Raw genomic sequence first — 49,778 nt, 5'->3', positions numbered from 1 at the left:
GCAAATCAACCGAGGACTTACATTGGCTACTGGTACAGTGAAATGGTTCAACTCTGAAAAGGGCTATGGTTTCATCGCCCCCGATAATGGCTCTCCGGATGTGTTCGTGCACATCTCGGCAGTAGAGCGTTCCGGGCTTTCAGGCCTCAAGGATGGTCAGAAAGTCAGTTACGAACCGAAGCAGGATCGGCGTTCGGGTAAAACAGCGGCTGAAGATCTCCGCGCACTTTAATTGAAGGCTGCCGCGCGAGACGCGGCAGCCGAAACAACAACAGTAAAATTTATCCGCAAGCAGCGACTTTCAACCACACGCTTGTCAAGGCGGCGACCAGGGGCGGGCAAATATGTTCACCGCTTCGCGCTGCGTCGCGACTTTACCCCCGTTTGCCATGTGCTGAACTGCCAATCGCGTGGCCAAGGCTTTACCCGCAAAGCCAACGTGGGATTGCCCATAATCTTCACCAAAAAGCGCTCGTCTTTCGCAATTTCTGCATTCTTACGTTTCAAATCGGAAGCACACGGTCGAGTGAGGCAATCTAACCCGGCTCAGTTCGATGGACGGCAAGTGAAGCGCTCACCATAACCCTTGCGTATGACTGTCCAAAGTAGCGTTCTCAGGTATGTTACCTGAGATCCAACGATAGGATAGGATTTCAAATGACGCGTTGCAGCCATCAGAACTCCGTTCAATCCGTCAAGCCCAAGACCATGGGGTGTGAAGAATGCCTGGCAATCGGACAAGCTTGGGTCCACTTGCGACTATGCCGTGAATGCGGACACGTTGGATGTTGCGATCAATCAATAGGCAAGCATGCGACGGCGCATTTCCGGAGCACGGGCCATCCCATCATCGAAGGCTACGATCCGCCGGAAGGCTGGGGTTGGTGCTACGTGGATGGGACAATGATTGACCTTCCTGATCAGACCCCTCAGGTCGGACCGATTCCGCAGTTTTATTAGACAGGAGGTTGAGTGCATGGACGTCCACTCTCGCCAAGCCCAGCTGTTTCCCGTCCTGACCCCGTTGCAGATAGAAGTAGCCAAGAGATTCGCCAGCGGAGAGCCAAAGACGTTTGGTCCCGGAGAACAGGTCTCATCGATTGGTGACCGGCAAGTCCCGGCTTGGCTAGTCCTTTCTGGGCGGCTTGATGTCTTCGGGAGAATTGGCTCCCACTCGGAGACCGCAATCGTGTCGCATGGGGTGGGCCACTTCTCAGGCGAACTCAATCAATTGTCGGGACGGCCTGCTATGGCGGCTTCACGGGCTGGCCACCATGGTTGCGTCGCCATCCCCTTTGACGCCACGCACGTCAAGGCGCTCATCATCGGCTCGGCCGAGGTCGGCGAAATCATCATGCGGGCCTACATTCTTCGGCGCGTCGCGCTGATCGACACCGGGAATTCCGGCACCGTGCTGATTGGACACGACGGAAAATCGGATCTGCGTGCCCTTCAAATCTTCCTCTCCCGGAGCGGATATCCCTACGTCGTGGTCGATGCCTCCAGCGAGGGCGAGGGTCACGATCTGGTGGAGCGCCTGGGTATCCAGGACAGCGATCTACCGGTCATGGTCTGCCCAAACGGGACTGTCCTGAAAAAGCCCACCGACGCGGAGGTAGCATGCTGTCTGGGGATTACACCGGAGCTGGACCCGGAGATGGTGTACGACACTGCGATCGTCGGGGCTGGTCCCTCAGGACTGGCTGCGGCGGTCTATGCCGCCTCTGAAGGCCTGAGCGTTATCGTCCTGGACGAGCGTTCCGCAGGAGGACAAGCAGGCAGTTCTTCCCGCATCGAAAACTACTTGGGCTTTCCGACCGGCATCTCGGGCCAAGCCCTGGCCGGTCGAGCACTCAATCAGGCCCTGAAGTTCGGCGCCGAAGTTGCCCTGCCCTTGAGAATTTCTGAGATGTCACCGCCTGTTCCCGGCAGTCGGCGCGATGGTCTAATCAATCTCCGCACGACCGACCGGCGAGCAATAATGGCGAGAACGGTCGTGGTTGCATCTGGAGCACGATATCGCAGACCAAGTATCTCGAATGTCTCAGACTTCGAGGGTGCCGGGGTGTCGTACTGGGCAACGCCCATCGAAGCAAAGTGGTGTGAGAACCGGGATATTGTCGTCGTCGGTGGCGGCAACTCTGCTGGTCAGGCAATCGCCTATTTGGCCCCCAAGGTCAGCCGTCTCCATCTGGTGATCCGAAGAGACCTCGCCGATACGATGTCGACCTACCTGATTGAGCGGATTGCCGCCCTCCCGAATGTCGTAATGCACGTCGGGTGCGAGGTAGCCTCCTTATCGGGGGATGCGTCGCTTCTGGCAGTGACGATCAGAAACTTGAAGTCCGCAAGAGAGACGGAATTCGAAGTCCGCCAGCTTTTCATGTTCATTGGTGCTGACCCTAACACCGGCTGGCTATGCCCGCACATTGCTACGGACCGCGCCGGATTCATCGTGACGGGATCTGCTTTCGATCCCTTCGTCGAACAAGAGGTGGGCCGCGCAGCTCTGGCCCTCGAAACCAGCATACCGAACATTTTTGCCATTGGAGATGTAAGAGCAGGCTCCACCAAGAGGGTGGCAGCAGCTGTGGGCGAAGGTGCGGCGGTAGTCAGCCAGATTCACACAGCTTTGGGATTTCGAGATGGTGACCGCAATCCACCTGCGTTCCCCGAGCCTTCACCCCCGCCGAACTGAGCCTGAACCCGGGAAAATTCCAGCTGCCGCTGAGCCAAAACGGGGTGCACTTCACGGACCGACACCTACAGCTCGCGCGTACCAGGCGCGAAGGAACTCGACTGCATCGTAAGGGCGAGAGCCCCGAAAGCGCAAAGGCCCGCGCAGACCAGAGAAGCAACAAATATAGTCAGTTGTCCGATCCAGACCAGCCTGCTGAGTGAAGCCGAAAAAGATGGCAAAGGGCAAAGCTGCTCCGGCACCCGCATCAAACATCGTCAATATCATGGATGCGTTGAAGAAGAGCATCGAAGCCGACCTCAATGGGCAGAAGGCGGGGTAAGAGACAGTTGACTTTCTCATAGGCATCTTGTATACAACATGTCTATGAGCATGTTGGTGAAGACCCTCTGGGCAAACGAAGGCGGCGACGCCGCTCAGGATGTCGTCTACGCTTGGCTGAAACAGCATGTGCTGACTTTGCCCCGTAATGAGACAACCTTCCTGACGGAGGCGCAGGTCTGTCGAGAAACCGGCGTTTCTCGAACCCCGGTGAGGGAAGCGTTTCTGCGTTTGGAAGCTGACGGTCTATTGAAGATTATGCCCAAGAAGGGCGCGTATATCGCGCCGATCACTGAGGCCGAGATTGACTCGATCATGCAGGCTCGCCGTTTGGTGGAGGAGTGGTGCGCGCAGCAGGCAAGCCGCTTCGGAAGTGCCCTCGCGGACGAATTGGACCGGCTGATCGACCAACAGGACCAAGTGCGAAACGATCGTATTGCCTTCATAGAAAGCGACCGGGATTTCCATCGGGCGATCGTGAGGGCCGCGGGCAATCCAGTTCTCGAGACTTTCTATGAAAGCCTTCGCGATCGCCAGGTTCGAATGGGTGTGCATGCAATCTCGGTCGGAAGTCGCATCGATGAGGTCTTAGCCGAACACCGAAGGATAGCCCAGGCTATACGTGCTGCAGAGGCGGATCGGGCGGTCGCAGCGGTGGGCGAGCATCTGGCACGGACGCTGACCGCGTTGCGTGAGCCTACTTTCGGTAACTGGTCACCCGGTCCGCGAGCGACCTGACGTCCTCGCCACGGCAGAGACTAAGGCAAGTAGTCATAACAGGATAAGCAATCGAATAAATTCAGCCGACATCAAGGGGCCCGACATGGAACCAGTCTTCGACGTGAATGCATTCAGGCAGGCGTTAGGGCAGTTTCCAACGGGAGTGTGCGTGGTCACCAGTGTGATTGGCACAGACAGGCTGGGTGTCACGATCAGTTCCTTCAATTCACTGTCGCTTGAGCCGCCGCTGATCCTCTTTTCCATCGATCGCCGTGCCGCCGGCCTTGCCCAATGGAAACTGGCGCAGGGCTACGCAGTCAACGTCCTGTCGGAAAACCAGGTGGATTTATCTATCCGCTTCTCCAAGGCACTGTCGAACAAGTGGGAAGGCGTTGCCTGTGATCGAGAAACGGAGCACGGGCTCGTGCTCCCCGGAACCGCTGCCGTTTTTCACTGTGCCCCTTGGGCCGTGCATGAAGGTGGCGATCATCTTCTCTTCATTGGTCAGGTGATGTCGGTCCGGTCGTTCCGCGATCGGCGACCGCTCGTATTCAACAAGGGTCGGTATGCTGCTTTGGAAAGCGACATGCCGGACAATGCGTCTTGGCCATTGGCCATGCATTACTGAGGGGGATGACATGTTGAAGACCGGTTCACAGCATATCGAAACCCTGCGTGACGGCAGGCAGGTGTTTATCAACGGCCAATTGGCAGGTGACGTCACGGTCCATCCAGCCTTTCGCCAGACCATCCAATCGGTGGGACACCTCTACGATTTCCAAAATGCCGAGCAGAACCGCAGCCTCATGACCTACGAGGTCGATGGCCTCGGTCCCGCAAGCCGCATCTGGCAGATGCCGGGCAACTACGCGGAACTGGTGGAGCGCCGCCGGGCACTCGAGGCGTGGGCGACATTGCATTGCGGCTTCCTTGGCCGCGCGCCTGACCATGTCGCCTCCTGCTTGGCCGGTATGCTGATGGGGATCGAGGTCTTTCAGACCTACGACCCGAAGCGCGCCGCGGCGTTGGTGGACTATTATCGCTACGCCCGCGAGAGCGACCTCTATCTCACCTATGTGATCATCAATCCGCAGGCCGACCGGTCGAAGAGCGCGAGCCAGCAGCAGGACCGTACACTGACGGCCGGTGTCGTCGACCAGGACGGCGAAGGACTGACCATTCGCGGCGCAAAGATGCTTGCCACCGGCGGCATCATGGCCAACGAGGTTTTAGTCACCTGCATCCAACCACTCTTGGAAGGTGACGAACCCTATGCAGTCTCCTTCGCGATTCCGATGAACGCATCCGGGCTGAAGATCATGTCCCGCAAGTCATATGAGGAGCATGCGACGAGCGTCTTCGACAATCCGCTTGCCAGCCGCTTCGACGAGAACGATGCGATCCTCTATTTCGACGACGTCAAGGTGCCGTGGGACCGGGTCTTCGTCAACCAGGACATCCGCATGTGCCAGCAGCAGTTTCATGCGACGCCCGCGCATGTCCTGCAGAACTACCAGGCGCAAGTCCGTCTGATGGTCAAGATGCGCTTCCTTCTGGGTCTGGCGCATCGGATCGCCGAGGCAAACGGCATCGTCAATTTCCCGCAGGTGCGCGAGACGCTCGGGACGTTGGCCGCTCAGGGCGCGATGGTCGATGCGCTGGTGCATGCAATGGAGATCAAGGGACGGAACCGCGGCAGCTATTTCGTTCCGGATACCCACACACTCTATTCGGCTCAGGTGCTCACGCAGAAGCTCTATCCCGACTTTATCTCGTCATTACGAGAATTGGCCGGCGGCGGATTGATCATGCTGCCTTCGGGTGTTGATGACTACGCCGACCCCATGCTCAAAACTCTGATAGAGAAGACCCAGCAATCGCCCGCCACCAGCGCCGAGGGACGGGTGAAGCTCTTCAAGCTGGCCTGGGACGCAATCGGCTCTGAATTCGCGTCGCGGCATACCCAATACGAGATGTTTTATGCCGGTGCGAACTTCGTCACCAGAAATCACAGTTACAGAACATGCGATTGGCACTCGGGCACCCGAATGGTCGATCGGCTACTCGACTCGTACTCGCTTGAAAGCGAACTTCAGGCTCACAAGGCGGTGGCCGCATGACCTCGTCCAGTGACATCTTCAAGGAGCACCTGGAGTTCCATCAGGTGGACATGAGGCAAGGCTGGCACACTCCGCTCGGCTATCCTCCCGGTATCGAGCAGAAGTTTCTCGCCGGATGTCTCGATGAACCAAACAAAAAGGGCAACCGGACGCGATTGCTTCGCTTTTTGCCGGGCGCACGCACCGAGACGCCGTTCGTGCATGACTATTGGGAAGAGGTCTATCTTCTCGAAGGAGACCTCATCGTCGGCGACACATTGTCGGAAACCACGTCTTATGGCCCCCATACATATGCCTGCCGGCCACCCGGGGCTTTTCATGGACCGTTCAGATCGACGGCGGGCTGCTTGCTATTGGAAATTCATTATTACTAGAGCGCCGTTGGGGAAATTGGTGGCATTCGAAGGGCTCGACGATCAGTGGACATTTTTGAGGTTGATGGTCGTGCTGAATTCGCCGTTCATCAGCCGCTTCAGGTGAAAGGCAGCAAGCGGGTCCTCGGGGTTGCGAGCAACCAGGGCAGCGAATGAAGCTACGGCACGAGGATTGCCGGTTTCCAATTCTTCGAAGGCAACCATGTAAGCCTGCGTTGCGTCGGTGGCATAACTTTCGGCCTCAAGCGGCTCGAAAGCGCGGACCGCCTCCACCCTGCCTCTGAGCAGGAGGTCGCCAACAGGGCGGCCGCAGAACCCCTGCATGCTTGCTGCGAGGCTACCACTCACGCAGATACGCGTGCCAAACGCCTTGTTGGCCGATTCCAAGCGTGCGGCAACGTTGATGGTGTCACCATAGGCGCTGTATTCGAAGAACTTTCCTCCACCGAAGTTGCCGACCACTGCCGTGCCGGAATGCGCGCCGATCCGAGTGTGACCAAGGGTTATTCCCTTCCTGCACCAGTGTTCACGGAAAGACCGTGCGAAGGCGTCAAGAGCGAATGAGCAGGAGATCGCGCGACTGGCATGGTTCGGTTGTTCGACAGGTGCGCCGAACAGCACATGGATTGCGTCGCCAATGATCTTGGCGACGGTACCGTCATGGGCGAACACTATGTCGGTCATGCCAACGATGTAATCGTTGAGGAGTTGCCCGAGTACGTTCGGCTCGATCGTTTCCACCAGCGTGGTGAACCCCGTCAGATCGGTAAAGAGCGACGCAACATCCCTGCGCCTTCCACCAAGATCAAGAGCATCGGCGCTGGTGGCCAGGCGTTCAGCGAGATTCGGCGAAAAATAACGGGAAAGCGATGCACGCGCCGCCTCAGCCGCCGATTGCCTGCACTGCGCCTCACGCAACGCCTCGATGTGGTGGATCGTTTTGACGATCGTCGCCTCTAAGTCGGGAAAATCGATCGGCTTCGTTACGAAATCATATGCGCCGCGATTCATCGCGATCCGGATATTGGCCATATCGCTGTAGGCGGAAACGATTATCGTGGACAAATCCTCGTCCCTCTGCTGAAGCTTCGCCAGCAGGGAAAGACCATCCATGCGCGGCATGTTGATGTCGCTTAGAACGATATCCACGTCGTTGTTGGCCGCAAGCATGGCCAAAGCATCGATCCCGTCGCGGGCAAACAGGAAACGTAGCGTGCCGCCGAGAATCTCCTTCCGGAACTTCTGGACGAGAAGCATCTCCAGGTCCGGCTCGTCATCCACAACGAGTATGCTCGTACTCATGCGGCCCGCCCAATTCGCATGTCGATTTCCTCTCGCAATACGGCAAAGTCGATCGGTTTGGTCAACAGCGCTTCTGCGCCGTCTTCGATGGCCCTTCGCTTCGTTTCCGGATCGCCATAGGCGGTGATCATGATTACCGGCACGTCAGGCCGCAAGTTCCTCGCCTTAGGCAGCAATTCGAGCCCGCTCATCCCCGGCATGTTGACATCGGACAATATGAGAATGAGCGTCACGTCGGCCGCATGTGCGATCCGTTCGAGTGCTGAAGCTGCCGAACGAGTAAACTCCATCAAAAAGCGACCTGCGCGCAGGTCATGGCGGAATTGCTGCTTGAAAAGCAATTCGATGTCAGGTTCGTCATCGACCACCAGTATAAGGAGGCTCATGATTTGCCCTCCGGTATTGCAATCACTGCCGCAATCGCGGCAACCGGATGCGAAACTCGGTATACCGACCAGGCTCCGTCTCCATCTCGATCGAACCGGCATGTTGCTTGACGATGATATCATGGCTGATCGACAGACCGAGGCCCGTCCCCTCGCCGGCAGGCTTGGTCGTGAAGAAAGGATCGAATATCCGCTCGCGCAGCTCCGGCGGAATGCCAAGGCCATTGTCGCGGATAGTGATCTCAACGCTGTCGCCGAGGTTTTTGGTCATCGCGGCAAGCGTCGGCTCATAGCTGTCCCCGCGCTCTGAAGCGGCGCGTTTGCTAGTCGCATAGAAGCCGTTGGAGATCAGATTGAGAAGCACGCGCGTAATCTCCTGCGGATAAAGGTCAACCTCCCCGGCTGTGGGATCAAGCGATTTCTCCAGCGTGATGTTGAAACCCTGCCTTTCGGCTCGAGCCCCATGATAGGCGAGACCGAGGCTCTCCTCGACAATTGTGTTGATATCGGCTGGCCGGTGCTCGCTTGCACCCTGACGTGAGTGCAAGAGCATGTTCTTGACGATCGAATCGGCCCGCTTGCCGTGCTGGATGATCCTTTCGAGATTGCCCTTGAGCATCGCTGTGCGCTCGTCGATCTCAGTGCGCGTCGCGTCGTCGGCTACCGTGCTGTCGAACAGCTGCCGAAGCTCGTCGAGCAATTCGACCGACAGCGCCGAGAAATTGTTGACGAAGTTCAGTGGGTTCTTAATCTCGTGCGCGATGCCGGCCGTGAGTTGTCCGAGCGAGGCGAGCTTCTCCGTCTGGATCAACCTGTCCTGCGCGGTTTTGAGTTCCTCGAGCGAGCGCGACAGTTCCTCCGTTCTCGCCTGCACTTCCTTGAAGAGACGCACGTTTTCAATGGCGATAACGGCCTGGTCGGCGAAGGTCGATGCCAACTCGATCTGCTTGTCGGTGAAGGGCCGTACGGTTGAGCGGGTCAATGCGAGCACTCCGATCGGGCTTCCTTCCCGCAAGAGCGGCACCCCAAGGACGGTGCGAAACCCGCCAAGCCTTTGGGCCTCGGGCATTGCATACTCAAGATCATCAAGGACATCGGCAACTTGGACCGGTCGGACCTCGTAAAGGGTTCGACCAACGATGCTTCCGCGCCCCGGTTCCAGCGGGAGGGCTCGAAAATAGTGGTCGAATTCCTGCGAAAATCCAAAACCCGCGACAGGGTAGTGGGCGTCTCCCATCGGTCGGGTCAATGTAGCCATATCTGCCTCGCAAAGACGTGCAGCGGACGCTACCAGGGTGTCGAGTACTGCCTGCAGATCAAATGCCGAACGGCTGATGACCTTCAGGACGTCAGCCGTCGCGGTCTGTTGCGCCAGCGCCTCAGACAGCTCTGCCGTTCGAGCCTTCACTTCGTCGAACAACCGCACGTTCTCGATCGCAATGACGGCCTGGTCGGCAAACGTCTGGATGAGCTCGATCTGCTTTTTGGTAAACGGCCTGACTTCGGTCCGGCGAATGACGAGGCCACCAATTGCTTCACCCTGCCGCAACAACGGAACGGCCAGAATTGTCCGGTGGCCCATCCGTATCGCCATGTTGTATCCGTCCGGAAAGTCGTTGGGCGCGGCTGCGAGATCAGGCACATGGACGGGGTTTCGATCAACCACGGCTCGCCCGGTCGCCCAGCCCCGTGATACCGGCCAACCAGGGAAGTCGATTGGAATCGGGCCATGGTGTGCTTGCAGATGGAGCATGTCTCCCTGTTTCAGGAATATCGCCGCGTCGTGAGCCTCGCACAGCCGCTCGGCGGATTCGACAAGGGTATCAAGGACGGTCTGGAGGTCAAAAGCGGACCGACTGATGACCTTGAGAACATCCGCCGTTGCCGTTTGCTGTTGCAGTGATTCTTTCAGCTCGAGGTTCCGCTCTTCCAGATCCGTAAACAGCCGAGCATTCTCGATGGCTATCCCTGCCTGGTCGGCGAAGGTCTTGAGGAGTGCGATCTGGCGATCAGGAAACAACCCAGGATCGGGCCGTGCAACGACAATGGTTCCGATCGGGACATCCTCGCGCATGATTGGTACAGCTACCAGGCTTGTATAGTTCGCGGATTGAGCGCCGACGACGATATGGGCCGTGTATTCGGGATCGACGCGCCAGTCCTCTATCTGCTCCACCGATCGGCTGAGGATCGAACGCCCGGCGGTACTGCCTCGATGCGGCGGGGCTGGAGGCACAGCTGCTTCGGGTACCAGCCCGTTATGCGCCACGAAATGCAACAATTCGCCATCATAGCGAAACACGTGGCAATATTGAGCGCCGCAAAGTCGGGCGGCACGCTGCGCGATCGTGTCGAACACCGGCTGTACATCGGCGGGCGAAGTTGAGATGGCGCGAAGTATCTCGCTTGTTGCCGCCTGCCGTTCGAGTGCCTCGGCAAGCTCGCGCTTCAGCAGTTCGACTCGCTGTCTAACGATGACGCTTGTTTCCTCTGTGTTGCACCCCTCCAATGCACTGTCCCCCATGATCCTGCCGAGCGTGCTGCCGTCTTCCACTACGGCGTGCGCCCGACATCCAATCCCCATGGTGCCTGCAAGGCGAGAATACTCCATCTAAACAATTGTGACGAGGTTCCGGTGCGAACTTCCCTACCGACTTCGTGACGTCTGCTTTTGGCGTTGACGTGCTTCGTCCTGGGCGGGGAAGTGTCCGCCCTGTCGCCGTGATCTCCGCCTGTGGCGGTCTGCTATCAGTCTAGCGGGACCAATGTAGCGGGCGGTCTGTTTATCGACGGCCGCCAGTATGCCAGAGCCGAAAATTGCGATCATTCAACCAAAACACGCCTTCGACTCAGAGCGCCACCGGTTGTTGCCGCGAAGGAAAGCAAGCCCCAAACGAAGAGTGCCCCATCGACCTGCAGTGGCGATCGCGCATCTAGGCTATTTTCGCGATAAACTTGTGGCCCGCAGTTTGGCGTTCAACGAACCATGAAAGCTACCTGTCACCCCCGCTGAGTGAGGGCAACAAGAAGAGCCGGCCATGAAGATCGTAAGCGAACCCGCTATCGACCAGAAAGAGACACCCGCTATGCCGGGGCGTCCCCTAAGCGGTCCAAAGCCTTAGCGTGCAACACCTTCGGACGCGACGGCTGGTGGTGTCGTCATTTCAAGGCTCGCCGCGGTGGCGATCATGCTCACTGCGCGCTGCCGAATTGTGCGCGACCAATCTCTCCGCAGCCCAACCCAACGCTCGTCTAACGCCAAGTTTTTTGAGATAGTGAGCATGGCAGATCACCTGATCTGCCCAGTTGATGAGGGAGGATGTCCTATGCCACTGTTCATAACCACAGGGTGTTATACAACCACGTCAGCGAAGGGAATGATTGACAGTCCATCGGACCGAGAAAAGGCGGCCCGCGGCATCATGGAAGCAGCGGGCGGGAAACTGCAATCTTTCTACGTCACGACCGGCGAAAATGACTGGATGGCAATCACGGAATTCGACGATGGTGCTGACTTGGTCCCGGCACTGCTCGTCATCGGCGCATCGGGAGCCGTATCGAATGTCAAAACCGTGCGAGCCTACACGGGCTCGGAATTCAAGGCTGCGCAAGAGAAGGCGGGTACAATCGCATCTTCCTACAAGCCCCCGGCAAAATAAGCAGACCACTGGTTGAAACAACTCTGGCAGCGGAGGTTCGAACCGCTGCCAGAGCGTCAGCAGTGACAGCTGGAAGGCGCTCCGGGTTTAAAGCCTTGGTCACAGACTGGATTCATTGGCCGCTTGCGATCCCATCATTCGAGGAGTGAGAAATAGATTGGTCGTCGGCGCGGTAGCCTCGGCGTTCTGCTTACTCACTACCTTTGGAATGGATTGCTTTGCCTTCGATGAGACTGGAGCCGCCGGAGATGGCGCAAGGGTCGTAAGGTTAAAGAGTGCAGCGACCGCTGCAACCATGAAGGCGCGGTTCATTGGCATTCTCTTTTTCGAAGAATACACAGCCCGGCTCATCGGGTGTAGACGCAACATGAGGCTCCATTGGCGGCAAGGAACTCGTCCCGCGTTCCACGCCTACAGGGTCAGCCGGCCAGTGATGAACTTCATATGCCAACCGCTTCATGCGAAACCAATGCGACCCGATGTGTCCGCGCTATCGCATCTCCTCCGGAGGCTTCACGTGCCGAAACTTGCGCAGCAGTAGCAAGTCATAGACGATCTTGAGCGCCGCGCAGATGAGGAACGGCCAAGCCCGATAGGATGCGGCGAATAGAGCGCCAGCGAGCGCGGGACTGGCCGCCGCCGCAAGGCTGCGCGGCACGGACGTAAAACTGGCCGCCGCCGCTCGCTCCGCGTCCGTCACCACAGCCATCACGTAAGACGAACGCGTTGGCACGTCCATCTGCGAGAGCGCAGCCCTTACCAGCAGAAAGCCAAGAGCCAAGGTCAAGCTCGGCGCGAGGGCCGCGAGGGCGAGCGCAATGCTGGATGGGATGTGGGTGAAGACCATGGTGTTGACGAGGCCTATGCGCTTTGACAGCCGCGCTGCCACCGGAAAAGAGAATGCAGAAAGGATACCCGTCCAGAAGAAGAATACGCCCGCCTGCGAAAGCGAAAGCTCGAAACGCTCAAAGAGCCACAGAGCCAGCAGCGACTGGACGGCGAATCCCCCCGCGAACGCATCGAGGCTGAAGAGCGCGGCAAGCTTTACGACAATCGCGCGCGATGGGCCGAGAGGTGCCGGCTTATCGAGTTCGCGGCTCGGTGGGCGCGGCGGAATACGGGAGTAGAACAGGCCGCCGAGAAGCCCGAGCATAGCATAGAGAACAAACATCAGCTTGATCGCCGTCAGTTGATCGAGGCCGAGTTTCGTCATCAAGTCGGGCGTTGCGGCGGCGAGTCCTCCGAGGGCACTCGCGAGCGCCCCGATGAGACTGTAGTTCGCGAACATGCTCGTGCGCTGACGATCCGGCGTCTCGCGCGCAAGAACTGCGTGTTCAAGCGGCACGAAGACGCTGACGCTACCTGCGGACGGGTTCATCGTGCCGACGAAGGCGATAGCCAGAAGCGGCAGGTAATCGCTGGCGGAGGACATCGCGACGCCTGTCGCCACCATCCACACGGCCGCCACCAGAAGGAGCGCGCGAAGGTCAAGACGCGCGCCGATCAGGCCCACGCAGATCGTCAGAAGCGCTGAACCAAACAGCGAAGCCGTCGCGACAATACCCACCTGCAACGGGGAAAACCCAAGACTGAGCAGGTAGACAGGTAGCAGGATCGCTACAAAAGCATCCGCGAAGTCGCGCAAGGCTCTGGATGCGAAGACGCAGTTAGCCGGTGTGAATGCAGTGGAGATCATCGCTTTCACGCGCTAGACCAGTCCGTAGATCGTCTCATACAGGATGCCGAGGACCGAGCAAGCCACTAGGACCGTCAGCATGCCGACCTTGAAGCGGAACGCGGCGATAACAGCTGCCGTCGTGAGCACCAGCGAGGGGATGTTGACCGAGCTAAACACGGGAACATCCACCGTCATGCCAAACCCGCGTGCTTCGTAAAGGGTTCCGCCTCTCCAAACGAGATGCCTTGGGACGGCACGTCGGCTGGCTTCGTTTCGCGGTGGCGGAATGTTTCCGTATCGTACATTTGCTGCTGTCCCATGCTAGCCGCGCGTGGCGCGGAAATACTGATAGAGGTTGCCGAAGACCGGCCTGCCCTGCGCAATCCGCTCGTCGTCCTGGGGATTGGCGGCGCAGATTTCCGGCGATCCGGCTGGCGATTCCGGCCGCCTCCTCGCGCCCGAACTTCGCATCCTTCAAGTCGATGTCGTGCGATCTCGGCGATGGCCTGCAAGGCAGGATCGGCGATGCCCGCCCTGGTGCGGAGGACCTCGAAACTGCAGCGATCTCCTTCGTGGGTGATTTCGCCTTCGAACATGTCTGTGCGTCGCCGATTGAAAGTCAAGGCGGACCGCCAGATAACCCTCATCGCAGCGCTGTTTTTCGGCGCTGTGATGATCCTTATCGGTTGGCATGCAGTTGTGAGCCGCTAAGCCTTCCGCATGCGCATGAACAATGTAGGCTTCATGTCCGGTTTGCTGAGGCTGTAGACTGCGTAGGAGGCATTGGGATCATCCCCCATCCCCAGCGATCCGGCTGGCATGCCAGGTACCGCAAGACCGGCAATCTGCTGCCGTTCGTTCATGATCTTTTGGACAGCCTGCAGTGGAACGTGCCCTTCGAAGAAATAGTCGCCAACAACGGCCGTATGGCAACCTTGCATATTTTCGGGGATGCCGAGCCTTGCTTTCACTGCAGTGAAATCCTCATTGCGAACGACTACGTTGAAATCAGCGTCGGCCATGGCTCGACCCCAGGCCTCACAGCAGCCGCAACTTGGGTCCTTGTAAAGGTCCATCTGGATCTGTGAAGCACGCGCGGGGCCAATCAAAGCGGCAACTGCACCGGTCGCGGCGAGACACATAAAAGCTCTGCGTTTCATCTCGTTTTCCTTTTCCATCATCCATAAATCGGGTGCCAGCGACTCCCTGTGTGTATTTCTCGGCCACGAATGCGGTTTGGCCCCTTGACCTTCCAACCATGGGAAGCGCCACATGTTACAGGTCACTTGGATTGGAGACCTTCGATGTACGAATTCAACATCCAGAACATGACCTGCGGCCACTGTGCGGGCACGGTGGAAAAGGCAATCAAAGCCGCCGATCCCACCGCTCAGGCCAAGGTCGACCTCCCGACCCGGACGGCTAAGGTGGAAACGGCTCTCGACCCTGCCACTATTGCGGCGGCTCTCGAGAGCGCGGGTTACCCGAACACCTTCACCTCTCTCTAGCCCTCGCGGGCCGCGCAAGAGCCCGCCTTGACAAAGAAGCGCAGATGCCCCCCGGGAGTGGATGGGGCATCTGCGCCGACATCAGGCCTCGTACCCGATGTATGTCATCATCCCGCTCGCCATGTGGTACAGGTGATGACAATGGAATGGCCAATGGCCGGGGTTATCGGCGTCGAACGCAACAGTCACCGTCGACATCATCGGCAACAGGATTGTATCGCGGATGGCCCCGGTCACTCGTCGTCCGTTGACCCCGACGACCTGGAACTTGTGGCCATGTAGATGCATCGGATGAGACATCATCGACATGTTCCTGATCCCGATTTCGACGCGGTCTCCCGAAGTGACATCAAGAGCGTCGCCTTGGATGATCCATGCGTACTTCGTCATGTCTCCAGAAAGCGTGACCTCGTAGGACTTGTCGGTCCGACGTTTTGCCAAGGGTGTTAGTGGCCGGAGACCTTGTTCGAGGTCGAGCCCAAGTAATGGACCGTTTGCATCACCACTCGTGGCAATCCTTGTGACGTCCGTGCCGCGGGTGGCGAGGACAAACCCTGTCCGTTGAGGTGCGCCCTCACGAAGCGCAAGGACAGGGAAACTGCCACCCTCCTTCGGAACCGCCACTACGATATCCAGGCGTTGGCCCATTGTGGCTGGGAACTGCTGCCCCTGAACCGGCTCGATCTCGTGGCCATCGACGGCAACCAGTGTTGCGTCCAATCCTCCAGTGTCGATGGTGAAGCCAGTAGCCGTCGCGCCATTGATCAGCCGGATGCGAACGCGCCCGCCTTTCTCGACCTGGAAGACCTCTGGATCATCAAGCGTGCGGTCATTGGCGAGGTAGGCATCGTATTCGATGTCGTTGATGTCCATCCCTCCCATCGCCATTCCGTTGCCCATGGGCATTTTGCCCATGTCCATCTTCATGGAACCGCCGGACATGTTCATCATGGACCCCATGTCATGGCCGGACATGTCCATGCCTCCACCTTCGCCTTTCAGCTCGGAAAACAACTCCTCTGGGGATTTGAACGAGAAGTCGTGCAGCAGAACGACAACCTCCTGCTCGTCGCGCTTCCTGTCGTCGGCCGTGTGGATAATCAACGGCGCGGCAAGGAGGCTCTGCTCTTGCAGCGTGTGGGCATGCATCCAGTGGGTCCCGCCGTATGCAAGGGGGAAGTTATAGTGTCGGCTTTCGCCCGGCTTGATCAGGGCGGCGGGATTGTCCGGTACGCCGTCCTGGTCCCATGGCGGCGTCAGCCCATGCCAGTGGATCAATGTTGAGGCGTCGATCTGGCTCGACAATTCTACATCAAAGGCCGTGTCAGCATCGAGTATCAGCCCCGTCGAGCCGTTTGGCCGAGTCAACCCGAGAACGCTCGCAGGCTTTCCATTTACCTCGATGGTTCTCTTGACGATGTTCAGCTTCTGGGTTGATCCCGCCATGGGATTGGTCTCGGCACCTGCCCGGGCGGCGACAGAGTTGACGAAGGCATAGGCGGAGGCCGCAGCCATTGTGCGGGTAAGAAATTCACGTCTGTACATATTCGTTGTCCGGTTTCGAGAGTCTGGGCGCAATGCGCCAGCGAAGAAACGTCAGACACCAATACGAGGCGGATCGAGCCCGGGCGGCACCGAGTGGCCTGTCAACGGAGAGACCTGTATCCCATAGACGACTAAGTGAGACACCTGCAGGAATTCTGAACCTCCAGAGTAGAAAGGTGTCGCACATATCGAGCAAGTCGAGACGCAACAGTTTCCAGCGGCCGGATGCGACGATTCAGAATGCCGGTGGGCATTGTCCGTTATTGCAGCAGAGTGATCCTGCACCACAATATGAAAGGAAGCTGAGCTGTCGGCACAGTGAGCAGCGTGGGCGGCCGCAAATGGCGCGAACACCAAGCCAATGGCCACAATGACCATCGTGGCAAGACGCATCAATTTTCGATCCAAGTACCCTGCCATGCTTCTCAGCTTATTATGAACCGCTTGCGAGCGTAAACACGATGCCGTGAAGCCGCGTTGATCCACGTCAAACATCTGAAAAAAGGCCTTGACCTTCCCATCATGGGAAGGATTACTTATCTGTGCAGTGAAATGAGGAATTCCCCATGACTGCGCTCTCCCAGTTCGAAAAAAGCAAAGCCCGCCCGATACCGACCGAGTTCGAGATCGAGGGTATGTCGTGCGCATCGTGCGTCGTCCGCGTGGAGAAAGCGATCAAGGCTCTCCCCGGCGTGGATAGTGCCTCGGTCAATCTCGCTACTGAACGCGCCAGTGTGATCTTTAAGGACGTTGTTGATCCAGGCCCCGTCTTACGGGCCATTGAGGACGCTGGCTATCAGGCCAAGGTCGACACACAGGAGTTCGGTGTTGGGGGAATGACGTGCGCCTCCTGCGTGGCCCGCGTCGAGAAGGCGCTCAAAGCGGTCCCCGGCGTCATTGACGCATCGGTAAACCTGGCCACCGAGCGGGCAACTATCCGTGTGGCGGCGGGTGCTGTCGAGACACCTGCGCTTGAAGCTGCTGTAAGGAATGCCGGATACGACGTCCGCCGCTTGCACACGGCGCAGACTTGCGAAACGAAGGATCACCGAACTGCCGAAATCTCCAAGCTCAAGGTCCTCCTAGCGGTCTCGGCAACGCTCACCTTGCCACTCTTTCTACTGGAAATGGGGTCTCACTTTATCCCGGGCGTCCATGAACTGATCATGGATACCATCGGTATGGAGAACAATCTCTACCTCCAGTTCGTCCTAGCAACCATCGTCCTGTTCGGACCCGGCGTGCGCTTCTTCCGGAAGGGCGTACCGAACCTTCTGCGCTGGACCCCGGATATGAACTCGCTGGTCGTGCTCGGAACCACGGCAGCCTGGCTCTACTCCGCCGTGGCCACGTTCGCACCGGGCGTGCTGCCGTCGGGCACCGCCAACGTCTATTACGAGGCCGCAGCGGTGATCGTGACGCTGATCCTGCTTGGGCGCTTTCTCGAAGCCCGGGCCAAAGGGCAGACGAGCCAAGCAATAAAGCGGCTGATCGGCCTACAGGCAAAGACCGCGTTCGTATCGCGTAGCGACGAATTCGTCGAAACGCAGATCGAAGATGTTATCGTCGGCGACCTCCTTCGTATCCAGCCGGGCGAAAAGGTGCCGGTCGATGGCATCGTCGTCACCGGAAGCTCGTTTGTCGATGAATCGATGATCACGGGTGAACCGATCCCCGTTGAAAAGGCCGCCGAAAGCGAAGTCGTCGGAGGCACGATCAACACGAACGGCACGTTCATTTTCAAGGCGACCAAGGTCGGCAGCGACACGCTGCTGGCGCAGATCATCAAGATGGTCGAGGCCGCACAAGGATCGAAGCTGCCGATTCAGGCCCTGGTCGACAAGGTCACCGGCTGGTTCGTCCCGGCTGTCATCCTGGCTGCAGCGATCACCTTTACAGCCTGGTACCTGCTTGGTCCGTCGCCCGCCCTGAGTTTCGCGCTCGTCAACGCGGTGGCCGTCCTCATCATCGCGTGCCCCTGTGCCATGGGTCTGGCCACGCCAACCTCGATCATGGTCGGAACAGGTCGTGCGGCTGAACTCGGCATCCTGTTTCGAAAGGGTGAAGCTTTGCAGAGCCTTCGCGAAGCCGATGTGGTCGCTCTCGACAAGACCGGCACCCTGACGAAGGGGCGCCCTGAACTGACCGATATCGAGGTCCGGGACGGATATGCGGCAATCGAGGTCCTGCAACTGATCGCCAGCGTCGAGACCCTGTCGGAGCATCCGATTGCCAAGGCATTGGCGGCAGCGGCTTGGGAACGGGGTATTCGCGCTCTTCCCGTCACCGAATTCCAGGCAAACCCCGGCTTCGGCATTGAAGGCTCGGTCAACGGCCGAAAGGTTCTGGTCGGTGCTGACCGCGCCTTGGAGAAAGCGGGTATCGACATCGGCCAATTCCGTGACAAAGCCGCCGCTCTTGGCGATCAGGGGAAGTCACCGCTCTATGCGGCCATCGACGGCAATCTCGCAGCAATCATCGCGGTCTCTGATCCTGTAAAGGAAACGACCCCGGCAGCTGTGGCCGCGCTTCATGCACTGGGCCTGAAGGTGGCGATGATCACCGGCGACAACAAACGGACCGCCGACGCAATCGCCCGCCAATTGGGCATCGACGAGGTCGTGGCCGAAGTCCTTCCGGACGGTAAGGTTGAGGCGGTCAAGCGCCTGCGGGCTGGCGGTCGTAAAGTGGCCTTCATCGGCGACGGCATCAATGACGCCCCAGCTTTGACCGAAGCGGATGTCGGCCTTGCAGTCGGCACGGGGACTGACATTGCCATCGAAAGTGCCGACGTCGTGCTGATGTCCGGCGATCTGAACGGCGTGCCGAAGGCCATCGCCCTCAGCAAGGCGACGATCCGGAACATCAAGCAGAACCTGTTTTGGGCCTTTGCTTACAATGTCAGCCTGATCCCGGTGGCCGCAGGCGTGCTTTACCCGGTAAACGGCACGCTGATGTCGCCGATATTCGCAGCCGCCGCCATGGCGATGTCCAGCGTCTTCGTGCTCGGAAACGCGTTACGCCTCCGCTCTGTAAGCCCATAACCCATGCGAAGCGGGCTGGCCTAGAAAGGCCGCCCGCATTCAAGGAGATCGAACATGAACATCGGACAGGCTGCCAAGGCGAGCGGCGTTTCGGCGAAGATGATCCGCTACTACGAACAGATCAAGCTGATCACGCCCGCTCACCGAACGGAATCGAGCTACCGAACCTATGCCGACAACGACATCCACACCCTGCGCTTCATCCGCCGCGCACGTGATCTCGGGTTTTCCGTCGAGCAGATGAAGACGCTGCTCGCTCTTTGGCGAGACCGCTCTCGCGCAAGCGCGGACGTCAAGACCATCGCCATGGAGCATATTGCAGAACTGGAGCGGAAGGCTGCGGCCATCCATGCGATGACGGAGACCCTGAAGCATCTCGCCAACCACTGCCACGGTGATGAACGACCGGACTGCCCGATTATCGAGGAATTCGCCAACGCAAGCGACGAAGAGGAGGTTCCTGCCATGAACGCCCGGTTCGGCGTGAACGGGATCAGGCCCGAGCAGCCGGTGCGACGGTGATCATTCCATGCGGTATCGGACGTGACACGTCGTGCAGGTCTGCAGCATCAGGTGGAAGGCGTGTTCGGCCGGAATGGACGAAAGATCGGCCTCGCTCTGGACATGGGTGCCGAGCGGCCCGCCGCCCATCGGCTCGCCGGGCTTCATTCGCATGCTGTCGGTCATGACCGCTGGGTTCTTCTCGGCGGCGACAGCCAGCGCCGCCGCATAGGACTTGAGGTCATTTGCCAGGCGGTCGAAACGGTCGCGTTCCTCGATGATATTTGGCTTCGCCTTCGAGGCCGGAGATGCAGCTTCCGACGAGAAATGGTCGATCAGTGTCTGACCCGCCTTGTCCCGAATAAGCTCGGCTGCCCAGTTGAACTCCGGCGAAGAATAGGTTGACGGCACCTTGAACATTCCCGCGATGGACTTCGTGGCAGCGGCGATTGCCTTCATATCCGCCTGTCGGATGGTGACGATGTCGTCTGCACAAACCGCCGCAGACGCGACATTCACAAAAATCAATGTACCGACAATAGCGGACCTCATGGCATCCCTTCGCTAGCAGGATTGATGAACGAACCCGGCAAAGCCCGGCATCGACTTGAATTTGATCAAGATCAATGTCTTACTTTGCGTCTCAGCTATCTACAGACATTGGCAAGATTCAGCCCATTTCGATTTAGCGACGAGGTCTAAAGGACGGAAAGTTATGGTCGCGGTTTTCATCGCAGTCCTGCTCTTCCTTTCCCCTGTGATGCCAGGCTTCACAGCCGACCTGTCCGTTGCTTCCCACACGTACGTTTCCGCCGACAAGATTGGCCACCAAGATTGCGACGATTCGAAACAGCACACTGTCCCTGGCCAATGCTGCGCCTTGCAGTGTCTGGTGTACGTCGCAGAAACCGTTGCGACAGAAGTCCGTCATGTTCCGAGTTTCATTGAGGTCGGCTACCGGCAACCTGTCGACCACCTGACCGGTGTCATGTTCCCACCGTCGCTGGGACCACCCCGTACCGCTGCTTGATTCGAGGAGCGTGGCCAGACACGGCCGCGCGAGCTGGCAACGAAAACACGGAGTGTCTCGTGACAACGGCACATCATCACGACCATGAACATATGGCGGCATCGCCGCCGCCTACGCTAACCGGCGAACCGGTCATCTATACCTGTCCCATGCATCCCCAGATACGACAACCCGGCCCAGGGAACTGCCCGATCTGCGGCATGACGCTTGAACCCGAAGTGGTAACAGAGGAGACCGGGCCTAGCGCCGAGCTGATCGATATGCAGCGTCGGTTCTGGATCGGTTTGGTACTTTCTCTGCCAGTCCTGGCGCTGGAGATGGGCGGCCACCTCACGAACCTGCACATGCTTCTCGGCGCTCAGACGTCGAACTGGGTGCAGATGGTTCTCGCCACCCCTGTCGTCCTTTGGGCTGGCTGGCCGTTCTTTCAACGGGGATGGCAGTCCCTGGTCAGCCGTCACCTCAACATGTTTACCCTTATCGCGATGGGAACCGGCGTTGCCTGGATTTACAGTGCGGTCGCAACCGTATTCCCGGAAATCTTCCCCGAAACGGTTCGCTCGAACGAAGGCGCGGTTGCAGTCTATTTCGAGGCGGCAGCAGTCATCACCGTCCTCGTATTGTTGGGTCAGGTCCTGGAGCTTCGGGCCCGTGAGCAGACCGGCGGCGCGATCCGAGCCCTACTTGATCTAGCTCCGAAGATGGCGCGACGCGTGAAACCAGATGGTTCCGACGAAGATGTCGGCCTTGATGACATCGCCGTCGGCGACCGGTTGCGCGTTCGCCCCGGCGAGAAGGTACCGGTCGATGGCATCCTTCTCGAAGGCAGAAGCTCGGTCGACGAGTCGATGATCACCGGCGAGTCCATGCCTGTGACAAAGGAAGTCGGCTCGAAGCTGATCGGCGGCACTATGAACCAGACCGGCGGCTTCGTCATGGAGGCCGGGAAAGTCGGCCGTGACACGATGCTGTCCCAAATCGTGCGGATGGTAGCCGAGGCACAGCGCTCACGTGCGCCGATCCAACGCCTGGCAGACCAAGTGTCTGGTTGGTTCGTACCGGTCGTTATCGTCATTGCACTCATCGCCTTCGTCGCATGGCTGCTGATCGGACCCGAGCCACGGTTTGCCCATGGATTGGTCGCCGCCGTCGCTGTTCTGATCATTGCGTGCCCATGCGCCTTGGGGCTGGCGACACCGATGTCGATCATGGTTGGCGTCGGTCGCGGAGCAAGGATTGGGGTCCTGATCAAGAACGCCGAGGCACTGGAGCGGATCGAAAAGATCAATACCCTCGTGGTCGACAAGACCGGAACGCTCACCGAGGGGCGTCCACAAGTGACAGCCATCATTCCTCGCGACGGCATGGCGGCTGATGAAGTCCTGCAGTTGGCCGCCAGCCTGGAACGGTCGAGCGAGCATCCGCTTGCCCATGCCATCGTGGTCGCCGCCCAAGAGCAGAATCTTGCCTTCCAAGACGCGCAAGACTTCGACAGTCCGGTCGGCAAAGGCGTGACGGGGAATGTTTCCGGGAAGAAGCTCATCCTGGGAAGCCACAGGATCATGGCCGATGCTAAGGTCGACGTCCTGCCAATGACCGCCCAGGCGGAGGAACTCCGAGACGAAGGCGCAACGGTAATCTTCCTGGCAATCGACGGCTCGCTGGCCGGTCTCTTTGCCATAGCCGATCCGATCAAAGCGACAACCCCGCAAGCGGTCGCAGCACTGATGGACGAAGGCGTCGAAGTTGTCATGCTAACCGGCGACAACAAGACGACGGCGGCTGCGGTTGCCCTCAAGCTCGGCATCACCAAGGTGGAGGCCGAGGTCCTACCCGAAGACAAAAGCAAGATCGTCTCGCGACTGAGGAGCGAAGGCCGCATCGTTGCCATGGCAGGTGACGGCGTCAACGATGCACCTGCACTTGCGGCGGCCGACGTCGGAATTGCCATGGGAACCGGAACGGACGTCGCCATCGAAAGTGCGGGCGTAACCCTGCTCAAGGGTGATTTACAGGGCATCGTCAGGGCAAGGCAGCTTAGCCGGGCAACGATGCGCAACATCCGGCAGAACCTGTTCTTCGCCTTCATCTACAATGCTGCTGGCGTTCCGATTGCAGCGGGCGCTCTTTACCCCGTCTTCGGAATACTTCTCTCCCCCATCATTGCCGCAGCCGCCATGGCCCTGTCGTCCGTAAGCGTCGTCGGCAATTCCCTCAGGCTTAGGAGCATCGGACTATGAATTCGCGCACCTGGATTTTGATGGCGGCATCACTTGGGATCATCGTCTTGTTCTTCATGCTACGGGAGCACTGGGCGCATGCCCTTGGCATCGCCCCATACCTTCTGCTTTTGGCATGTCCATTGATGCACCTGTTCCATGGACACGGTGGCCATGGAGGTCATGACCACAAGGACGGCGCGTGATGACTTACGAGGACTCCGCGACAAGCACCATCGACCTGCTGGCTCCGCCGCAGCAGCTCTTCGCGTTCCTCGATGATCCAACCGTTGTCGGAGCCCACATGCAGAAGCCCTCGCTGATGATGCTGGGGGCCACCATGCAATACGACGTCGATCCTGGGAAGGGACAAGCTGTCGGCTCCATTGTAAAGATGCGCGGCAAGGTTCTCGGCATGGAGCTGTTCGTCGAGGAGATCATCACTGAGTGGCACCCACCGTGGCGGAAGTCGTGGAAAACGCTCGGCCGTCCGAAGTTGCTGGTCATCGACTCCTATCACATGGACTTCGTCATCAAGCCGATCTCGGAAGGCTCCCGGGTAATCGTCAAAATTCAATACTCGTATTCCCTCAGCCCGGTGGGCAGCTGGCTAGGGGGCGTTCCCGCAAAGGCATATGCGCGGTGGTGCGTATCAAAAATGACTTCAGAGGCGGGGAATCACTTCCCCCAACCTCCGAAAAGAACCTGAATGGAAGGCCGGTCACCCGGCCCTCCCGACGACCTCAGGCGGCCATCTTCTCACAGCTTTCCGCGCAGCGGCGGCAGGCATCAACGCAGCTTTCCATGTCGCCGATGCGCTCACAGTCGGCAGCGCATTCCCGGCAGATTTCCGCGCATTCACGGCAGGTGTGCTTGTGATGCGGTGTGCCGAGCAACATGAAATGCGCCGATGTACGGCACATTTCCGCGCAAGCCATCATGAGACGGAAATGGTCTGGCTTCGTATGTTCGCCACCCATTTCCAAACAGTGGGTCATCGCCATCGAAAGGCACTCCTGGTAGCAAGCCAGGCAGGTTTCGATGCAACGCTTCATCTCTTCTGATTGGTGGTGCATGACTGGCTCCTACTTGGCTTCCTTCTCGACCCACTTGGCCATGTAGGCGATCTCCTTCTTTTGCGCCGCGATGACCTTCTTCGCCATGTCCTTTGCCGCCTTGTTATCACCGTACTTCAGCTCGGCTTCGGACATGTTGATCGCACCCATGTGGTGGGCGATCATTCCGCAAACGAAAGCCACATCGGGGTCTTTCTGCATCATCCCCGTCATCATGTCGTCGTGCATCGACTTCATGCCGTCCATCACGGCCTTCTGGTAATCGCCCATTTGTCCATGGGCATATCCATCTTCATGTCACCGCCAGAAGACATGTCCATCTTCATTCCGCCGCCGGACGACGTGCCCATTTTGGCCATGTCCATCCCCTTGCATTTTTCGGGATAGGTCATTTCCTGGGAAGAAGCAGGAAGCGCTGCCAGGGAAAGGCAGGACGCGGCGAAAGCCGTCAAAAGGTACTTCGTTTTCATTGGAATTCTCCATCGAATGGGTTGATCGAAACGTCAGACCGCGAAGGCTTTCGGCGGCGGATCGATTGGCCTGATCAACAGGAGCGGGCTTGCTGCCCTATGTCCCGCAAAAAGGATGTCGTCTAACTGCAACGACGTCTCGGCTGGAAGGACGCTCGGCATAAGCGGACAGCAATGCATGTCAGTGCAGCATGCGCCTACATGTATCGTGTCCGGATGCGGCTTTTCATCATGTGAGCCTGAGTAGGCATGCACGCACTGCCCGCCCAGCGAACCAGTGTTCACCGACGGGGCCATCGCCGCGATCACCATCAAGCTCAACGCCAGGGCCACTATGACATGGGCGATTTTGCTACTAATACGGATCACTATGAATTTCCCTTTCGCATCCAAATAGCGAAAGCAGAATTTTGTTCCTGAGGGCGATATGGGCTGGGAAGCCTGGAAAGCAACCAAGGAGCGCGAAGTGGATACCCAATTTTTACAGAGTCACGGCATCCTCCACGGCAATTGGAGGATCGAATGCGCAAAGGCTACAGGGGTTATCAGATCGCCTTGCACTGGGTGATCGCTGGACTACTGCCGATACAGTACCTCACTGGAGGTAGTATTGAGCGGACCCATCATGCGGTGCACATGGGCGTGCAGCCGTCGGCGACCGACGTTCTGCAGCACCTGGTCCACAACTATGCAGGGCTTGCCATCGGCGGGTTGATGGTCCTGCGGCTTCTCCTGAGGATTATGCAGCCGCCTACAAGAGCAACGCCGGTAACACGGGCCGACCTGCTCGCGACCGCCCTCCACATTGCCTTCTATGCAGCGATCATCGGCCAAGCCGCACTTGGTTTCGTCGCCAGCTATCTGACCTTCTCCGTCGCCCCGCTTCATGTCATCGGCTCGAATGTGATCCTGATGATGGTCGCGATCCACTTCACCGCTGCTGCCTGGCATACGTTGATCAAGCGAGACGCTACAATCGACCGGATAATCCTTCCCCGCACAGACGAGCCGGTTACCTGGACCGTCAGGTCAGACGCTAACCGCATTGTTCGTTGACGTACGGAATTCGACGATTGGACCTAAGTCCGATGGCGAGGGAAGCGGTTAGTCCTAGTCTCTTCCTATCCTCTTCTCCTGGGAGGATAGTGGGAGGCCACAGCGGAGGGGTGGTTTGCAAAAGCCGGGGTGGCCTCCCTCAAACTCATTGCCGTCCGAAATTGTAGGCGGCTCAGCAAAATAGATGTTGACCTTCCAACGGTGGCAAGCCGTACACGCCCCCATGACTGCCTCACAATGGTCGCGAATCTTTGAAACGTTCGGCAGCGCAATTGAAGCGAGGCCGCTTTGGCTGTAGCTCTTGGGAATGGGCAAAATGTATCGAATCGCACTGAGCAGACTGCTCATATTCGTGCGGCTGGTGATCATCGTATCGCTGGCAGGATACACCTTGTCCAACGCAAATGCCGCCATGCATGGATCGGCGTTCCCCGAATTGCCGTCACCAATTACCGCGACCGGGCACGACCATAGTGCCATGTCTCACGATCATCACGGCATGTCCGGCCACGATCATTCGATGTCCGGTGATCAGGCGGCGGCTCAAGATGTTTCCCAGCAGCATGATCACGGGTCATCCACGGGCGATGACGACCAGTTCTCCAAACAGCAGTGCTGCAAGGATTTCTGCGGCGGCTTTGGCATTGTTTGTGAAGCTCACGACGTCGGCGGACCCGTCGTGTCTTCGATCCGGCAGTTCGTCAACGATCAAAGTCTGGTTGGCGAGCTGCCGCCTCTGTATCGACCGCCTAATATCTGAATAGCGATTAGCCCATCCTGACGGGTTCGGAAGGCATGCCGTGGCGACAGCCGCGCCTGCCGGTCGACTTCTGCTATTCGGATTTTTCAAAATGAAACCTTCCCTTTTTGTGGTGGGGCTGCCCCTCTTGGTGGGCGGCTGCGCATCCACGCCTCCTGATGTTATTGCGTCGGCGGACGTCCAGCAGACGTACTCGGTACGTCCTATTCGATACCGTTCGCCCATTTCTGGCTTCGTTGCCCGCCAGCCTGTCGATCCCAAACCCTGGCGGCAACAAAACGAGCAGCTGTCTCCGAAGAATGGAGACCAATCATGATCGCGATCAAGAGAGCGATGGCCGTGACGGCTATTCCGCTAGTTCTGGCGGGTTGCGTCAGCAGTGCCGAATACGCCGGAAAGGAAGCGGGCTTTTCCACGGTCTCCACCAAGGTCGGTGGTGCCACCGCCAAGCAGACTGTCTGGGTCCAAAATCAACAGCAGGCCCAGGCAACGTCTGCCCGTGTCAAGACGATCCTAAGCCGAAACAAGGTGCTGGACGCCGAGACTGCCGTTCAGGTCGCGCTCATCAATAACAAGGGCCTGCAGGCAGCCTATGCCGACCTCGGCGACAGTGCAGCAGATGCCTGGCAGTCGACGATGCTGCTGAACCCGACGGTTTCTGTCGGCTTCTCGGGGATCGGTGCGCCGGAACTTGAGGCGTTCCGCACAATCGAGGGGGCGATCACCACAAACCTTCTCGCGCTGATGACGAAGAAACGGGACATCGAAATTGCCGACACGCGCTTCAGGCAGGCTCAGTTGAACGCTGCCGTCCGGACCCTGCAGCTCGCGGCGGAAACCCGTCGTGCCTGGATCAACGCGGTCGCGGCATGGGAAAACGTCGGTCAGCTGCAACGAGCACAAGCAGCCGCCGACGCGGCGTCAGAACTCGCCGAAAAGCTGGGCGAAACAGGCGCAATGACCAAGGGAGGCCAGGCCCGTGAGCATGTCTTCGTTGCCGAGCTGGCTGGCGAAACGGCGAAGGCTAGGCTGACGGCCCGTCTTGCCAAGGAGGAACTCACGAGACTGATGGGCCTGTGGGGCACAGACGTCGACTATCAGGTTCCGAACAGCCTTCCGGCTCTGCCACGGTCGCTTGCCAAGCGCGATGCAATCGAGGCCGAAGCCCTCAGAAACCGTATTGATCTTCAGGTCGCCCGCCTGGAACTCGAGGCCACCGCACGATCCTATGGCCTGACCGAGGCCACCCGCTATGTCACCGACCTGGAAGTCCTGGCAGGCTTCGAGGCCGAACGCGAAGTCGAGGAGGACGGCAAGAAGAAGTGGGAAACCACCGCCGCTGGGGAGTTGGAGTTCGCGATCCCCATCTTCGACACCGGCAAGGCCCGGATGCGCAAGGCCGAGCTTGGCTACATGCGAGCCGCGAACCAATTGGCGGAGAAAGCCGTCAATGTGCGTTCGGAGGCGAGATCAGCCTACGAGGCCTACCGCTCCAACTACGACATTGCCCGGCACTACCGTAACAACGTCGTGCCGCTGCGTACCAAGGTCGAGGAAGAGTCGCTGCTCACCTACAACGGCATGATCACCAACACGTTCGAATTGCTCACCGACACTCGGGACAAGATCAATTCAATCCTGCTTTCCGTCAACGCCAAGCGAGATTTTTGGCTGGCCGACGCGAACCTCGCCCCAGCGGTCTATGGCGGCGGCTCGTCTGCGGCGGCAGCCGAGACCGAGGTTGCATCAGCATCCGAAAGCGGCGGCGGCGCTCATTGAGAAAGGACACTCAGATGTTCAACAGACGACAACTTTTTGGCGCTAGCGCAGCCCTGATGGCAGCTGGAGCCTGGACGAAGACCTCAGCGATGGGTCTTCCGGACGCTCCGGCAATGGCGTCGGCCGATATGCAGCCTCCACTGCACCCGGCCTCGGGCCCCGACTATCAGCCGGTCGTAACCCTCAACGGCTGGACGCTTCCTCACCGGATGAACAACGGGGTGAAAGAGTTTCACCTTGTCGCCGAGCCGGTGGAACGAGAGATGGCGGAAGGCATGACCGCCTACCTCTGGGGCTACAACGGACAATCTCCGGGCCCGACCATTGAAGCCGTTGAGGGCGACCGCGTCCGCATCTTCGTTACCAACAAGCTGCCGGAACACACGACGATCCATTGGCATGGCATGATCCTGCCGTCGGGTATGGACGGCGTTGGGGGACTCACACAGCCGCACATCCCGGTCGGCAAGACGTTTGTCTACGAGTTCGATCTCGTGAAGTCCGGCACCTTTATGTACCACCCGCATTCGGACGAGATGGTCCAGATGGCGATGGGCATGATGGGGTTCTTCGTCATCCATCCCAAGGACTCGAAGTTCATGCGCGTCGACCGGGACTTTGTCTTCCTGCTCAACGCCTATGACATCGATCCTGGTACATATGTGCCCAAGGTCATGGAAATGACCGACTTCAACATGTGGTGCTGGAACAGTCGTATTTTCCCGGACATCAGCCCGCTTGTCGTTTCCAAGAACGACCGTGTGCGTGTGCGCGTCGGCAACCTCACGATGACCAACCATCCGATCCACATGCACGGCTATGACTTTGAGGTCACCTGCACCGATGGAGGCTGGGTGCGGCCGGAAGCGCGGTGGCCGGAGGTGAGCATCGACATTCCCGTCGGGGCGATGCGGGCCTACGAATTCGATGCCAAGTACCTCGGGGACTGGGCGATCCATTGCCACAAGTCGCATCACACCATGAATGCGATGGGCCACGACATCCCGACCTTCATTGGTGCCGACAAGTCGAAGGTCGCGGAAAAAATCCGCAAGCTGCAGCCCGATTACATGCCGATGGGAACCAAAGGCATGGCCGATATGGGCGAAATGGAAATGCCCATCCCCGAGAACACCATTCCCATGATGACCGGTTGGGGTCCTCACGGCCCCATCGAGATGGGCGGCATGTTCTCGGTCGTGAAAGTCCGTGAAGGCATCTTGGCCGACGATTACTCCGATCCTGGCTGGTACGAAAACCCGCCCGGGACCCAAGCCTGGGAGTGGACTGGCGAACTGCCGGACGCACCCAAGGCCAAAGACGCAAACACCACCATCACGCCGAAGCCGATGAAAAATGGCTGATGCTCATCCTCAGCAACAAAAGGACCTGACATGAAAAACTACGCACTTGCACTGGCTATCGCCGCCATCACCACCCCGGCCCTTGCCTCCGGCAATCACGCTGGCGGACACGGGGAAAAGATGGCGGTCGGCGAACCTGGCGATAAGGCGAAGGTCACACAGACCATCCGCGTCACGATGAAAGAGACCGAAGACGGCAAGATGCTGTTTCAGCCTGCTGTCATCAAGGTCCGCAAAGACCAGACGGTAAAAATCTCCATCAAGAACGCGGGGGAAACCGACCACGAGTTCGTGCTCGACCAAGAGGATAAAATCCTGGAGCACAAGAAGGTGATGGAGAAGTTCCCGGAGATGGAGCACGCCGACCCCAACTCAATTCGCCTGACCGCTGGTCAGTCTGGCGAGATCATCTGGAAGTTCACCACTGGCGGCGACTTCAAGTTCGCCTGCCTCATCCCCGGCCACTACGAGGCTGGCATGCATGGCGACGTCACTGTCGCTGCCAAATAACCGCCCCCCAAAAAGGAGACTAACAATGAAGATCGCACTCAAACTCGCCTTGGCCTCCCTGCTGTCCATCAGCGCCGCTGCTGGTGCATTCGCGCAGGAGTTCACCAAGGGTGTCGTCAACAAAGTCGACGCCAAGGGGCAAAAGGTCACCATCAAGCATGAGGACCTGAAGAACCTCGACATGCCCGCCATGACAATGGTTTTCCGGGTCAAGGATGCGGCCATTCTGGAACAACTGAAGGAAGGCAACAGCATCGAGTTCGTTGCCGAGCGCGTTGATGGCAAGCTGACCGTCACGCAGGTCAAGTAAAGAGTGAGCCCGGGCCGCTGAAAACCGGCCCGGGCGCTACAAAAAGGCAGCTAATTTGCGCGAAGGTCCGTCTGTTTGAGTTAGGCGACTAGGACACCGGGCGGGTGCATAGCGATTCTACCAGGTCCTCTTTCCAGTCGAGAGTCGCCTGACTTGGCAGCGGCAGGTACTCCTTGCCACCCACGAAGACCTTCCCTGGCAGACACTTGACCCGCGCGTCATGATTTCCATGATCGATGAAAATGGTCCTGCCGTTACTCAGCCGCTCGGTCAGCCCGATAGTGACGTCATAGTCATATTCCCGAGACCGAGACGCGGTGACGGATCGCACCGACAAGGCAACCGAGACATCCGCCGAGAAGATTGACGTGTGAAATGGGGAAAGTTCAGCCCCAATGCTTGATGTAGCCAAGCTGACGAGGGACGTGAATAGAATTGGCGGTCCCCACATATAGCCCTCCCAAGCCGGAGTGAGTGGGATTTAGGATACTCCTTGCTCAGAGAGCGGTCGATAGCGAAGGTCCGCATTATGTCGCAACGCTCCGCCCTTGAGGTCACTCGCCTTTGCGTTGTCCAGCACATCGAACACGTGCGTGCTGTAGCAAACATCGCCCAGTTGAAGGCTAAGAAGACAACCAATCCACCGTCGAACCCCGAGACAATTGACTCTAGGGCGTTCCCTGCGTGCGTTCGGCCCATGCCCTCCTTCTTCGCAATAATTACCAAAATATCGTCCATCATCGAAATAACCGATGAGGAAAGAGAACCTGCAAATAGAAATCCTCGTCAAGTTCGAACACGTCGACGATCTCCTGGCATTCCGGCTCAAGTGGGATCACTACAGCAATATCAAAATAACGGCGGCTTATCGCGTGAAGCAATTATGTGTCACTTTGAATCGCACTGGCTTGATAGCTGTAAGCAAAGGTAGCGCAATCGAGCTTTATCTTGGTCCACCAAATTCACGCATATCCACGAGATTGAGAATTAACGATTGGCTATCTCGGACAACGAAATCTCGAAGTTTATCGATTCCCTAAGAATAGGGCGAGGCGCAAAGCAACAAGGCATTCGCGCGGGAAGGCGGACGCTTATCCATTGCGTGTGCGCACAGCCCTCGGTGTCGAATGGGGAAAAAGCACTCTTCCAAGAGTATAGAACTAATTCATTGATCGCCGATCTATCAACAAAAACCAGTAGTTGGGGTGGTTCGCAGTTTTGTCCAAAGGGGTGTACCAGAATTACCAGATAAGATCATGCTGTTAATTTTTGTATCCAATAGCCGGATGATGATTGAAGCTCCGGGGGGCACGCCGGGGGCACTCGGTGTAGACGCGACGGCACCGAACGGCCGCAGCCTTTTCATTGCGCCTCCGAGCATCTGTACTTTATCTAGATGGCAGCATGGTAGGGTTCTGATGCCACAGAGAAAAAAGGGCCAGATGGCACATGACGACGAACACACCCATCTCGCCATCCCAGCCGGGTCAGAGGAGGTTGGCCTTAGAACCCGACCAGCCGCCAGATGGGAGGGAAATCCCGTAGCCGCCGGCAGTGGCACTCGGGCGCGACGCCAAACCGGCAACCAGCTATACTGATATCATTCACCCCAAACCGGGGGAAAGGCTTCGCCATGAGCGACGAACTGGTAGCAATCGATCTAAGCCACCACAACACCGTTTCCGATTTTCAGGCAGTTGCGGATTCGGGGATCGTCGGGGTTTTTCACAAAGCGACCGAAGGGACGAGCTTTGTTGACGCCATGTACGCGAGCCGCCAAGCCGAAGCGCTGGCGGTTGGCCTCAAATGGGGCGCTTACCATTTTCTGAGACACGGCGACGCTGCCGAGCAAATGGCATCCTTCGTCGCGAATTCCTGCTTGGCGTGGGGCTCGCGGGTCGCCATCGACTACGAGGACCCCGACTGCACTTTGGAGGATTTGCACGACGCCCTCGAATGGCTGGGCGCCAACGCGCCCGATCTTGAGGTGGCGATTTACGGCGGCTCGCTTCTGAAGGAGCAAATCAACGGCGACTATTACGGGGACTTGGCGCAATCGGCGCTGTGGCTGGCCCATTATACCGAAGGGACTCCGTCATGGCCGAAGAACACATGGCCGCAATGGACGCTTTGGCAATATACCGACAGCGAAACCGTCCCCGGCATAGATGGGCCGGTTGACGGAAACCGGTTCAACGGTTCCCGCGAAAACTGCGCCCTATGGTTCGGCCCGGTAGAGCGGGCGCCGGAGGCGCCGGTCGTCGCCTTGGCCACCGTTAAGATAGAGATTACCGCCCCTGAAGGCGTAGAACTGGAAATCGTCGTCAACGGCACCGCGCGATGATCCATCCCCACGGAACGCAGCTTACCCGCGCCCCGACATGGTGAAGTCGGCCAGAATGTGCTTTTGCGTTTCGTTCCCCGCTAACAGGTCCGACGGTTGCTTGGGGCGAGATCACGGGTACATTCAAGGGGCTATAGCCAGCGAGGTGCCACATTGACGAGCGTTCCCAGCATTGAGGAAATCCAGTCTCTCGAAGAGGCCCTTCACCGCCCAGAGATAAGGCGTTCCAGGAAAGCCGTCGAAACGTTGCTTGCAGAAGGGATTGTGGAATTCGGAGCATCTGGGGGCGTTTGCGACCGAACAACCATCGTCGATGTTCTCGCGCAGGAGAGCGCCGATGAAGGCGACCTTCGAACAGCGAACTACGCCCTGAGGCCTATCTCGAACGACGCTGTGCTTCTAACCTATCAGACAGAGCGCTTGTATCAGGATGGTTCAAAACGGTGCGTGCTGCGAAGCTCCGTCTGGGAGCATGACGGGCTCAAATGGCAATGTTCTTCCATCAAGGCACAGTCAGATTGTAACCCACGATACAACACGTTTATCGGGGCCGCGCCTGATCGCGGTCCTTAATGTCGTCCCAATGTGGGTAGTGTTCATAACACCACCAGCGCGCCTCTAACGTCCCAACTCACCCCCCTCCTCCGGACGGGGCTTTTTTTTCGGTACGCTAGCGAACCGAAACCTCGATTTCTATTCCCCTAGGCGTCGAATAGCGACGACGGCGCTACCGACCACTTTGCGCAACAATGGCGGCCGGCAGCAAATCGTTGGCAGCCAGAAGCAAACAACGCCGCGCCACACTTCCTAGCTGATGTGCAGATGGGGCAACCTCATCGTCAGCTCGGTCAAGAATGAGGATTGAATGCGAGACCAATACGCCGGGGATGTCAGTGATCTCTTGAAATTTGGCTTTCTGCGCGCGCTGGCGGGCACCGACAGAACGCTCGGTGTCGCCTGGTATTACGCGCCCGGAGACGACGGACGACCGGACGGGCGGCATGTTGAATGGCGTGACGAAGCCGCATGGCGGCACGTGGACGCTAGCCTCCATGCGGGCCTCTCAACAATACCATCGCGCAGCATCGCGGCGCTTGAGCAGGCAGCGATCTGGCCGAACGGGGCGTTATTTCATCGAGAGCCCATGCCGTCGCGCGCAGAACGCGGTACCTGGGGCGCCCGCAAAAGAAAGGCTCTGGAAGGGGCCGACATTGTTTTTCTTGATCCCGACAACGGCGTTGGTGCGGAATCGTCAAAGCACGCGACCTTCTCAGAAATACGGTTGCTTCGAAGGCCCGGCCGGGCCGTCGTGTTCATTACCTTTCCCAGCAAAGGGAAAAAGCATGACGAGCAACTAAATCAATTGCATGAGCGCTTGCGGACTGAGACCGACGCTCGCGAAATCGCCACGCTCCGCACGAATGTATCGGTGCCGCGTGGTGATGGGTCACCCTACCTAGTGCAGCGGCAACGATGGTTCACAGTGGTCGACTACAGCACCGAACTCATTGCTCGCGCAGAAGCCTTCGTTGCGGCTACGTCAACCGTTCCGCGCGTCAGGGTGCGGCTGGACGGTGTAACGGATCGCCGCTGTTGGCCATAGCGGCAAAGTCAAATGAGAAACTTATAATCGAAACGGGTCTCCTGGCCTTCCGGGCCGCTGGCCGAAAAAGGTAATGATGTCGATAAAGACATGGGCCACCAACGTTGAGCGCCGCGATGAAATTATTAAAGTCAGCAAGGAGTTGATTAAGGGGATTGATGAGGCATTGGACTGGGTGCTCGACTCTGACCGGCCCGACACGGCAGTGTTGGCGTGTGAATTGCATCAGGTGCGCGCCCAACTGGTCAGGACGATCGAGGCCGTGCAGGCGGCCGAAGTGGATGATGCGCCTTCAGGCGTTCCTTCACCCTGAGCAGGACTTGCCGCCACGCCCATCTTTGGCCGTGGCAGGCTGAGGGTCCAGTTGGACCGTGGGTCGTCAATCCTGGTCATCGATCGCGGATCGCAAAGAAGATGCCTGCTATCACGAGCGCAGAGCCCATTGCTTGCACTAGTGTAATCGATTCACCTGCCAGACCCCATCCAGGTACGAGAGCAACGACCGGGGGGATAGACCGACGCTGCCTTTAAGGCTCCCAGATTTGTCGGAAAGTGAATGTTGCAGATCCAGCTCTCGACTCTCGGTCGGCCACTACGCCTATCCCGTTAGAGTTTTCTACTAGCGGTAGGTTCTGATACCACTATTGCAGTACGTGCGATGGATGGTCGGTTGTGCTCTTATGGGCGTGGCCCAAATTTGGCCTCTGTAACAATGCTCGGAGGTCCGCGAACCCCTGCGGACCTCTTGATTCCCCCAAATTATTTAGTCGTATTAAGGCAAACGATGGCGTCCCACTTTTTCTGCGGGGCGATATTTTAAGATAGCTTGCAAACTCTTCCGCAAGCGGAGAGGCGCACTGCCATGCGGAACCCCAAACAAGGCCAGTGCGCCTCTCCCACGCGGTCCAGGTCGCCGGTCGGGGGCGGCCTCGGTCCCCGAAAAAGCGAAACCGTTCAAATGTCGCCATTAGAACGACCATTGTCGCTTATTAGCTATCGCGCAACTAGACGAAAGCGGATGATGGTTTTAACGAAATAAAGCGCAAGCAAATCGCGCTGGGAACGAATCAAATGACACCGTCCGAATACAGGGCGACGCTGGCTGTCACGGGATTGACGGCAAGCGCCGTCCAAGAGCTTTTCGACGTAGATGAAGTTGCGAGCCGCCGGTGGGGAACTGGCGACGCACCTGTTCCGCGCCCAGTCGCATTGAGTTTGTTGCTGATGGCGTCGTACGGTGTGTCCGTGAGCGAAGCGCGGATCCTTGCGCAAGATATAGTTCTGTTGAGGTCGGCTTGACCGTCCCCGTGTTCCGCCGCGAGCGGGATGCACGGAAGCACCCCAGTCGCCGGCACTGAGTGAGGCGCCTTTGGACGCCCCACATTTCTCGATGCTGCCGTGAAGAACGCGTCGATTTGCTTTTCTGTGAAGCCCATGGCGATAAAGCCCGTCGCCATCATGGGCTCAGTCGGGACGAACGTGCCGGAGTACTCATAGGCACTCTGAACAAGCTCGCTTTATTGGGCGATCCGTGCATCGACCTGCGGCTTGATACCGGCGATGACGAGCTGCATCTTGAATTGCCGCGCCGAGACGCTATCGACAGGAGGCGGAGGCGGGTTGAGGAACGCCGCTACTTCCGCATTGTCGTCCGCAAGCGCCTCTTCGGCAAAGCCTTCCTGAGGGTTGCGGTAGACGCTAACGACAGTGCCGCTCTCACGTTGAACGTAGGCCATTGTACCACCCTCGAGTATCGATCCAGCCGGAAGTTACCAATGTGAACAGGTTGATGCTGCCGACAGGAACGTCGCGGCTATGGTTCAGCTGGCGGGACGTATTCGTGGAGAACCCGCCATTGATGGCCACTGCATCATCGCCAACCTGACCTGTATTGCATCGAACGATATGGCTTGATGCGCTCTCGAGCCGTGGCCGAACTGGATCGTCGCCGTGGTGCTTTGGTTTAGGATCGTTCGAAGTTCCATCTTCGGCTGGACGACAATGCCGGTAGGGACGGAAAGAGCGATGAGCGTGTTAGTGGCTGACGTACCCACGCTCAGGTCAGTCACCACGCACGACTAAAGTTGTCGCCGTTCTGCCTCACCAGGACGAGCGCCGCGCTTTCTCGCACAAGCAGAGTGAATGCGCCGCTTTTGGATGTAGCCCGACGGCAGCGTTGGAGACAACGACGCGGAGACGCCGACGTCAACAGCCCGGAGCTTGGGTTTCGGATGAGGAAGGCAACCATTGACGGCAGCCTTCAGACCATGTGTTTTAGAAATCGACATCGAGTTGGCTTGGGGGGCATTGGATGGAACTGGAATATTCTTTCGGAATTTGGAGCAGCAAAGACGAGGGTGACGGTCGGGGTCCCTTGTTCGCCTCAATCCGGGAATCCACCGTGGGTTGGGGCGTTCACATGTGGTCAAACATCGATACGCCGAATATGGCACGAAATTTCGAGGTGCACCTAAACTCAGCCGATTTTCCAAAAATAGCGAAGCTCATGATCCAAGCTGACCGCTCCGCGACAATGAAGGCATTTGCCGAAGCAATACTCTCCTTTCCTGACCTATAGGGTTCCTTCGACGTCCTGTGGATTGTGCGGGTTGCAACCTTCGGACATTGCGACCTCACTACACAGTCAATTCCTAGTTGCGTAGGCTCCGCGGACAGAAGCCTTGGGTCGGGGAAGCTTTATGAGAATTGTAGTTTTGGGATGCTTGGGGCTTTTCTCCAAATCGGCGCGGCATCTGCGGGCTATTGCTCGAAGCCAGATCAGCATTACTGCGTTGGGCGCTACAGCGCCTTTGATGATGAGGACGACTTCAACCGCTGCAGGCGGGAGATGGAGAGCTACCTGTCTGACGACAAGCATTTCGCGTGGCGTCACCCACAACGTCTAAAGACCCACATTATGCAGCATGGCTGGTCGAATCGGTCGTGTTCATCTCTCGAAGATTTGTAATGAACTGTTGTGGTCTGAGCCAGATGCCGGGCGTCTTGTAACCCATGTGTCGTGCGATTTCGCCTACCCAGTTGTTGCAATTGTCGACCGACGCTTGCCAGAAATGCGAGTTGGCCTGCTGTTTGCGGATGAAGGCGACAACGTCATTATATTCGTCGTCCGTGAGTATGACCCGCCAACTTGCCGACCTGTACTCCTCTTCGAGATCACCGTCGGTCTGCCCGGTTGTGGCCGGAACCGGCAGGAAGTGGCCAATGACATAGGGCGCGGCATCGATCGAGGCCGGTGCAAGGCCGGCGACCTCCGGATCGATCATATTTCCGTCCTTGTCCATCTGTCCGAAGACGACGTAGGTGTGCCCATAGGTGAGCGCGTAGCGCGAACGGAACTCGATGAAATGTCGTTTGTCCTGGGCGCCGGCAGCTTCCATGCCGCCAGATTTGTCCTGAGCGGCGGCGGCTTTCGTGCCGCTGCTGTTGGACGTGAAACGCGGTTGGGGACTTTTATCTTCCGTCTGGCAGGATGATAACGCGAACGCCAGCAGAATAACAAGCGATAGACCGCCTCTTCCAAGAGTCATCACTACACTCCAATTGCGAGCCCCGACGAGCGCAGGCTTGACATATAGCGATACGCCACTCCTTCCACCGTGAGTTGCAAACCGGGTCAAGCCTGGCGAGGTTATGCGGGGAAGAGCCAACTGGCTCTTCCCCAATGCGAAAGGCCAGTGGCTACTTGTAGACCGCTTCTGCCGGCGGAGGGGCTTTCCCCTTGCCTTTGCCAATCGTCCCGCAAGCGCTCAGGTTGGCAACGGCAAATATTGCAATGATGACGACTAGAATTCTGCTCATCAAGAAGTCCCCTCTCATGGACCGGCAAACCTTACAGTAGGCAGCGAATCGTATAGTAGAGACGCCTCACATAGGCGCCTAGTGCATAAAGAGCACAGATCGAACGGATCGTCGGCGCCCCACTTTGCGCCGGAAGGTACGATCAGATGACCAGTATTCTCGTGCCGGGGGGCGCGCGCGGTTACAGAGATCGATGGCATTAGAGCGTCGTCACCTTCATCGAGAACGCCTCTGACCGAGATGAGGTCGATACCATCGGCACCACCATCCCGTCTCATTTCAGCCGGTACCGCGGGAAAGGCAAAAACGATGGCCAACAGGCCAGCGAGGACATAGCGCATTTATCGCCCCAGCTTGTTCATGGCTATTGAACATCGCACTCGTGGAGTTCCAGGCCGACACAATAGGAAGGGTTTGCCCGCCCGCCACGTTCACGGCGAGTTGCAGGCCGACAGGTATCGAAATATCGGACGTTCCCCTGCCTCATCTTCCTGCTATCGTGGAGATGAGGGACGGCTCTATGAGCGAGAACCGCAAGCTGGCCGCAATTCTGGCCGCGGACGTAGTCGGATACAGCCGGCTCGCCAGCGAGGACGAAGACCGCACCCTTGCAAGGTTGCGGGCACTGCGCAGCGACCTGATCGATCCAACCATCGCCGTGCACAACGGCCGTGTTATTAAGCGCACCGGAGATGGAGCGCTGGTCGAATTCCGCAGCGTTGTCGATGCCGTGCGCTGCGCCCTCGAGGTGCAGAACGGCATGGCCGAGCGCAATGCCGGGGTCCAACAGGATCGGCGCATCGAGTTCAATATCGGCGTCCATCTGGGTGACGTAGTAGAGGAAAGCGATGGCGACCTGATGGGTGACGGCATCAACATTGCCTCCCGTCTCGAGGGTATCGCGGCCCCTAGCGCCATTTGCCTTTCCGAGGATGCCTATCGCCAGGTCAGGGCAAGGCTCGATCTATCCGTCAGCGATCTTGGTGTGATGCAACTCAAGAACATCGCCGAGCCGATCCGGGTGTACTCGATCGAGGTGGGTGCCGCTGCGGAGGCAAAGCGGGTGGTGATCACCGGCCCCGCTGCTCGTCCGTCGACCGTAGTGCCGCCGGAACTCTCGATTGCCGTGCTGCCCTTCGTCAACATGAGCGGCGATGCCGAGCAGGAGTACTTCGCCGACGGCATCTCGGAAGTCCTCAGCTTCCTCATCAAGCAAGCGATGGACGAGGCAATCGTCGAAGCAAAGCGTCGAGGTCAGCCGTTGCCCTTGGAGCCGGCTCCAGGAATCCAGTAGAGTGAGATGGCCCTCGCGATCTACCGTTTTTTGCGGCCTGTGTGCTAGCAGGATTTCTCGGCCGGACTCCTGCCGCCTGCACTCAGGGATCGGAAAGCCTGATCGCTTTGCGCAGCTAATGCGACACGGCTCCGCCACCGCTCACCTGTAATCTCAGTCCAAGAGCTTCCGTATCGCCATCATGCCCTTAGCGGTGTCCGACCAGGACTGGCGCCATATCAAAAGGCAGACACCGAGCACCGTCGCCGCAACGAACGGTATCGGACCCAGAAACCAGAAGGCCGCCGCGACTGTAAAGTAGTACGACCTCACGCCCACGCTAAACGACCGAAGTGCCGGATTGAGGACCATCGTAAGCGCTTCGGTCCAAGCCGCAATATCGCGTTCTTCTTGTCGTGACGGACTGGCGCCGATGGCAGCAAGGCAGTAATTTAGCTGGCGAACGGCCCAGATGAAGTCTGAAAGCCCCCTGAGGAGCGTGGCGATTATAAGCAGAACTTTCGTCTGAAACAGCCAGGCTGGATCCTTGGCCGCGAACATTGTGATCAGCCCATTGCCACTGCCGTAGTTGGGTTCCATGAACAGGGCGCCGCTCAGGCCAACGATAACGATCAGGTTCGCCGATCCGAAGAACGAAGCCGAGTTGATCGTGTGCCCGAGGATCGCAGCGTCGCCAATGAAGTTGTTGTCGCGCGTCAGCGTTTCTCGCATCCATGCCGCGCGGACGCGTACCATGTCTACGGAGAGGCTATCGTTTGGCCTTGGCCATCCCAGCGCCATTAAAGGCTCGATCGCAATCCAGACGACGATGAAGAAGACAATCGACGCGATATTGAGCGTGTCCATTCGGCCCCCAACCTGACTTTTCCGCACCGTATCGCGTCACGCGCCCGCGTCCAAGATAGAGGCGGGACCGTTATTCAAAGACAAATGAGAATGGCTGTCAGGGTTGCTCGCGCAACCCCGGTGTCACCTCGCGCTGATCGGTGTCGATCATGTCGTGGCGACAAGGAACGTGTCGGCGTGCTCGCGGGCTGCTTCTCGCAACGCGGCCAGTTTCTGACAACCTTCTTGCGGGGTTCCCGGTATCGCGCTGTTCGGCTGCGAGCGCCGGCGGTGTCTTCGCGATTCTGCCGTCTCGCCCGGCACATGGGAGTCTCAAATCACCTCGATGTGGAAATCGGTGCCTTCCCACTGCTGCCTAGCCGTCCAGAAGATGGTGAAGACGATGATGCCTGGGCCGAGCATTTTGGTCGGCAAGTCGCAGATATGGGTGCCAAAGCCCGTGTCGCGAGTATGGCAGTCCGTGACACTAGCCCAAGCGTCGGTCGACCAATGCACCAAGGCAGTCTCACTCAGTTCAATGCGCAGGCTACGTCCTGCCGCCATCACGGTCCGCTTGTCGGTCAGGCGCCAGGTGAAAGGAGCGATCGGCGGCTGACCTGCGACATAGCGGGCAACGGTCTGGGGTGGCATGTCGAAAATGACGCCATCGCGGATCGAGCGCAGCAATTTGATGTGTTCCGCATGGGCCCAGACCAAGGGCATGGCGCTGCCGGAGGGGCGGCCAAGAAAAAGCTCGCGTTCGGGCACGTCCTCGCTATCCCAAATCTGCTCGGGCAGCAGGCCGCCGTCGCTTGCCGAGGCTTCCAGTGCCGCCAGCAGGCGCCGCGCCTCGTCCGGTCGCCCGGCGGCGAGTTCATAGTGCGCGCGTTCACCGGTCAGAAGCGGCCAGAGCCTGCCGACGCCGCTGCCGGCGAAGGGGGCGCCGTCGTTGCGCTCGCCATAGCCGTCATCATTGTACCGATACCAGTAGGGTCCGGCCGGAAGATCGCGCCGCAACTCGGCGTCGATCGCCGCCACAGTACCGAGGATACGCGGATCGTCCGCGGATCGAAGACCGAACCGAACAAGGGCAAGCGCATCGGGGCTGAGAAGCAGATCCGCTTCGATGACGGCCGCGCCGTCGTCGCGGTTGCGGATCGGGATGAAGTCGCGACCGAGCGAGGAGCTACTGTCCGTCGCGGTGGCGATCCGCACATAGTAGCCATCGATGCCCAGCCGGCGCGACAATTCCGTGTCGGAGGCGTAAGTCCATTCCTCGATCCGCTCGCTCCAGCCGTCGGCTACCTCGCGAAGGTATTGCGCCGCCGATAATCGCCCGGCCGCCTCCACCGCGTCGGCCGCCGCGAGCAACCCGGCGATCTCGACGGCGAGCGTAAAGGGAGAGTAACCGGCATCTTCCTCCCAACGATCCTGCTGGGTGGCGGGACCGTTTCTGACAATATAGGCCGCAGCAGCCTCGATCATCGGCAGATATCGGCCAGCCCCCGACGCGTCGATCTCGCCGGCGCGCAGCAGCATGTCGTAAAGCAGGATGGGAAACGCCGTCTCGTCCATCTGGATGCCATGCCAGTAGGGGCGGCCGTCGAGCCAAGCATTCTGCACCCAATGGCCATCGGCTTCCTGGATCGCAGAAAGATAGTTGAGCACCGCACGCGCGTCGGTTCCCGCACCCGCGGCAAGCAACCCGCCCGCCGTTTCCACCAGGTCGCGCGTCCAGACGAGATGGTAGCCGCCGAGGTCGTCGTCGCTCTTGTTGAAACCCCAGGGGATGGAAAGGCTCGCTATGATGGCGCCCGAGGCATCGTCACGGTGAGTGGCGAGCACGCCGGTGCTGACGCGGAACCGGTTCAATTGGCCAGGTTCATGGGGCTCGTCGAGGGCAAGCAATCCCCCCTGCCAGTCCCGCCAGCCATTGCGAAAATGCTTCAGCGCCGGCTCGACACCTTGTTCCAGGCTGAGAATGGCCCGCAAAGCAGCTTCCTCGGGCTGCGTGCCGAAACCGATGGCGATCTGCGCCCGCCCTTCAGTCGCCTCCATGTCGAGTGTCCCCGATAGCGCGACGTTGCCCGACGGCGCACAGTGGTATTCCTCCTTCAGCTCCTCCCCGCGCGACAAAGCCTGCCAGCCATCGGAGAAGCCGGCATAGCCCGCCGACCGCGCAAGCCAGGGGACAGAGGCAGCAATCGCAAGCGCCCGTCCCGAGCCTTCGGCGAAGAGCATGGGCCGACCCTTGAAATCACCATACCAGGCTGTGTTATCGGCGCCGCCGTTGACGAGATGCGGGGCAATAAGTGCATGTAGCCGGTAATCAGAATGCTTGCCGGCCAACGCCTCAAAACGGAGGTCCTGCAACACCACCTCGCGCTCAGGGTCTGAAAGGATGGTCTTTGAGATCCGATAGCGGCCGTCGCGGGCGGTGTTGACGAGACGAAACGCCGGAACACCGTCCTCGACCGCATGTACTTGATGATCAGCGTCGCGCTTCTCCTCGGAGAAATAGCCGTCCGCCGTCACGATGAAGCCGAAATCGCGGACGCAGGCCATATCGAGCCGCGGCGCGTAGATCTCGTTAAGGATTCCGTGGCTTGCCGTGAACCAAACGCGGCTGGCCACGCTGACGGCGGTGCCAACCGCGCTCTTGTCGCTCGAAGTCCAACGGGGCTCGATACCGGGTGCACCTGGTGGGACAAGAGCACCGGGGGGCAATGTCGGAAAGGCCAACTGCTGATCCTCCGTTCAAAATGCACTTTCTTCAGTGAGCCATCGTCGGCTTGAAATCAAGCGACGCCCCATTGCCTTCTGGAACTTGACAGCCAGTCCTGATCTTGACCCCGATAGCGCAATGCGGGAGCAATTGTGGGCACGGCCCGTAGAGGAGCGCAGAACATGGCTGGGACGACTGAAACAATCGCAGCATCGCAAGAGCGCAAGCATGACAAGCCCCAGGCGAGCACCGGGCCGGCTGATCGCACTGTGCTTGCCATCGATATCGGCGGGTCGCATGTGAAGGTTGAACTCAGCAGCGGCAGCGAACGGCGCGCTGTCGAATCTGGCCATCAGATGACAGCGGCCAAGATGGTGGCGGCACTGCGCAAGCTCACCGAAGACTGGCACTACGACCTTGTCGCGATGGGATATCCCGGACCGGTTATCGCCCATCGGGCCGCCGCCGATCCGTTTAACCTCGGGCCGGGCTGGAAGAATTTTGATTTCGAAGCAGCGTTTGGTCGACCAGTGCGGATGGTCAACGACGCACTCATGCAGGCGATCGGCAGCTACGAGGCGGGCCGCATGCTCTTTCTCGGCCTCGGCACTGGCCTCGGTTCGGCCATTATCGCCGAGAACGTTTGCATGCCTCTGGAACTGGCGCACATGCCCTACCGAAAGGCGACATTCGAGGACTACGTGGGCGAACGCGGCCTGGAGCGTCGCGGCAAGGGAAAATGGCGAAAATCTGTATTCGACATCGCCGACCGCTTGGGTGCTGCCCTTCTGCCGGACTACATCGTCATCGGCGGCGGCAATGTCGAACGGCTGAAGGAACTGCCCCCGAAGTGCCGCCGCGGCAATAACGACAACGCCTTCCGCGGCGGTTTTCGGGTCTGGTTGGATGACAGCCTGCGCATCTAAACTCGGCGCCTCTCACGAAACTGAGCGACCTATTTGGGACGACTGCAGGGCTCGGCTTCGTCCGGAATGCGCCCACCAGAAACGGTCACCAAGCCTACTTACGAAAGTGGGCTTCAGCTAGCCTGATCAGCAACTGACCTAATAACCCAAACAATAAAACAAAGGGGAGAAGGAGTACGCAGTACCTGCTCTCAAACAGTGCCGAGAGAAAAGTCATCGAGGAATGGGAACCCAATCCCTGTAGGCCCAAAAATCAGTATGGCGGCGATGCTCGGCTTAATGAAGGCTCCCCACAACTAACGGCTCCTCTATGGCGGGGCAAATTGCCCTCTTCCATTATTGACCGGGATGTCCATCTCTCTTGCAGAGTGGAGCATTGCCCCAATGACTGCCGGGAACGGCGTGGGTATCTCCCGCAAACTGGCTGGCCCGCGGCTCCGTCTTCCTTGGTGTTGGGCTGCCGCGGATCGGCCTTTGTGACATCCTCAAAATCGGAGCGCGGCCATGTTGGTACATCGATGGAAGAAGCCCCTCGTCCTCGGCGACAATCGCATCCGTATTGTTGTCGGCTCCCCCGAGGAAGCCATCAACTGGCTGATCCATGAACCAAATCAAAGCGCTCCCAAATGGATACGTGCTTGGGAAGCATGCCGGGCCGTTACTGATGGCCGAATTGGAGCCGAAGATGCGAGGTCGGCCGTTCAGCTTGCTGCAACGTGATACTGCCGTCGCTTTCATGCTGCCATCCTGATGGACTTGCTGGATAGCTTCATCGCCTTGGCCATGATTTCGCCATGCCTGGAAAAAACCGGCCGCGCTCCTTGCTTCTCTGCTCGCCGGTCCTGAAAGAACGTCCGCAGCTGTTTGAGCGCCTCGATAGAATCTCGATTGCGCCGCTTTTGTGATCGCCGACGAGGTCGCAGAAAGTGCCTTACCGCCCTGCCCTTGCCAGCGACCGTGCGATGTCGACGATATCGTCGCGGCCAGCGGTCGGGTCTTCTCTGTTCCAGGCAATGCCAAGCCCGATCCTAAAGTCGATCCCGCTTACCTTCTTCAGCTCGAAGCCGCGATTGGGAAGATCAAGCGTCCATTCCGGCGCAAAGCCGATGCCAAGCCCGGCAGAGACCAGCGACACCAGCGCATAGGTATCATCGCAGCTGAAGGCAATGTTGGCGGTGAGCTCGTATTCGGCGAACTTCTCATTGAAGTAGCGTTCGGTGAACGACAGGTTCTGCCGGTTGAAGGCGATGATCTTCTGAGTGCGCAGATCATCGATGCTGATCTCGTCCCTGGCTGCCAGCGGATTGGCATGGCCAACCGCCAGATAGTAGCGCTCATGGGCAAGCGAGACGAAGCGCAAGGAGCCGATGTTTTCCACCGGCCGGATGAAGCCTAAATTGAGCTGGCCGGTCTCCAGGCCGCGGATGATCTCGCCGGTATTGCCGGAGGAGATGTGGATGCGGACATCGGGATACTTGCGGGCGATCTTGGCAAGGAAGGTTGGCAGCATGCCCATGGTGGCCGGATAGATGCTGCCGATCCTGATCTGGCGGATGCGACTGCCGCCGGCTGCCCGGGTCAGTTCGGTGGTTAGGTCGATGTCGCTTAAGATCCGCACACAGCGATCATAGAAGGTCTCCCCTGCCCTGGTCAGTTCCACCCTTCTGGTCGAGCGGATGAACAGCGGACAGCCAAGCTCCCTTTCCAGCGACATCACATGATTGCTGAGGGCCGGCTGGGCAATGCGCATCCTGGCTGCCGCCCGGCCGAAGTGCAGTTCTTCGGCCACCGCTTTGAAATAGGTGAGTTGGCGCAGTTCCAAAGGTTTCACAGCCTCGCGCAAAATATCTGAATTTAAGATAACTGAAAATCAGATATAACGGAAGACCCCATCTCCTCGCAGGTGGGTGTCCCGTGGCAAAGACCTTAGGCAGTGAAAGACATAAGATCTTAATCGAGCTACTGATCGCGAAGCGTGAGGCTGCCGGCCTGACGCAAGTCGAGCTCGCCGCTAAGCTCGGTGAATATCAGTCGTTTGTCGCTCGGTTGGAGAGCGGGCAGCGCAGAGTTGACCTTGTTGAATTCTTGGAGCTATCCGAACTTCTCAGATTCGATGCTGTCGAGGTTTTGAAAACTATTGAGAAAGTTCCATCGCCTTGAGCGGATTTCGAAGATGACCCACTGGCTCATAACCGCTTGGTTGGGGGTTCGAGTCCCTCCGGGCCCACCATCTTTTCAATGACTTAGCCGAAATATCAGGAAATTAGGAAATTTCGGGACACCGGTTGGGGCACCGAAATTGGGCACTAGCTCGGTATCCGTCGTAGCAGTCCACCCGGTCGGCTCTCAGCCACCAGCACCAGCTGGACAGCGCTTAGCATCCTCATTGTTGGCGGCCATCACAGCGACAGCCTTGTTGCCGTGCATGGCACGGTGCGCTGGCACTACCACCTCGCCATTGTGGGCGATGATGTCCCCGGTGTACCCACGAAATGGTGGGTTTTCTGAGCTTTTTCGGCCGAAAATCCGGATCGACCCCCGGATTGGGCGAGGGTGTTTGCTGCTGCTGGAGTGCACAAACGATCAACATTGACCTATAGCGCACCACGCGCTGGCAGCCAGCCCGAGAGCGATCACCTTCGTTTTCACGTGGCCTCACTCGTATCTACTTCGCCCGTTCCAGTGGCGGTGCTTTCCATGTCCCGTCGAGTGCCTCGGGTTTCGGCCAGTAGAGGCGCATCGCCAGGAAGAACAGCCCGCTCGGCGCCGGTAGCCAGTTGGCTTCCTTGCCGGCGCCTGGCGGTTCGTGCTGGACGTAGAGCGTCACACCGCCGTCGGCGTCCTTCTTCAGGTTCGGCAGCATCGGCGAGTTGATGAGATAGCGGTCAAGCGGGTTGGCCGACAGCAGGCTCGCCGGTAGCTCGTAGAGCGTTAACGACCAGAACGCGTTGACCGGCGGCAGCTGATCCGGCGCGAAGCGCAGGGCATAGCGATTGGAGCCGTCCATCGGCTTGTGGTCGGCATCGACAAAGTAGGCCGGATAGATGGCCTCGTCCTTCGAGTTGCCGTAGATGCCGAGCTGAGCCGCGCTCATACGAGTTAGGTAGTCGTTTTTCAGGAATGCACGCGTGCCGAAACTGTCGCCGCTGGTCCGCTTTCCGGTGTCGACCTCGGTCCGCTTGTATTCGTCGGCCGCCGCCCACGCATCTGCCATACCGGCCTCGACCGCCTTGCGCAGCTCAGGAGAAAGGGCGCGGGGATCGAACGTCTTGCTGGGTTCAATGCCAAGCCTAGCGAAGCGTGCCCTGAGTTCTGTCTCCGACGGATGGGTAGGGCAGAACTGCAGGACGAAGTTCAGCTCGTTGAAGAATTCGAGAGAAGTCTTCTCGTCCGCAGCGCTCAGCGGCTTCATGAAGTCGATCGCCGGCGGCGCAGAAGGAGCGGGCTGGCCGAGGAAAGTTGAGAGCGGCTCGACCTTGTAGCCGGCCTGGATCTTCTTCACATTGTCGATGTCGTTGGGTCCGAAGAGCTGCGTCCGGTAGAGCACGAAGTCGAACTCGGTCTCGGAGCGGATGACCGCCTTGATGCCGGCTGGCGCCTCGCCTTTCCAGTTCGGCCCAGCCAGCAGGAAGCTGCCTGCCTCGTTGCCGGTGGCGCGGCTTCCGACATAGGCGAAGTTGAAGGTGTACATGTCGATGAACTGGAGAGAGTAGTACCTCCCTTTATCGACCTCCGGCACTGTGAGCACGATCGGCTCGGCGCGCAGATCGGCCCCGACGTAGGAATAGGGCGTGTCCGAATTCGGCGTCTGGATCGCCTTGTCGTCCGGCGTGTAGACACGCGCGTTGTTGAAGATTGTGTTCCAGGGCGTCTTATACTCTGAGCCAGCCTTGTCGACGAAATAGGAGTATTGGATGCGATAGTTGTCGACGAGCGGGAAACCCCAGACGTAGGCGTCCTTGGCGATGGCACGCGCCTCGTCCAGCGAGATCGACTGGGCGGTGGCGTTCGACAGTGTCAGCGCCATGGCGCCCACCGCTAGCAGTCCTAGCGCTCTAAAGGTCGTCATCTGAGCCTCCATCCACCAGTTGCGTGGCGGAATTGCGAACGAATGCCAGAGTTCACGATACCACATCGCCGCAAAGTACGTTGCGGTAGCAGACGGCCCACGATTCTTTCGCGAACATTGATTCACATTTTATACGGCAAGTTTGCAATATATTGCAACTCACGCGATATATATTTGACTGCTTTATGGGAGAGGTGTCGCGTGAGAAAGGCATTCATTTGGGGCGCTGCGATGGCATCGATTGCGGGAAATGGGCTGGCACAGGAAACGCCTCTACCCAGGCGTCCCCCCGACGTTCTCGTGCGATCTTCATTGATCGCCCACTATCGAGAAGCGTACATCTCGATGGTAATGTCTGTCCTAAGGCAGGGCGCTCAAGACCACAGGACGCTGACGACCACCGATATTGAACGTAAAAAGGCGATCGACAAAGCAGGCCGAACTTCTGCAGTAATGGCGGAGTTCTTCGGGCGAGATGTCAACGCCGACAGGGTGGTCGACGCCCAAGAGTTCAGCAATCTTCGAGAAGAGATTTGGTCCAGAGCAGGCTTACTTCGTGCCGACGCAAATGCCGATGGCAAGGTCTCTTTTGATGAGGCTTTCACATACGCACAGAACCAGAGTGATGATCTCTCAGGCGACCGCTCGTCTATTCAACTTGAGAAGTATCTGGAATTAGATCCCAATAAAGATGGGAAGTTAACAGCCGACGAGCTTCAGGAACTCGCAACAGCAGCTTTCGCCTATTTCGACAAAGACGGTGACGGTCTCCTATCCCCAACAGAAAAACGCGAACTTCAAGCGCGGAGCGAGATGATCACCCGTGCAGATAGCTTGGAGCGGCAGTGTCGGTTGCCGAAAGCTACAGCACGACAGAAAGTGTACCTGATCACTGCCTATGAAGGAGGCACTCTTTCGAACGTCTCCATTGTTGGCCAGGATGAAGTAACCGAAATCGCAACCATCGAGATCGCGGCTGGTTCTGAGCCGATCTATTTGGCAGTATCGTCCTTTACCCCAATGATCTGGCGTTTGACCGGGCACGTCGAGCGAGTAACAACCTTCTATGGTACAGGATGGACTGGGGTTGGCGTCACGGGCGTCCCCAAGGATGTCGTCACGCTCGTCTCGGATCGAGAATGCAGTCGTCGCTTTGAAGGCAAGAGCGGAAGCGCAACAACGCGCCAATTTCTACAGGCGCTAACGTCTTTGATCGGTCACGATATCGATGGCATGATTTCACGCTATACTTCGTTCAGTATGGCCCTTCCTTCTGATTTCCGAGCGGTCACCGATGAAGTCGAGGACGGTCGGTCTGCGAAAAAGCCTGACTTCAGCCTCGATGGACTTCCGTCACAAGACGGCATCATGCAATTCAAGCAAACTCTTGCCAATCTTAGGAGTTTCAGCCCTGGTGGCGTCGTGAATATCGATGCCAAAGACGTTATCGCCACTCGCATCGCCGAGCCGTACCGGATCCTTCCGCAACAAGCGGGATTGCTGCAGCTCTTGCAGAACGGGTCTCTCGTTGAACGGGGCCGGGAAACATATGTGGCGATGCGGGCTTTTGCACACTATCCTGCTGGTCTCGCAGGTGGCCACTCGGTTACTTTCCAGTTTCCCGAAGGAATGAAACTGCCCGAGGGAAGGCCCGGTCATTCAGAGGTGTATGTCGGCAAAACGAAACAGCTGCCGACGGTCCTTCGACAGTAGTCATTGCGCCGCCCAGATGATCGACTACGA

Annotated in this window: 47 protein-coding genes and 4 pseudogenes; 31 read left to right on the top strand and 20 right to left on the bottom strand. The window is 58.5% G+C overall.

The genetic code is table 11. From position 1 onward, the window contains the following. Positions 1-22: 22 nt before the first annotated feature. The 8 genes and pseudogenes from AS026_RS04650 to AS026_RS04625 all read left to right on the top strand — a co-directional run bounded on the left by AS026_RS04650 (position 23) and on the right by AS026_RS04625 (position 6,233). Complete coding sequence (locus AS026_RS04650; RefSeq protein ID WP_062368753.1) at positions 23-232, top strand: cold-shock protein; 210 nt, start codon at positions 23-25, stop codon at positions 230-232. Positions 233-657: 425 nt separating this feature from the next. Beyond that, a complete protein-coding gene (locus tag AS026_RS39300) occupies positions 658-960 on the top strand; it encodes a UBP-type zinc finger domain-containing protein (protein ID WP_082728431.1) in 303 nt (100 codons plus the stop codon). 16 nt (positions 961-976) lie between these two features. Next, on the top strand, positions 977-2,698 hold the full coding sequence (locus AS026_RS04645; RefSeq protein WP_062368752.1) for an NAD(P)/FAD-dependent oxidoreductase: 1,722 nt from the start codon (positions 977-979) through the stop codon (positions 2,696-2,698). Positions 2,699-2,860: 162 nt separating this feature from the next. Further along, positions 2,861-3,020, top strand: a pseudogene (locus AS026_RS39295) (non-homologous end joining protein Ku); the annotation flags it as partial. 44 nt (positions 3,021-3,064) lie between these two features. Further along, positions 3,065-3,757 carry a GntR family transcriptional regulator gene (locus AS026_RS04640; RefSeq protein WP_245307317.1) on the top strand — a complete coding sequence of 231 codons (693 nt, stop codon included), beginning with the start codon at positions 3,065-3,067 and terminating at the stop codon, positions 3,755-3,757. Between the two features lie 85 nt (positions 3,758-3,842). After that, the gene (locus AS026_RS04635; RefSeq protein WP_063805900.1) at positions 3,843-4,367 is read left to right on the top strand and encodes a flavin reductase family protein; all 525 of its coding nucleotides are present in this window, start codon (positions 3,843-3,845) and stop codon (positions 4,365-4,367) included. 10 nt (positions 4,368-4,377) lie between these two features. Further along, on the top strand, positions 4,378-5,859 hold the full coding sequence (locus AS026_RS04630; protein WP_062368749.1) for a 4-hydroxyphenylacetate 3-hydroxylase family protein: 1,482 nt from the start codon (positions 4,378-4,380) through the stop codon (positions 5,857-5,859). Next, positions 5,856-6,233: a cupin domain-containing protein gene (locus tag AS026_RS04625; protein WP_062368748.1), complete on the top strand. Its 378-nt coding sequence runs from the start codon at positions 5,856-5,858 to the stop codon at positions 6,231-6,233. Before AS026_RS04630 ends, AS026_RS04625 begins: the two co-directional genes overlap by 4 nt. A gap of 42 nt (positions 6,234-6,275) precedes the next feature. Here AS026_RS04625 and AS026_RS04620 read toward each other — a convergent pair whose 3' ends face one another. From AS026_RS04620 to AS026_RS04610, 3 genes are read right to left on the bottom strand one after another with little or no spacing between them, the layout of a single operon-like run. Continuing rightward, positions 6,276-7,535, bottom strand: a complete 1,260-nt coding sequence (locus tag AS026_RS04620) for an adenylate/guanylate cyclase domain-containing protein (protein WP_062368747.1) — start codon at positions 7,533-7,535, stop codon at positions 6,276-6,278. Then, on the bottom strand, positions 7,532-7,921 hold the full coding sequence (locus AS026_RS04615; protein ID WP_062368746.1) for a response regulator: 390 nt from the start codon (positions 7,919-7,921) through the stop codon (positions 7,532-7,534). The genes AS026_RS04620 and AS026_RS04615 overlap by 4 nt, the downstream gene beginning before the upstream one ends. Positions 7,922-7,943: 22 nt before the next feature. After that, a complete protein-coding gene (locus AS026_RS04610) occupies positions 7,944-10,532 on the bottom strand; it encodes a GAF domain-containing sensor histidine kinase (RefSeq protein WP_100248123.1) in 2,589 nt (862 codons plus the stop codon). A 715-nt stretch (positions 10,533-11,247) separates the two neighbouring features. On the opposite strand from AS026_RS04610, the gene AS026_RS04605 reads away from it, so the two are divergent. Further along, positions 11,248-11,580 (top strand): GYD domain-containing protein, encoded by a 333-nt coding sequence (locus tag AS026_RS04605; protein ID WP_062368745.1) that lies wholly within the window; start codon positions 11,248-11,250, stop codon positions 11,578-11,580. A 99-nt stretch (positions 11,581-11,679) separates the two neighbouring features. Here the strand turns inward: AS026_RS04605 and AS026_RS41945 are convergent, their stop codons facing one another. The 6 genes and pseudogenes from AS026_RS41945 to AS026_RS04585 form a co-directional block, all read right to left on the bottom strand. Continuing rightward, complete coding sequence (locus tag AS026_RS41945) at positions 11,680-11,892, bottom strand: hypothetical protein (RefSeq protein ID WP_160330093.1); 213 nt, start codon at positions 11,890-11,892, stop codon at positions 11,680-11,682. A 178-nt stretch (positions 11,893-12,070) separates the two neighbouring features. Beyond that, a complete protein-coding gene (locus AS026_RS04595; protein WP_425349757.1) occupies positions 12,071-13,276 on the bottom strand; it encodes an MFS transporter in 1,206 nt (401 codons plus the stop codon). A 12-nt stretch (positions 13,277-13,288) separates the two neighbouring features. Then, entirely contained in the window at positions 13,289-13,453 is a 165-nt protein-coding gene (locus AS026_RS39290; protein ID WP_205634449.1) for a hypothetical protein, read from the bottom strand. A gap of 126 nt (positions 13,454-13,579) precedes the next feature. Then, positions 13,580-13,729 carry a hypothetical protein gene (locus tag AS026_RS43030; RefSeq protein ID WP_245307319.1) on the bottom strand — a complete coding sequence of 50 codons (150 nt, stop codon included), beginning with the start codon at positions 13,727-13,729 and terminating at the stop codon, positions 13,580-13,582. A 74-nt stretch (positions 13,730-13,803) separates the two neighbouring features. After that, positions 13,804-13,854, bottom strand: a pseudogene (locus tag AS026_RS43025) (hypothetical protein); the annotation flags it as partial. 111 nt (positions 13,855-13,965) lie between these two features. Next, positions 13,966-14,418: a DUF411 domain-containing protein gene (locus AS026_RS04585; protein WP_062368755.1), complete on the bottom strand. Its 453-nt coding sequence runs from the start codon at positions 14,416-14,418 to the stop codon at positions 13,966-13,968. A gap of 144 nt (positions 14,419-14,562) precedes the next feature. Between AS026_RS04585 and AS026_RS04580 the strand changes: the two genes are divergently transcribed. Next, positions 14,563-14,766 carry a heavy-metal-associated domain-containing protein gene (locus tag AS026_RS04580; protein WP_062368741.1) on the top strand — a complete coding sequence of 68 codons (204 nt, stop codon included), beginning with the start codon at positions 14,563-14,565 and terminating at the stop codon, positions 14,764-14,766. Between the two features lie 81 nt (positions 14,767-14,847). Here the strand turns inward: AS026_RS04580 and AS026_RS04575 are convergent, their stop codons facing one another. Then, positions 14,848-16,311 (bottom strand): multicopper oxidase family protein, encoded by a 1,464-nt coding sequence (locus tag AS026_RS04575; RefSeq protein WP_062368740.1) that lies wholly within the window; start codon positions 16,309-16,311, stop codon positions 14,848-14,850. Positions 16,312-16,877: 566 nt separating this feature from the next. On the opposite strand from AS026_RS04575, the gene AS026_RS04570 reads away from it, so the two are divergent. Then, the gene (locus tag AS026_RS04570) at positions 16,878-19,355 is read left to right on the top strand and encodes a heavy metal translocating P-type ATPase (RefSeq protein WP_062368739.1); all 2,478 of its coding nucleotides are present in this window, start codon (positions 16,878-16,880) and stop codon (positions 19,353-19,355) included. Positions 19,356-19,409: 54 nt separating this feature from the next. Further along, entirely contained in the window at positions 19,410-19,877 is a 468-nt protein-coding gene (gene cueR, locus AS026_RS04565; protein WP_062368738.1) for a Cu(I)-responsive transcriptional regulator, read from the top strand. On the opposite strand, the gene AS026_RS04560 is transcribed toward cueR, so the two are convergent. After that, positions 19,878-20,408: a cytochrome c gene (locus AS026_RS04560; RefSeq protein ID WP_062368737.1), complete on the bottom strand. Its 531-nt coding sequence runs from the start codon at positions 20,406-20,408 to the stop codon at positions 19,878-19,880. 570 nt (positions 20,409-20,978) lie between these two features. On the opposite strand from AS026_RS04560, the gene AS026_RS04550 reads away from it, so the two are divergent. Genes AS026_RS04550 through AS026_RS04540 form a run of 3 tightly spaced genes read left to right on the top strand, consistent with a single transcriptional unit; the run spans position 20,979 to position 23,814 of the window. Further along, complete coding sequence (locus AS026_RS04550; RefSeq protein ID WP_062368735.1) at positions 20,979-23,126, top strand: copper-transporting P-type ATPase; 2,148 nt, start codon at positions 20,979-20,981, stop codon at positions 23,124-23,126. Beyond that, on the top strand, positions 23,123-23,311 hold the full coding sequence (locus tag AS026_RS04545) for a DUF2933 domain-containing protein (RefSeq protein ID WP_062368734.1): 189 nt from the start codon (positions 23,123-23,125) through the stop codon (positions 23,309-23,311). Before AS026_RS04550 ends, AS026_RS04545 begins: the two co-directional genes overlap by 4 nt. Beyond that, entirely contained in the window at positions 23,311-23,814 is a 504-nt protein-coding gene (locus AS026_RS04540; RefSeq protein WP_062368733.1) for an SRPBCC family protein, read from the top strand. The genes AS026_RS04545 and AS026_RS04540 overlap by 1 nt, the downstream gene beginning before the upstream one ends. A 34-nt stretch (positions 23,815-23,848) precedes the next feature. On the opposite strand, the gene AS026_RS04535 is transcribed toward AS026_RS04540, so the two are convergent. Together AS026_RS04535 and copM are read right to left on the bottom strand one after the other, a co-directional pair. Beyond that, complete coding sequence (locus tag AS026_RS04535; protein WP_062368732.1) at positions 23,849-24,181, bottom strand: four-helix bundle copper-binding protein; 333 nt, start codon at positions 24,179-24,181, stop codon at positions 23,849-23,851. Positions 24,182-24,190: 9 nt separating this feature from the next. After that, positions 24,191-24,651: pseudogene (gene copM / locus AS026_RS43020) on the bottom strand (CopM family metallochaperone). 522 nt (positions 24,652-25,173) lie between these two features. Here copM and AS026_RS04520 point away from each other — a divergent pair. The 11 genes from AS026_RS04520 to AS026_RS04470 all read left to right on the top strand — a co-directional run bounded on the left by AS026_RS04520 (position 25,174) and on the right by AS026_RS04470 (position 34,690). After that, positions 25,174-25,707, top strand: a complete 534-nt coding sequence (locus AS026_RS04520) for a cytochrome b (RefSeq protein ID WP_062368730.1) — start codon at positions 25,174-25,176, stop codon at positions 25,705-25,707. Positions 25,708-26,014: 307 nt separating this feature from the next. Beyond that, complete coding sequence (locus AS026_RS04515) at positions 26,015-26,467, top strand: hypothetical protein (protein ID WP_205634448.1); 453 nt, start codon at positions 26,015-26,017, stop codon at positions 26,465-26,467. A 91-nt stretch (positions 26,468-26,558) separates the two neighbouring features. Continuing rightward, positions 26,559-26,783, top strand: a complete 225-nt coding sequence (locus AS026_RS43015; protein WP_082728432.1) for a hypothetical protein — start codon at positions 26,559-26,561, stop codon at positions 26,781-26,783. Next, entirely contained in the window at positions 26,780-28,246 is a 1,467-nt protein-coding gene (locus AS026_RS04510; protein ID WP_062368728.1) for a TolC family protein, read from the top strand. The genes AS026_RS43015 and AS026_RS04510 overlap by 4 nt, the downstream gene beginning before the upstream one ends. A gap of 14 nt (positions 28,247-28,260) precedes the next feature. Further along, the gene (locus AS026_RS04505) at positions 28,261-29,610 is read left to right on the top strand and encodes a multicopper oxidase family protein (protein WP_062368727.1); all 1,350 of its coding nucleotides are present in this window, start codon (positions 28,261-28,263) and stop codon (positions 29,608-29,610) included. 30 nt (positions 29,611-29,640) lie between these two features. After that, entirely contained in the window at positions 29,641-30,120 is a 480-nt protein-coding gene (locus AS026_RS04500; RefSeq protein ID WP_062368726.1) for a cupredoxin domain-containing protein, read from the top strand. 25 nt (positions 30,121-30,145) lie between these two features. Next, complete coding sequence (locus tag AS026_RS04495; RefSeq protein ID WP_062368725.1) at positions 30,146-30,430, top strand: copper-binding protein; 285 nt, start codon at positions 30,146-30,148, stop codon at positions 30,428-30,430. 1,633 nt (positions 30,431-32,063) lie between these two features. Next, positions 32,064-32,774, top strand: coding sequence for a glycoside hydrolase family 25 protein (locus AS026_RS04485; RefSeq protein ID WP_062368723.1), 711 nt, complete (start codon positions 32,064-32,066; stop codon positions 32,772-32,774). Positions 32,775-32,870: 96 nt separating this feature from the next. Then, positions 32,871-33,347 carry a nuclear transport factor 2 family protein gene (locus AS026_RS04480; RefSeq protein WP_342587545.1) on the top strand — a complete coding sequence of 159 codons (477 nt, stop codon included), beginning with the start codon at positions 32,871-32,873 and terminating at the stop codon, positions 33,345-33,347. Positions 33,348-33,639: 292 nt separating this feature from the next. Next, complete coding sequence (locus tag AS026_RS04475) at positions 33,640-34,377, top strand: hypothetical protein (RefSeq protein WP_062368722.1); 738 nt, start codon at positions 33,640-33,642, stop codon at positions 34,375-34,377. A 73-nt stretch (positions 34,378-34,450) separates the two neighbouring features. Next, positions 34,451-34,690: a hypothetical protein gene (locus AS026_RS04470; protein ID WP_062368721.1), complete on the top strand. Its 240-nt coding sequence runs from the start codon at positions 34,451-34,453 to the stop codon at positions 34,688-34,690. A 1,204-nt stretch (positions 34,691-35,894) separates the two neighbouring features. On the opposite strand, the gene AS026_RS43010 is transcribed toward AS026_RS04470, so the two are convergent. The 3 genes from AS026_RS43010 to AS026_RS39270 all read right to left on the bottom strand — a co-directional run bounded on the left by AS026_RS43010 (position 35,895) and on the right by AS026_RS39270 (position 38,196). Beyond that, a complete protein-coding gene (locus AS026_RS43010) occupies positions 35,895-36,113 on the bottom strand; it encodes a hypothetical protein (RefSeq protein ID WP_063805899.1) in 219 nt (72 codons plus the stop codon). Positions 36,114-37,292: 1,179 nt separating this feature from the next. Continuing rightward, complete coding sequence (locus AS026_RS04450) at positions 37,293-37,925, bottom strand: hypothetical protein (protein WP_062368719.1); 633 nt, start codon at positions 37,923-37,925, stop codon at positions 37,293-37,295. A 151-nt stretch (positions 37,926-38,076) separates the two neighbouring features. Further along, the gene (locus AS026_RS39270) at positions 38,077-38,196 is read right to left on the bottom strand and encodes an ABC transporter (RefSeq protein ID WP_082728429.1); all 120 of its coding nucleotides are present in this window, start codon (positions 38,194-38,196) and stop codon (positions 38,077-38,079) included. 520 nt (positions 38,197-38,716) lie between these two features. Here AS026_RS39270 and AS026_RS04445 point away from each other — a divergent pair. Next, a pseudogene (locus tag AS026_RS04445) lies at positions 38,717-39,388 on the top strand (adenylate/guanylate cyclase domain-containing protein); the annotation flags it as partial. 255 nt (positions 39,389-39,643) lie between these two features. Here the strand turns inward: AS026_RS04445 and AS026_RS04440 are convergent. Beyond that, positions 39,644-40,336, bottom strand: coding sequence for a DUF599 domain-containing protein (locus AS026_RS04440; protein ID WP_062368718.1), 693 nt, complete (start codon positions 40,334-40,336; stop codon positions 39,644-39,646). Between the two features lie 312 nt (positions 40,337-40,648). Beyond that, the gene (locus AS026_RS04435; protein ID WP_062368717.1) at positions 40,649-43,057 is read right to left on the bottom strand and encodes a glucan 1,4-alpha-glucosidase; all 2,409 of its coding nucleotides are present in this window, start codon (positions 43,055-43,057) and stop codon (positions 40,649-40,651) included. A 165-nt stretch (positions 43,058-43,222) separates the two neighbouring features. On the opposite strand from AS026_RS04435, the gene AS026_RS04430 reads away from it, so the two are divergent. Together AS026_RS04430 and AS026_RS04425 are read left to right on the top strand one after the other, a co-directional pair. Next, the gene (locus AS026_RS04430) at positions 43,223-43,966 is read left to right on the top strand and encodes an ROK family protein (protein WP_062368716.1); all 744 of its coding nucleotides are present in this window, start codon (positions 43,223-43,225) and stop codon (positions 43,964-43,966) included. A gap of 504 nt (positions 43,967-44,470) precedes the next feature. Then, a complete protein-coding gene (locus AS026_RS04425; protein WP_062368715.1) occupies positions 44,471-44,686 on the top strand; it encodes a DUF982 domain-containing protein in 216 nt (71 codons plus the stop codon). A gap of 211 nt (positions 44,687-44,897) precedes the next feature. On the opposite strand, the gene AS026_RS04420 is transcribed toward AS026_RS04425, so the two are convergent. Next, positions 44,898-45,788, bottom strand: a complete 891-nt coding sequence (locus AS026_RS04420; protein WP_062368714.1) for a LysR family transcriptional regulator — start codon at positions 45,786-45,788, stop codon at positions 44,898-44,900. Positions 45,789-45,880: 92 nt separating this feature from the next. On the opposite strand from AS026_RS04420, the gene AS026_RS04415 reads away from it, so the two are divergent. Beyond that, entirely contained in the window at positions 45,881-46,126 is a 246-nt protein-coding gene (locus tag AS026_RS04415) for a helix-turn-helix domain-containing protein (RefSeq protein ID WP_025662523.1), read from the top strand. A 505-nt stretch (positions 46,127-46,631) separates the two neighbouring features. On the opposite strand, the gene AS026_RS04410 is transcribed toward AS026_RS04415, so the two are convergent. Then, positions 46,632-48,035: a DUF1254 domain-containing protein gene (locus tag AS026_RS04410; RefSeq protein ID WP_062368713.1), complete on the bottom strand. Its 1,404-nt coding sequence runs from the start codon at positions 48,033-48,035 to the stop codon at positions 46,632-46,634. 201 nt (positions 48,036-48,236) lie between these two features. On the opposite strand from AS026_RS04410, the gene AS026_RS04405 reads away from it, so the two are divergent. After that, complete coding sequence (locus AS026_RS04405) at positions 48,237-49,748, top strand: EF-hand domain-containing protein (protein ID WP_062368712.1); 1,512 nt, start codon at positions 48,237-48,239, stop codon at positions 49,746-49,748. Positions 49,749-49,778: the final 30 nt, after the last annotated feature.

The organism is Rhizobium altiplani (assembly GCF_001542405.1).
Taxonomy (GTDB): Bacteria; Pseudomonadota; Alphaproteobacteria; order Rhizobiales; family Rhizobiaceae; genus Rhizobium; species Rhizobium altiplani.
The sequence above is the reverse complement of the archived record's forward strand: the minus strand, read 5'-3'. Positions and strand labels throughout refer to the sequence as shown.

What these genes read in the sequence shown, in the direction of transcription:
- AS026_RS39300 (WP_082728431.1), top strand. Translation starts at nt 658, where the DNA reads ATGACGCGTTGCAGCCATCAGAACTCCGTTCAATCCGTCAAGCCCAAG.
- AS026_RS04645 (WP_062368752.1), top strand. Translation starts at nt 977, where the DNA reads ATGGACGTCCACTCTCGCCAAGCCCAGCTGTTTCCCGTCCTGACCCCG.
- AS026_RS04640 (WP_245307317.1), top strand. Translation starts at nt 3,065, where the DNA reads ATGAGCATGTTGGTGAAGACCCTCTGGGCAAACGAAGGCGGCGACGCC.
- AS026_RS04635 (WP_063805900.1), top strand. Translation starts at nt 3,843, where the DNA reads ATGGAACCAGTCTTCGACGTGAATGCATTCAGGCAGGCGTTAGGGCAG.
- AS026_RS04630 (WP_062368749.1), top strand. Translation starts at nt 4,378, where the DNA reads ATGTTGAAGACCGGTTCACAGCATATCGAAACCCTGCGTGACGGCAGG.
- AS026_RS04625 (WP_062368748.1), top strand. Translation starts at nt 5,856, where the DNA reads ATGACCTCGTCCAGTGACATCTTCAAGGAGCACCTGGAGTTCCATCAG.
- AS026_RS04620 (WP_062368747.1), bottom strand. Translation starts at nt 7,535, where the DNA reads ATGAGTACGAGCATACTCGTTGTGGATGACGAGCCGGACCTGGAGATG.
- AS026_RS04615 (WP_062368746.1), bottom strand. Translation starts at nt 7,921, where the DNA reads ATGAGCCTCCTTATACTGGTGGTCGATGACGAACCTGACATCGAATTG.
- AS026_RS04610 (WP_100248123.1), bottom strand. Translation starts at nt 10,532, where the DNA reads ATGGAGTATTCTCGCCTTGCAGGCACCATGGGGATTGGATGTCGGGCG.
- AS026_RS04605 (WP_062368745.1), top strand. Translation starts at nt 11,248, where the DNA reads ATGCCACTGTTCATAACCACAGGGTGTTATACAACCACGTCAGCGAAG.
- AS026_RS41945 (WP_160330093.1), bottom strand. Translation starts at nt 11,892, where the DNA reads ATGAACCGCGCCTTCATGGTTGCAGCGGTCGCTGCACTCTTTAACCTT.
- AS026_RS04595 (WP_425349757.1), bottom strand. Translation starts at nt 13,276, where the DNA reads ATGATCTCCACTGCATTCACACCGGCTAACTGCGTCTTCGCATCCAGA.
- AS026_RS39290 (WP_205634449.1), bottom strand. Translation starts at nt 13,453, where the DNA reads ATGACGGTGGATGTTCCCGTGTTTAGCTCGGTCAACATCCCCTCGCTG.
- AS026_RS43030 (WP_245307319.1), bottom strand. Translation starts at nt 13,729, where the DNA reads ATGCGAAGTTCGGGCGCGAGGAGGCGGCCGGAATCGCCAGCCGGATCG.
- AS026_RS04585 (WP_062368755.1), bottom strand. Translation starts at nt 14,418, where the DNA reads ATGAAACGCAGAGCTTTTATGTGTCTCGCCGCGACCGGTGCAGTTGCC.
- AS026_RS04580 (WP_062368741.1), top strand. Translation starts at nt 14,563, where the DNA reads ATGTACGAATTCAACATCCAGAACATGACCTGCGGCCACTGTGCGGGC.
- AS026_RS04575 (WP_062368740.1), bottom strand. Translation starts at nt 16,311, where the DNA reads ATGTACAGACGTGAATTTCTTACCCGCACAATGGCTGCGGCCTCCGCC.
- AS026_RS04570 (WP_062368739.1), top strand. Translation starts at nt 16,878, where the DNA reads ATGACTGCGCTCTCCCAGTTCGAAAAAAGCAAAGCCCGCCCGATACCG.
- cueR (WP_062368738.1), top strand. Translation starts at nt 19,410, where the DNA reads ATGAACATCGGACAGGCTGCCAAGGCGAGCGGCGTTTCGGCGAAGATG.
- AS026_RS04560 (WP_062368737.1), bottom strand. Translation starts at nt 20,408, where the DNA reads ATGAGGTCCGCTATTGTCGGTACATTGATTTTTGTGAATGTCGCGTCT.
- AS026_RS04550 (WP_062368735.1), top strand. Translation starts at nt 20,979, where the DNA reads ATGGCGGCATCGCCGCCGCCTACGCTAACCGGCGAACCGGTCATCTAT.
- AS026_RS04545 (WP_062368734.1), top strand. Translation starts at nt 23,123, where the DNA reads ATGAATTCGCGCACCTGGATTTTGATGGCGGCATCACTTGGGATCATC.
- AS026_RS04540 (WP_062368733.1), top strand. Translation starts at nt 23,311, where the DNA reads ATGACTTACGAGGACTCCGCGACAAGCACCATCGACCTGCTGGCTCCG.
- AS026_RS04535 (WP_062368732.1), bottom strand. Translation starts at nt 24,181, where the DNA reads ATGCACCACCAATCAGAAGAGATGAAGCGTTGCATCGAAACCTGCCTG.
- AS026_RS04520 (WP_062368730.1), top strand. Translation starts at nt 25,174, where the DNA reads ATGCGCAAAGGCTACAGGGGTTATCAGATCGCCTTGCACTGGGTGATC.
- AS026_RS04515 (WP_205634448.1), top strand. Translation starts at nt 26,015, where the DNA reads ATGGGCAAAATGTATCGAATCGCACTGAGCAGACTGCTCATATTCGTG.
- AS026_RS43015 (WP_082728432.1), top strand. Translation starts at nt 26,559, where the DNA reads ATGAAACCTTCCCTTTTTGTGGTGGGGCTGCCCCTCTTGGTGGGCGGC.
- AS026_RS04510 (WP_062368728.1), top strand. Translation starts at nt 26,780, where the DNA reads ATGATCGCGATCAAGAGAGCGATGGCCGTGACGGCTATTCCGCTAGTT.
- AS026_RS04505 (WP_062368727.1), top strand. Translation starts at nt 28,261, where the DNA reads ATGTTCAACAGACGACAACTTTTTGGCGCTAGCGCAGCCCTGATGGCA.
- AS026_RS04500 (WP_062368726.1), top strand. Translation starts at nt 29,641, where the DNA reads ATGAAAAACTACGCACTTGCACTGGCTATCGCCGCCATCACCACCCCG.
- AS026_RS04495 (WP_062368725.1), top strand. Translation starts at nt 30,146, where the DNA reads ATGAAGATCGCACTCAAACTCGCCTTGGCCTCCCTGCTGTCCATCAGC.
- AS026_RS04485 (WP_062368723.1), top strand. Translation starts at nt 32,064, where the DNA reads ATGAGCGACGAACTGGTAGCAATCGATCTAAGCCACCACAACACCGTT.
- AS026_RS04475 (WP_062368722.1), top strand. Translation starts at nt 33,640, where the DNA reads ATGCGAGACCAATACGCCGGGGATGTCAGTGATCTCTTGAAATTTGGC.
- AS026_RS04470 (WP_062368721.1), top strand. Translation starts at nt 34,451, where the DNA reads ATGATGTCGATAAAGACATGGGCCACCAACGTTGAGCGCCGCGATGAA.
- AS026_RS43010 (WP_063805899.1), bottom strand. Translation starts at nt 36,113, where the DNA reads ATGGCCTACGTTCAACGTGAGAGCGGCACTGTCGTTAGCGTCTACCGC.
- AS026_RS04450 (WP_062368719.1), bottom strand. Translation starts at nt 37,925, where the DNA reads ATGACTCTTGGAAGAGGCGGTCTATCGCTTGTTATTCTGCTGGCGTTC.
- AS026_RS39270 (WP_082728429.1), bottom strand. Translation starts at nt 38,196, where the DNA reads ATGAGCAGAATTCTAGTCGTCATCATTGCAATATTTGCCGTTGCCAAC.
- AS026_RS04440 (WP_062368718.1), bottom strand. Translation starts at nt 40,336, where the DNA reads ATGGACACGCTCAATATCGCGTCGATTGTCTTCTTCATCGTCGTCTGG.
- AS026_RS04430 (WP_062368716.1), top strand. Translation starts at nt 43,223, where the DNA reads ATGGCTGGGACGACTGAAACAATCGCAGCATCGCAAGAGCGCAAGCAT.
- AS026_RS04425 (WP_062368715.1), top strand. Translation starts at nt 44,471, where the DNA reads ATGTTGGTACATCGATGGAAGAAGCCCCTCGTCCTCGGCGACAATCGC.
- AS026_RS04410 (WP_062368713.1), bottom strand. Translation starts at nt 48,035, where the DNA reads ATGACGACCTTTAGAGCGCTAGGACTGCTAGCGGTGGGCGCCATGGCG.